This is a genomic window from Flavobacterium sp. T50_26 (assembly GCF_057652995.1).
In genome coordinates this window covers 1-47,581 of record NZ_JBYFCC010000028.1, presented here as the reverse complement: position 1 = coordinate 47,581, position 47,581 = coordinate 1, and the positions used below count along the sequence as shown (strand labels likewise).

Sequence of the window (47,581 nt, the reverse complement as noted above, 5' to 3'; positions counted from 1 at the left end):
GTGTCAACCAAACCTTCCGGTGTGATTCCGGCTCCACTCCAAGTTCCTAAGGTTCCTTCTACTGAAGTGGTTGGTAAACTTAAAGCTTCTCCAACACAAACCGGATTTACTGGGTTGAATGTTGTTGGAGCTTTTGCCGTGATAGTTATGTTTAACGTAATTGGACTAGCACATTGACCAGGGGTTGTTGGTGTAAAGGTGTACGGTACATCTACAGCCGGAGCTGATGTATCAATTGTGCCAACATTCCAACTTCCTGATATTCCTTCATCTGAAAACAATGGTAAAGCACTTACTTGATCACCCTCACAATACGTTAATGGTAAAGTGTCAAATTTTGGATCTGTTGGTGCATTAACTGTTATTAAAACCGTTGTAACAGCATTACATTCTGCATCCGGTGTAAAGGTATATACAAATGGTTCATCTCCACTTGCTACCGAAGTATCAATTGCTGACGGTGACCATGTTCCCGATACTGAATTGTTTGACAATGGCAATGCATCTGGTGTTACTCCAACACAATAGGTAGTTGTAATTGGTTCAAAAGTAGCTACTACAGTAGCTGTAATGGTTACCGTAAAATCTACCGGTATTGCACATTCAAATAATTCTGCATCCGGCGTAAAAGTAAACGTAAATTCACCTGCTACACTCGTGTCTACAACTCCTTCCGGTGTAATGCCTGTGCCGCTCCAAAGACCAACTACTCCGTTTAAAGATGTTGTTGGTAATGTAACTTCAGAATCTTGACACGCTGTTACTGGGTCGAAGGTGGGTACAGAGTTTTCAGTAGATATAACAGCTACAGTGGTTGATGCAGTATTTGTACATCCGCCAAAATCAACAGTTACTTGATAAATACCTGCTTCAGTTACAGAAATTGAACTTGTTGTATCCGGAAGCGGATTAGTATCTAATGTCCAAGTATAGGTTACTGAACCTGATTCATAATTAATTGGGGTAATTTCGATTGTGCCTGATGTCCCATCACAAATAGAGAAATCTGGTGTTATTGTAAATTGAGGTGTTAAATCTTCAACAATTAACTGGAAGTTATTCAATGCAAAACAATCTCCTACAGCCGGTGAAACTCTTACATATATTGTTTGAGGATTTACCGTGTTATTAAATGCTGTGGGGTTAGCTATGATGTTTTGATTAAGGGTTGCATCTGCTTCTGTTAAATAATAACCGATTATATAATTATCTCCTAACGTAGCTGTTAACGGCTCATCATTTTCAGTTAAATCAAAAGTACCAAATCCTGATGCACTACAGAAATATAAATCGTTTGGTTCACCAGTTACAAAATCTTCAAAAAATTCGATTACAATTGTATCAGAACCTGTACATTCAGAGTTCAATAATTGAATTTCAACGGTATAAGTACCTGGTACAGTTACTAAATAAGAAGGTCCTGTTTCTCCTTCGATTATTCCGTCTTGGTTTGACCATGCAAATGAATAATTATCAGGACTAAGACCAGTGTCTAAAAGTTGATCGTCGCCAGGGCAAATTGCATTACCTGAAGCTACTAAAAAGTCATCACCTAGATTAACATTTCCTATGTTGAAACTTCCTCCTTGAATAAATACGGCAGAATCAAAAGAACCGTCATCAAAACCGAATGCTCCATAATCAGCAATGGCCAACTTAATGTGGTATTGTGTCCCTGGAACAACAACTGATGATGCTGTTAAAGGCACGGTTAATCCATTAAACCCAGTTGGACTAGAAAGATTAGGCAACCCATTAGGTTCTCCATAATATTGACCAAAATACTCTTCATTTTCTGAACTACAACCAGCGTTGTGCAATTGATTTTTAATGGTGGTAACTGAAACCGGTATATTGGTATTAGGAACTAAAGCTAAATTTGTAGTAATTCCTGTAGATAAATCTGTAAGAAAAAACGCAAAAACATCTGAAAAATCACACTGATATGTTCCATACTCTTCAGAAGCAAAAATAAAATTAAAACTAAAATTACTGTCTAACGGAATAAAATCAAACTCTAACTTTGTTGTGTTTGATAAAGGTCCAGTAATTCCTTGTGCCGCTAAAACAGCTTGCAAATCAGAATCTCCTCCCCAAGTATCTGTTGCATCAGCTCCATCACCTAAATTATTAAATTGTTCATTTGGTCCTGGTGCATTGTCTGCATTTCCGGTTGTAAGGATTATACCTTCTTCAAACTGGAAAGAAGAATTATTTTTATTAAAATAACCAATACCGTTAGTTGATCCAAAATTAGTACCCGTTGAATAAGTGATATTTGATACCGTTGCACATGTTGAATCCAACAAAATGTCTTGTACTAATTCTTCAACAGTATATTGAGTTGTACTGGTTGAAATTGGTGGAGGAATAGTGCCTATACAAACATCAAATGTAGTAGTTTGAGCTCCTGAAAACCAAGTATAAACTCTGATTTTATATGTTTGACCGGGTGTTAAACCAGTAACAATACTTTGATTATTATCACTACATACTAATTGCGTCAAATTACCACATTCATCCCCTTCGTAAACAATGTGGTATAAATCTGTTGATGAACCCACAACATTTAATAAATCAATTGAATGATTAGCAGTTACCGCTACAAATTCAAACCAAACATCGTCATCGGCAGTTCCGCTAAATTCACAATCATTTGGTTGTGAAGAGCCTGTGGCTCCAATTACTGTTCCGCCTACTACTTGTCCGCAATTTGTATCAGGGTTAACCGGAACTAGAATTGCGTTATCACATTCATCATTCACAATTACTGTAACAAATGCTCTAGGACCAGACCAATTGCTTAAATCGTCTTCTGCACAAATGGCTCTTACATAAAACACGTAAGATGTACCCGGATTTAAATTTGATATGGTTAATGTTGGCACATCAACAATCTCTCCTGTATCCGTTGGAAGGGGAGCAGCAGATCCAGCTGGCAAGATGATTACTTCCCAAGATGTTGCTGTTCCAATTTCGTTCCACGTTAGAGTTGCTCCGGTTTGAGTTAAATCAGAGGCAGCCAAAGTGTTTGGTTTTGGACATGTTGGAGGTGTACAACTTACGAAGCCATTGTAAAGTGTAGTTCCTTGGGCAGATGGTGTGTCAGTTTCTCTTATAAACAATTGTTCTCCGAATGGATCTATGATTTCAACACCCACTTCGTCAGGGAAACCACCTCCTGTATTCCAAAATAATTCAAATGGTAGATTATCACATAAAGGTACTGTAACAGTAACAGGTCCTTCACCATCTTCGAATGTAAATGTTGAACCAATGGTAGCTACAACTATTCCATTTTGTATTATATTCATTGTGTTTCCATTCCAGCCATCACCCCAACCATCTGTCATTACAAAAGAGAATAAACACTGATCTTCCAATTCACAAATAGTAGTATTAAATGTTAATGCAGTCGACCAGTTTCCTGTTCCGGTAGCACAAATGGCTCTGACATATACATCATAAATGGTTGCAGGGTCTAATCCGGTAATTAAAAATGGATTATCTTCAGTTAATGTTCCTGTGTCTGATGCAGACGGTGGTGTTGACGGAGAAGGCAACCAAATTACTTCATACTCTGTTATCCCTGACACTTCTGCCCATTGAACTTCTGCAGAACTATCTGAAATTGTTCCTGCTACAGTCACTAAACCAGCTGGAGGCAAACACTCCGGCACACCACATTCTACTAACGAATCGGTATATAAAACAGATCCTGCTAATCCACCTGAACCAATTGGAGTTGTGTGAACTATTTGATTTGAATCATTTAATATTTGTATTCCAACCTCTCCCGGAAATCCTCCACTTGCTATCCAAAATAGATCAAAAGGCAAACCATTACATAATGGCACAATTACGTCTAAAGGTCCTGATCCAGAGGCAAGATTTAATGTAGCAACAACAATTCCATTTTGTCTAACTTGCATAAATGCTCCTTCCCAGCCTCCGAACTGATCAGATAGTCTAAAGGTATAATCGCACTGCTCAGATGCCTCACAAATACTGGTATTAAACAAAAACGGTCCAGACCAAGCACTAAATGTTCCATCGCCGCAATCTGCTCTAACATAATATTGATAAGCTGTTGCTTCTGTTAAACCATCTGCCAAAAAATTTGAGTTTGTATCTACTGTTTCACCTGAACCACTTGGTATTGGAGAACCTGCGGGTTGCACCGCAACTTCCCATGATGTAGCCCCACTTGGGTTGGACCATGATAATTCTGCACTGGTCTGACCAATATTGTCTGCCGAAAGTGATGCAGGAGGCTGACAATTAACCACTTGCAACGTTAGCGTGTAGGCCACACTTTGTGGAGAAGCCCAAGTTGAAATAACAATGTAATAGGTTTGACCTGCTGTAACCGGTAAATCTATAACTCTTGGTGTTTGATCGCTGTTTGCTACACCAGCAATACAACTCACTCCTACATTTGCACAACTATTATAAACAAATAATCCAGACCATGTTCCGGTTGGAGTCATTGTAATATTAACTACGCCATTATTCTGGGCAGTAAACGTATAAAAAACATCATCTCCATCTAAATAACCATTTGTGCTTCCACACCCATTTCCGGGTGATCCGCTTACATCGTCACCATAAGTTGATGTGTTGTCTGTTGTAGAATAGGGTAGAGAGACTATTTGAATGGGAGCATTACAAGTCTGACCTGGAGATGTTGTTAAAAAATTTACAGGTCCAACCCATTCACTATTGCTTTCATCACATACTGCTCTAACATATGCTTGATATTGTGTTGATTCAGAAAGTCCAGTAGCATTAAATGTAGTTCCTGTTACAAGCTCTCCGGAACCTGTTGCTGTATTTGGAAATTCTACAATTTCAACTTCAAATTGCGAAGCTCCTCCCGGATTTTCCCAACTAATCGTTGCTCCTTCTAAAGAAATTCCGCCAACTAAAATATCTGTTGGTTCTATACAACGCTCTACCAAACGAATATCGTCTACAATCCATCTATCTCCTGTTGGAGTTGCAGTTGGTTGAGTAACTACCATTACAAAAGCAATGTAAATATCTTGCCCTGCATAACCTGCAAGACCTAAATCGACTGTCTTATCTTCACAGATGTTAAAAACTTGGTTCAGTTCTTCTTCTGTCCATTGAGCAACCATTTGAAATCCACTGTTTTGAGAAACAGTAGAAACTCTAATTTGATATGTTGTGTTATCAAATCCATTAATTGTTGAACGTGTTGAAAAAAGAAGCTGGCCATTTAAAGGCACCGTAACCTGATTAGATACTAACCATTTTTCAGAAGTGTTGCCGATACCAATATTCTCTCTACCATTCACATAAGCAGAAACTGTTCCTTCACAAACCGTGGGAGGTGTGGTTACTGCCGAAATGGTAGTCCAGAGATTATTGCCAAATGCATTGTTGTATACTGTCCATCCGGATGGTATTCCTCCCTCAAAATTTTCTTGAGCCTTAGAAAACATCCCTGTCAGTAAAAACAACAGTAATAAAAAAGTAATTTTTTTCATAAAATATTGTAGTTTAGGTTGTTGTTAATCTGTCAACTAAAATAGGAAAAATATAATAGTGGATAGACTAAAAACGACAAAATGAAGTGAAAAACGACAAAATTCACAAAAATTCTACAAATTGTTTGATTCTTCACAAAATATACTTTTTAGAATGTATCAAAAGACAGATTATCATTTTTTGTATCTTTGTCATTCAATATAATAATTTGAAAACAAAAATTTACTTTGCTTCCGACCAACATTTTGGTGCTCCAACTTCTGAAGCTAGTTTTCCAAGAGAACAAAAATTTGTAGCTTGGTTGGAAGAAATCAAACACGATGCCTCTGCAATTTTTCTTCTAGGCGATTTATTCGATTTTTGGTTCGAATATAAAACAGTTGTACCTAAAGGATTTGTACGTGTTTTAGGTAAATTAGCAGAACTTCGCGACAGCGGTATTCCGATTTATTTTTTTGTGGGAAATCACGATTTATGGATGAATGATTATTTTGAAAAAGAATTAAACATTCCCGTTTTTCATAATAATCAAGAATATACATTTAATGGAAAAACATTTTTTATAGGTCACGGCGACGGAAAAGGTCCGGGCGACAAAGGCTATAAACGAATGAAAAAAGTATTTACTAATCCGTTTTCAAAATGGTTGTTTCGATGGTTGCATCCGGATATAGGTGTGAAATTAGCACAATATTTATCCGTAAAAAACAAATTAATTTCCGGTGATGAAGATGTCAAATTTTTAGGTGAAGAAAATGAATGGCTCGTTCAATATGCCAAACGAAAACTGACTTTCAAACATTATAATTACTTTATTTTTGGACATCGTCATTTGCCTATGCAGTTGAAAGTTGGTGAAAATTCAACTTACATAAACTTAGGCGATTGGATTGGATATTTTACCTATGGTGTTTTTGATGGAGAAAAATTTGAGTTGAAAGAATTCAAAAACTAACGAATATCTTTTGCTCTCAATTGAACCGATACATTTCCGTTAAATTCATTTTCATCAATACAAAAAGCAATTTCAAATGGTTGATGATTTTGCGTTAGCTCCAACTTTTTTCCTAAACCAAAACCAATTACACCAAAACCTTCGGAATTTGATTGTTTTACAAATAATTTCAAATGTTCTTCTTGCTGACCGATGGCTTTTCCGTACCCGGTATCCACGACATTTTTTGCCACAAAAACCGGCGTCATATTTTCAGGGCCAAAAGGTTCAAATTGATTTAAAAGTCGAATTAATTTCGGATTAATTTCGGTCAAATCCATTTCAGCATCAATTAAAATTTCAGGAATCAACAAATCAGGATGAATCGTCTCCTGAACTACTTTTTCAAACGCTTCTTTAAATTGTAAATAATTTTCTTCTTTCAACGTCATTCCTGCCGCATACATGTGCCCACCAAATTGCTCTAAATGTTCAGCACATTTTTCTAACGCATTGTACACATCAAAATCTTTAACAGAACGAGCCGAAGCAGCCAATTTATCACCACTTTTCGTAAAAACTAAAGTTGGTCTGTAATAGGTTTCTGTTAAACGGGAAGCTACAATTCCAATCACGCCTTTGTGCCAATTTTCATTGTAAACAACGGTTGTGAATTTCTCTTTTTCGTTATTTTCTTCAATTTGAGCAAGTGCTTCAATGGTAATTTTTTTGTCTAAATCTTTCCGATCTACATTATATCCTTCAATTTCTGAAGCAAATTGTTCGGCTTGTTCAAGGTTGAATTCGGTCAATAATTCCACCGCGTGATTGCCGTGCTTAATTCTTCCGGCCGCATTAATTCGTGGAGCAATGATAAAAACGACATCAGTAATCGTAAGAACTTTTTTCTTTACGTTTTGAATTAATGCTTTTATTCCGGGACGTGGATTTGCATTAATCACTTCCAAACCAAATTTGGCTAAGATTCGATTTTCACCCGTCATCGGAACAATATCTGCTGCAATCGCTGTGGCAACTAAATCTAAATACGGAATCAAATCATCAATTGAATCGCCGTTATTTTGTGCTAAGGCTTGAATCAATTTAAAACCAACTCCGCATCCGCAAAGTTCATCATACGGATAAAAACAATCATTTCTTTTTGGGTCTAAAACAGCAATGGCTTCGGGCAAATTTTCACCGGGTCGGTGGTGATCACAAATGATGAAATCGATGTTTTTTTCCTTAGCATACGCCACGTGATCAATTGATTTTATCCCGCAATCTAAGGCAATAATTAATGAAAAACCGTTGTCGTCGGCAAAGTCAATCCCTTTATATGAAATGCCGTAACCTTCATCATACCGATCCGGAATGTAGGTAGCAATATTAGGATAAATCGTTTTTAAATAGGAAGAAACCAATGAAACTGCTGTCGTTCCATCCACATCATAATCGCCAAAAACTAAAATATTTTCTTGGTTAGAAATGGCTTTTTCTATCCGATGAACGGCTTTGTCCATATCTTTCATCAAATACGGATCATGCAAATCATTTAAAGTAGGTCTGAAAAATTGTTTCGCTTGTTCAAAAGTAGAAATTCCTCTTTGTACTAAAAGTGAGGCAACGAGTTCGCTTACATTAAGTTCTGAAGCTAATTGCGAAACCAAATGAGATTCCGGCTTGGGTTTGATGGTCCAACGCATACTAATTTAATTTTGAATGGCTTATAGTGTAGGATGAAATTCAATCTTCACATCCATTTGAGCAAATTTACGAAACATTTCCATTACTCCACAATATTTTTCTACAGATAAATTGACAATTTTTTGCAGTTTCTCCTTTTCTAAGTCATTGCCATAAAAATGATAAACTACTCGAACGGTATGATAATATTTTGGATGTTCTTCGGTTAAATCCCCTTCTACATCAATGTGAAATGAATCAGCCGATACTTTCATTTTGGGTAGTAAAGAAGCCACGTCGATTCCGGTACAACCGGCCAACGCGTCTAACATCAACGCTTTTGGGCGAAGTCCGTTATTGGTTCCGCCGATTTCAATATCGCCATCAATTCTGAAATTTCCTCCTGGATTGGTGGCTTCAAATGCCATTCCGCCTAACCATTTTGTAGATATTTGATGTGTCATTTTGATTTTTTATTTCAAAGATACTACTTTTTTAAATTGTGAAAGAGTATTAAAAAAATTGTATATTTGTATATTATTTGTTTCATTAATGATAAAAATTGACTATAATGTATCAAAATAGTTACAATAAAAATTGGTATGCTATGACAGACGCTGTTGTAGTCCAAACGCTTTGTTCTAGTTTGAAACAAATGCGTCTTAACAAAAACATCTCTCAGGAAGAACTTGCCGAGCAATGTGGCTTAAGCCGAATTACCATCAGCCGTATGGAATCCGGAAAGGCGATTAATTTACTCACGATGGTTCAAATAATGCGAGCTTTAGGAAAACTAGATTTGCTCAATTACCTCAACGAAGAACCGGAAATTAGTCCACTACAAGTGATGGAAGAACGTTCTAAATACCGTAAAAAAGCCTCTCCGTCTAAATAAATATGAACACGATTGCTTCTATAAAAATCTGGAATCAAAAAGTTGGTGCGGTGCTTTGGGACGAATCAAAGAATGTGGGTGTTTTTGAATTTGATAAAAATTTCGTCAATTCAGGATTAGATTTATCTCCGATTACACTTCCATTATCCGAAGCAAGTAAAGGACGGCGGGTTTTTTCCTTTCCGTTTCTAAATTTTGAAACATTCAAAGGTTTGCCAGGTTTGTTGGCAGACAGTTTGCCGGACAAATTTGGTAATCAAGTTATAGATGCTTGGTTGGCTCAACAAGGCCGATCGGCACAAAGTTTTAATCCCGTTGATCGATTGTGCTATATTGGTAAACGCGGTATGGGAGCTTTAGAATTTGAACCGGAATCCGGTTTGCAAGTGATTCCTTCGAACACCTTAGCCATTGAAGCATTGGTTGAATTTGCAAAAGAAGTTCTAGCCGAAAGAACTTCGTTTAAAACCAATTTGAAAGATAAAAAAGGGTTTTCAGATATTCTTCAAGTAGGAAGTTCAGCTGGCGGAGCACGTGCCAAAGCCATTATTGCCTACAATCAAAAAACGGGCGAAGTTCGTTCAGGGCAAATTGATGGATTGGATGGTTTTGATTATTGGTTAATTAAATTTGACGGAGTGACCAATCATCAATTGGGCGATCCAAAAGGCTACGGCAACATTGAATATGCTTATTATTTGATGGCAACCGCTGCCGGAATTACTATGATGGAAAGCGAATTGAAAATTGAAAATCAGAGAGCTCATTTTATGACAAAGCGATTTGACCGAATCAACAATCAAAAAATGCACATGCAAACGTTGTGTGGTTTGGCTCATTTTGATTATAATATGCCGGGATCCTATTCGTATGAACAGGCCTTGATGGTAATGCGACAAATGCAATTGCCTTATCCCGATATGGAGGAATTATACCGAAGAATGCTATTTAATGTGATGGCCAGAAATCAAGATGACCACACTAAAAACATTTCTTTTTTGATGAATTCAGAAGGAAAATGGTCGCTTTCGCCTGCTTATGATGTGACTTTTGCTTTCAATCCGTCAAATTTTTGGTTGAAAGATCATCAAATGACCATTAATGGAAAAAAGGAAAACATTGAGTTGAATGATGTTCTGTCTTTGGCAAAAAACGTCAACATCAAAAAACCTCATCAAATTATTGAAGAATGTCGCGAAGCGATTTTAAAATGGGATGAATTTGCCGAAAAAGCATTAATTCCTTCAACACAACAAAAAGAAATAAAAAGCTTGTTTAATTTATTGATGTAACTTTATTGTTTCATTAAAGCTTAAAATAAGTTATAATGAAACATTTTTGTAACATTTATTTTGATGATTTTCCGCCGACCACCACCACAATTTCTCCTTTGGCCGGTTTAGCTTCAAAATGTCTTAAAATGTCGGATGCTGTTCCGCGAACGGTTTCTTCGTGCAATTTGGATAATTCTCTGGAAACGGAAACTGTTCTTTCTGCTCCAAAATACTGTACAAATTCGGCTAAGGTTTTGTTTAATTTATGTGGTGAAACGTAGAAAATCATCGTTCTGACTTCATCCGCTAAAGCTAAAAATCGGGTTTGTCTTCCTTTTTTATCAGGCAAAAAACCTTCAAACACAAATTTATCGTTTGGCAAACCACTGTTCACTAAAGCGGGAACAAAAGCGGTTGCTCCGGGCAAACATTCTACTTCAATATTATTTTCAACACAAGCTCGGGTAAGCAAAAATCCGGGGTCGGAAATGGCTGGAGTTCCGGCATCAGAAATCAATGCAATAGTTTCTCCGGCTTGCAAACGTTTGATCAAACCTTCCACCGTTTTGTGCTCGTTATGCATGTGGTGACTTTGCATATGAGTTCCAATCTCGAAATGCTTCAATAATTTTCCGCTGTTTCGAGTGTCTTCGGCTAAGATGCAATCTACTTCTTTGAGCACTTTAATGGCTCTAAAAGTCATGTCTTCTAAGTTGCCGATAGGCGTGGGAACGATGTAGAGTTTGCTCATAGTAAAGTTTTAAAAATCAAAAATAATGAGATATCTCCTTCGTCGAGATGACAAGATTGTAGAGAAAATGTTTATGCAAACTTCTTCTCCACCAAATTCATAAAACGATCGGCATATTCTTCTTTTCCTTCCCAATTGTTATAATCGGGTTTCACCATATCTACAATAAATTGTTGTACTTCTTCAAACGAATCATAGGTGCTGATTTGTGAAATCACGCGGTTAAAATCTTCGTTGCTTCCACCAAACAAGTGTTTTACAAAAGCAATTCGGTCATTCAAACCAATATTAATTCCTTTGATTAATGTATCGTTTAACGAGGATATTTTGTGTTCGGTTTTAATGGTATAAGTCTCGGTAGTCGTTTCTATTTTTACATCCGGAGTGATTACTTCTTCTACTTTTTCAAATGAAATTTCGGTTGTTTTTTCCACTTCCTGCGGAACATCATTTACTTTTACAAATTCAGGTTCTTTGTAGCCTGAACCTAATAAATCTTCAAACGAAATTTGTTTTTGTTCCAATTTTGAAGCAGGTTTTTCTTCTTCATCCGTTGCCAATTCAAACATCGGATTAAATAGCGGCTCTTGTTTTTCTTCTTTTATTTCTTCTTTAACAGGTTCTTCTTTTTCTTCAGTAGCTGCTTCTTGAACTTTTGTTTCTTCTTTTTGAGTTACTACTTCTTCTTCTTTTTCCTCAATAGCTTCCACTTGAACTTTTGTTTCTTCTTTTTGAGTTACAACTTGTTCAGCAAGTTCTTCTTCTGTTTCTTCTTCAGCAACAGTTTCGGCTGGAACTTCTGCTTTAACTTCTTCTTCTTTCACAACAACTTCAGGTTGAGGAGGAGCTTCGGCAAACAATTTTTCTTCTAATTCTTCTTCCGAAATTTCATTTTTCACCACATTGATATTTTCCTCATAAAAACGAAGAACAGCTAATTTTTCAACTAATTTTTGAGCTTCTTGATGCAATTGAATGACATCTTCTTTTCCTTTTAATTTTAAAACACGGTGTGCAATACTAATTAAATCTGCTTCTAACTTTTTCTTCATAACTTTTAAAATTATATTGAATTTAGCGACTGGAATTTTATAAATTTGTTTCTGATACAAAATAACATAAAATATGTTATTCTTTAGCTAAGAAAAGTATAAAATGTTTCTTGAAAATACCGTAAATCATAAAGAACAATTTGGCTGGATTGAAGTAATCTGCGGTTCGATGTTCTCCGGAAAAACCGAAGAACTCATCCGCCGACTCAAAAGAGCTCAGTTTGCCAAGCAAAAAGTCGAGATTTTTAAACCCGCCATCGATACGCGTTATCACGATGAAATGGTGGTTTCTCACGACTCAAATGAAATTCGTTCTACACCCGTTCCGGCCGCTGCTAACATTCGAATTTTAGCTCAAGGTTGCGATGTGGTTGGTATTGATGAAGCTCAGTTTTTTGATGATGAAATTGTGACCATTTGCAATGATTTAGCCAATTCAGGCATTCGAGTAATTGTAGCCGGATTGGATATGGATTTTAAAGGAAACCCTTTTGGACCGATGCCTGCTTTGATGGCAACGGCCGAATATGTCACCAAAGTGCATGCCGTTTGCACCCGAACCGGAAATTTAGCCAACTATAGTTTCAGAAAAGCAAATAACGATAAATTAGTGATGCTTGGCGAAACCGAAGAGTACGAACCATTGAGCAGAGCCGCCTATTATCACGCTTTGCGAGAACAAGCGGAACACAAAACAGAAGCTGAAAACAAACCAAAACCGTAACCAGTGAGCCTCGTTTTAAACGATATTATTCCTCAACTAAACGCTGAATTTTTCGGAAATCATCCTGATAACAGTATTCAAAACGTTTCCATCGACAGCCGTTCGTTTCAAAATAACAAATACACATTGTTTTTTTGTTTGATTGGACCCAACAATAACGGACATACTTATATTAATGAACTCATCAAGAAAGGTGTTTGCAATTTTGTGGTTTCTGAAAATGTTGATTTAATTGAAGGTATCAATTTTCTAAAAGTAGAAGACACCTTACTTGCTCTTCAACAATTTGCGGCATTTTATCGAAAAAAATTCAGTTTCCCCATCATTGGAATTACCGGAAGTAACGGAAAAACCATCGTAAAAGAATGGCTTAATTTTTTATTGAGTCCTGATTATAACATCATCCGAAGTCCAAAAAGTTACAATTCACAAGTGGGTGTGCCGCTTTCTGTGATTGGGATTAATGAACAACATAATTTAGGCATTTTTGAAGCGGGAATTTCAACCGTAAACGAAATGCAATTTCTGGAACCGATTATTCAACCCACCATCGGAATTCTGACCAATATTGGTTCTGCTCACGATGAAGGTTTTGAAAATTTAGGTCAGAAAATCAAAGAAAAATTAAAACTTTTTTCGAATGTTGACGTATTGATTTACAACAAAAATAAATCGATTGATGCTTTTCTAAATCCAAAAATTAAGACTTTTTCGTGGAGTTCAAGTGATCAATCGGCGGATGTGTTGGTTCATCATAAAACCACGAACGACAAAACGTGTTTGAATGTAACGTATAATAAAACGTGTTTTAAAATTAGCATTCCATTTTCAGACGAAGCTTCGATTGAAAATGTGATCCAATGTTTGATGGTAATGTTTTATTTTAACTATGATTTAGATACGATTCAAAACCGTCTACTGCTTTTATATCCAATCGAAATGCGATTAAAAGTGAAGAAAGGAATCAACAATACAACCTTGATTGATGACAGTTACAGTTCCGATTTTCAATCGCTAAAAATAGCATTGGACTTTTTGGAAAATCAAAAACAACATCATAAAAAAACTTTGATTTTGTCTGATATTTTTCAGAGCGGATTGCAAAATGATGAGTTGTATTCGCGAGTTTCACAAATGGTTATTTCCAATAAAATCAGTCGTGTAATTGGTGTAGGCGAAACCATTTCAAACTATAAAAATAAATTTCTAAACGGAATTACCTTTGCCACTCAAGCCGAATTTCTATCTCATTTTGAAAGTTTAAATTTTGAAAATGAAACGATTCTCATCAAAGGAGCACGAAGTTTTCATTTTGAAGAAATTGTTTCGTTGTTAGAAGAAAAAACACACGAAACTGTCTTGGAAATTAACCTAAACGCCATTTCACACAATTTGAATTTTTACAAAGCCAAACTTGAACCTGAAACCAAAATGATGGTGATGGTCAAAGCTTTTGGATATGGAAACGGCGGTTTGGAAATTGCCAAATTGCTCGAATACCACAAAGTGGATTATTTAGGTGTGGCTTTCGCCGATGAAGGAATTTCACTCAAAAGCAATGGAATTCAATTACCGATTATGGTTTTAAATCCGGAATCGACCAGTTTTGAAGCCATCATTCAACATCAATTGGAACCCGAAATTTATAGTTTGAAAGGATTGAATGCCTTTTTAAAAATTGCAAGACAAAGACATTTGAAGCATTATCCCATTCATATTAAAATTGATACCGGAATGCATCGATTAGGTTTTGATGAAATACATTTGGAAGAATTGATTTCGATTCTAAAAAACTGCAAAACAGTTCAAGTGAAAAGTATTTTGTCGCATATGGCAACGAGCGATGATTTATCGCATAACGAATTTGCGTTGGAACAAATTGAAAAGTTCAACCGCATTTCTACCTATATAAGTAAGGAATTAGAAATTAATCCGATTCGGCATATTTTGAACACTTCGGGAATTTCAAATTATCCGCAAGCTCAATTCGATATGGTTCGATTGGGAATTGGTTTGTATGGCATTTCAAACGATGCCAACGAGCAAAAGTTTTTGGAAAATGTTGGAACTTTAAAATCCATTATTTCCCAAGTAAGAACCATTCAAGCTGGCGAAAGTGTGGGTTATGGCCGACGATTTGTTGCCGAAAAAGAAACTCGAATCGCCACCATTCCAATTGGTTATGCCGACGGAATTAGAAGAAGTTGGGGCAACGGACTAGGTTTTGTGATGATAAACAACCAAAAAGCCACGATTGTCGGCAGTGTTTGTATGGATATGTTGATGGTTGATGTCACTACCATTCCGTGTATTGAAGGAAATGAAGTGATTGTTTTAGGCGAAAATCCTTCTGCTACATTGATGGCAAATCAATTGAATACCATTCCGTATGAAATTCTGACCGGAATTTCGCAACGTGTGAAAAGAATTTTTTACAGAGAATAATTTTTTATTGTATATGTTAAAATTTTAACTAACTTCGTAATAACAAACCTTTAAAACAATCAAATATGTTAAAAGAATTCAAGAATTTCATCATGACAGGAAACGTAATTGAATTTGCGGTTGCTGTAATTATGGCTGGAGCTGTTGGGGCTGTAGTCAACGGATTTGTGAGCGACATCGTTATGCCTATTGTAGGAATGTTAACCGGTGGTGTTGATTTTTCTGAAATGAAAGTAGTTTTACAAGCTGCTGTAGCAGAATCTGAAGGTGTTGCCGCCGTTCCCGAAGTTGCCATTCGTTGGGGTGCTTGGGTAAATACTTTAGTTAATTTAGTTATTGTTGGTTTTGTAATGTTTATGATAATTAAGGCTTACAACAAAATGAGAAAGCCAAAAGAAGAGGCTCCTGCTCCACCAGCCGGTCCAACACAAGAGCAATTGCTAACAGAAATCAGAGATTTATTAAAAAAATAGACGTTCCGCTACATTATATATTCTAACTAAACCCCGACTTGTTCGGGGTCTTTTTTTAGTAGCCACGAATTACACAAATTACACGAATTAATTTGTGCCAATTCGTGCAATTCGTGGCAAAAACAAAAAAATTTGTGTTCAAACGATAAATTTTATTTTGGTATCAATTCTACAAAAAACCAAAATTTTGTGAAACTGATTTTTTTCAACGTACTATTCTTTACTTTTGTACTTTAAATCTAAAAATTCACACATGAGAGTTGCAGTTGTTGGTGCTACCGGAATGGTAGGCGAAGTGATGCTTCAAGTTTTAGCAGAAAGAAATTTTCCGATTACGGAATTAATTCCGGTTGCTTCTGAAAAGTCGGTTGGAAAAGAAATTGAATTCAAAGGAAATAAATATAAGGTCGTTGGATTGCAAACCGCTGTTGAAATGCGTCCGGACATTGCCTTATTTTCTGCCGGAGGAGAAACTTCATTAGCTTGGGCTCCTAAATTTGCTGATGCAGGCACAACCGTTATCGACAATTCTTCAGCTTGGCGAATGGATCCAACCAAAAAATTAGTGGTTCCGGAAATTAATGCTTCGGAATTAACCAAAGACGATAAAATCATTGCCAATCCAAATTGTTCTACCATTCAAATGGTGATGGTTTTGAATCCATTACACAAAAAATATAACGTAAAAAGAGTAATTGTTTCTACCTATCAATCCATTACCGGAACGGGTGTAAAAGCGGTTCAACAATTAGAAAATGAATACGCCGGCGTGAAAGGCGAAATGGCGTATCCATATCCAATTCACCGAAATGCCATCCCGCAATGTGATGTGTTTGAAGACAACGGCTACACCAAAGAAGAAATGAAATTGGTTCGTGAAACCCAAAAAATTATGGGCGACAGAAACATTGCTGTTACTGCAACTGCCATCCGAATTCCTGTAGTTGGTGGACACAGTGAAGCCGTAAATGTTGAATTTTCAAATGATTTTGATGTAAATGAAGTTCGTGCACTTTTACACAACACTTCAGGCGTTACCGTTCAAGATAATTTAGACACCAAAACCTATCCAATGCCAATTTATGCACAAGGCAAAGACGATGTTTTTGTTGGTAGAATTCGCCGTGATGAAAGTCAGCCCAACACCTTAAATATGTGGATTGTAGCGGATAATTTACGCAAAGGTGCAGCGACTAATACGGTGCAAATTGCGGAGTATTTGGTGGAGAATAATTTGGTTTAAGATAAAATCATCATAGTTAGAAGCTCCTTTTTAGGGGCTTTTTTTTGTTTGTTGTCTTCAAAGAAATTTTGATATTATTAAGATGTTGTGGAATTTTTGTTATTTTTATTTATATTTATAAAAGTCGAAAGAATTTGCGAATCGGCTTAAAAAACCAAAAGGTTATGAATTTAATAAAGACACTTTATATTTTATCTTTCTTATTTCTTTTTGCAAATTGTCATAACGAAAAGATAAGCAGACAGGATAAGATTGACTTTGTTATTTTAAAAAGTGATTATTTTGATCAAAAAACTGAAACTGTTAAAATTTATGATAGTATCTTAGTAAAAAAGTTATTCAAAGAAATTAATAGTTTCGATAATAAAACACTCGAAACTGTAAGGCCTTTTGAAGGAAGTATAATTTTAATCTTTGGCTATATTGATAAAGATAAAAGTGAAATATATGAATCAAAATATAGCACTGGTATTATTATCAAAAAAAACAGTACTTTTTTAATTACAAACTATAGGGGAAATTTTAAAAATGATTCTTTTGCAAATGAAATAATTCAACTATTCCGAAAAAAAACAAATTAATAAATTATTAAATTTACTTTTTATTTTTAAATCACTTTTCGTAAAGAGTTACATGAAAAAATTGTATCAAACACTCCGTATTCTGGTATAAAAGCGATTAAAAATATTTTAACTTATAATTTTCAAAAATAAATAAGTTACTATCACTAAAAATCATGAATGATAAAATTTTAAGACCATTAAAAGACAATCGACTTTGCAGTGAGGGGTGAAATTAAAAAACATTAAAATATGATTTTTTTTGACATATTATACGTTAACATTTATAAGTTTTTGCGATTAACAAGAGTTAGTTTATTAGAGAATTTAGATGAAATCAAAGTTCAAGCAAAAGTTATTTTTTATGGTTTAATCGGACTTAATTTTTTTAATTTATTAAGCATTTGTTATTATTTGATACTTAATAAAGTGCTACCATTAAATTATTCAATAATATCAATACTATTGGGTTTTGTATTTGTTTATATATTCTTCAACAGGAATAATAGGTTTGAAAAAGTTATAGACTCACATTTGATGAAAAAGAATTATTTTCATATGTGTATCACAATAATTACAATAACAATAACATTTTATTTAATGCTAAAAACAGGTGACTTAATTCGTGATAATGTAAAATTAATGTAACGTCCATTATCAATAATGAACTAGCTCTCTTCCTAAAGTCTTCATAAAAAATCCTCAATAAAGAGCTTTTTCCCTACCTTTGCACCCAATGAAAAAGAAATTAGCCATACTAAACCTGTATTTGATGTCGGCAGTATTGTTCACAATACTGTTTCAGTCATTGCATACCTACAGGCATTTGGTAGCTGATTATTTTGATGAAACCGAAGTCTGTCATCATTCACACGATGGTTTTTCGCATCAACATTCAGAAGATAATTGTTCCGTTTGTGATTTTCATTTTTGGTTTTATCTTCAACCCAATGCATTAACGTATCGATTTGATTTTCCAATCAAACCTGTTCCGTATTTAGTTCCGGAACAAGCACAAATTTCCTCTTTTTCAGGCTCTCTTTTTTCGCATCGCGGACCGCCGCAAACCGTTTAAAATCTTAGAAACAAAAAATAGTCATTTGCTACATCAATAGTAATGACTCTATGTGTTTTATATTTTGAACCAGAAAAATGCGATACTTAAATATCCTTTTCTTCTTGTTGATGTTTGGATTTTCGAGCTATGGTCAATTCACGTTAAGTGGAAAAATCACCAACGAAAAAAACCAACCGCTAACCGGAAGTCACATTCATACCAAGTACCTGAATACTGCTAGTAACCCAATTGGCGAATTCGAAATCAACGGTTTGCCCAAAGGCGAATTGCGGGTGTATATTTCCTATTTGGGATATAAAACCTGCGACACGTTGGTAGATATTACCGAAGATTTTGTGTTGAATGTGCAATTGAAACCTTCCGAAACCACTTTGGAAGAAATCACCGTAAAGCAAAAAGTTTCGCAAGTAAGCAACAGTTTATCCGAACAGCAAATTTCTAAAGAATCGATGGAGCGAAACAGTTCCAAAACGTTAGCAGAAGCGTTGAAAGAAGTGTCAGGAGTTTCTCTTTTAAAAACCGGAACAAGTATTGTAAAACCGGTTATTAACGGTTTGCACAGCAGTCGAGTGCCCATTTTTTCCAATCAAGTTCGCTTGGAAGATCAACAATGGGGAACCGAGCACGCACCGAATTTTGATTTAAATGCAGCCGGAAAAATTTCGGTTATCAAAGGTGCTTCGGGTTTGCAATACAGTGGCGATGCTGTGGGCGGAATTGTTGTCATCGAATCAACTAACGTCAAGCAAGACACTTTATTTGGAAAAACGATGATTAGCGGTTCATCCAATGGTCGTGGCGGAACAATAAGTTCGAGCATTCATAAAGGAAATGAAGAAGGTTGGCGATGGAATGCGTTGGGAACGTTCACTTATTTTGGTGATCGGGAAGCTCCTGATTACATTTTATCCAATTCCGGAAACCGAGAACTGAATTTTTCGGGCGATGTTTCGTATGTGAAAGAAACCTATGAACTATCTGCTTTTTACAGTTTATACAATGCCACGATTGGTATTTTGAGTGCTTCGCATATTGGAAATGTGACGGATTTATACAATTCCATCAATAACCAAATTCCGTCTGTGATTAATGATTTTACATATTCAATTCAGCATCCAAAACAAGCCATTCAACATCATTTGCTAAAACTGAATTATTTGCAAAAGTTGGATGAAAGCAGTTCGATTTCTACTTTTTATTCGCTTCAATTTAATAACCGAAAAGAGTTTGATTTGCGGAGGGATAATGAGAACAAAGCGGCTTTGGATTTGGAATTGACTACTCACTCACTTCAATCGGATTATAAAAAAGAATGGAATCAATTTAGTTTGAAAACCGGAATCAGCGGATTATTTCAAAACAATTTTGCGAATCCAAGAACCGGCGTCAGACCTTTAATTCCAACTTATGTTCGATTTGACGGCGGATTATATGGTATCGGAACGTATAAAATCAAAGAAGATTTAGTGTTAGATGGCGGAATTCGCTATGATTTTTCAACTATCGAAGCTTCAAAAGATTATTTGAAATCACGTTGGGATGAACGAGGTTATCAAGCTGATTTTGCAGATATTATTGTTGACGAAACTTCAGATCAATGGCGAACCAAACCGCAATTTACTTTCCATAATATTTCTGCGAGTTTGGGTGTTCGAAAAGATTTTCAGTCGGATTGGAAATGGTTAAACAACATCAGTTTATCCAACAGAAATCCGAATCCGTCCGAATTTTTTTCCGATGGTTTGCACCATTCTACCGGACAAATTGAGTTGGGCGATTTACGTTTGAAAAAAGAAGAATCAATTAAATTTTCTTCTTCCTTATCAAAAAAATGGAATTCATTTTCGATGGAAATTAATCCGTATTTTCATCATATTACCAACTTTATGTATCTTCGTCCTATTGGGTTTGAAACCACTATTCGAGGAGCTTTTCCCGTATGGGAATTTCAACAAACCAATGCTCGGTTACTCGGAATCGATTTTCATTCGCAATGGAATATTTCATCCAATTGGCAACATAAATTTTCATTTGCCTATGTAAACGGAGAAGATTTATCAAAAAATCAGCCGTTGATTGATATGCCACCGATGAACATTTCCTCTTCCATCCAATATAAAAAACCGGAATGGAATGGATTGGTTCTAGAACTTCAATCAGAATCAGTGTTTCGTCAACATCGTTATCCCAACTTCAATTTTGAAAACGATATTATTGTGGATGGCGAGTTTGTTACGGTTTTGGTTGACATCAGCACACCGCCAAAAGCGTATCAATTGTTTCATTTTTACTCGGAAATGAAATTTAAAATGTTCAAAAAATTGGATACAACAATTGCTTTTTCAGTTCAAAATATGTTAAACACAACCTACCGTGACTACTTAAATCGTCAACGTTTTTTTGTTGATGAAATGGGTAGAAACATTCAATTACAATTAAAATTTAATTATTAAAAACACAAAAATGAAAAATTTAAAAATGATGGCTTTGGCCTTAACCACAATCTTTACATTAAATTCTTGCAGTAACGACGATTCTCCGGTTGTTGAAGAAGAATTAATTACAACCTTAACCGCAACATTTGTGGGTGGCGGACAAACCATCACATTAACTTCGAGAGATGCAGATGGTGATGGTCCAAATGCTCCGGTAATTACCATAAATGGAAATTTTGTAGCGGAAACAACGTATTCCGGTTCTGTTCAGTTTTTGAATGAATTAGTCAATCCTGCCGAAAATATAACTGAAGAAATTGAAGAGAAAGATTTGGAACACCAAATTTTTTATCAAATTTCAAATAGCTTAGGGAACTTTACCTATTCTGACTTTGATACTGATGGAAATCCGCTTGGATTAGAATTTACATTTACAACAGGAGCAAATCCGGGAACAGGATTTATCACAATCACGTTAAGACATTTGCCAAACAAAAATGCATCAGGCGTTTCAGAAGGCAACATTACTAATGCCGGTGGTTCAACCGATATTGAAGTTACTTTTCCTGTAGTAATAATCTAAATTTATTCGAAAATTATCCTTTTCAACCAAACCTTCAAAAACAGTAAGGTTTGGTTTTTTTATTTGATTTTGTGAATTTTATAAAGTTTTTTTTATTAATTTAGATATTTTAATATCTTTTTTCAACCAAAACCTTATATTTTATGAATTCACAATTTACCAAACTGATGCGAATACTGCTTGGAGCTATTCTTGTTGTATTCGGACTAAACAAGTTTTTAAACTTTATTCCGGCTCCTGAATTACCGGAAAATGCAGCAAATTTTATCGATTCTTTAGCATCAACCGGCTATGTTTTGCAAGTGGTTGGAGTTATTGAAATACTAATTGGACTATTACTGCTTTTGAATAAATGGGTTGCTTTTGCCCTAGTTGTTTTAGTTCCGATTTCGGTGAATATTTTGTTATTTCATTTATTTTTAGATATTCCCGGAATAAGCGGAGCACTTTTGGTAACTGTTTTCAATGGAATTTTGATGTACAAGCTATGGCCAAAATACAAACCACTATTTAACTAAAATTAACATTTTGGTTGATTATATTTGTCAATATCAATCAATTCAAAAGAATGAAAAAATCTATTTCAGCATTTGCAATTGTTTGTGTAATTAGTATGAATGCACAAACAAATTCTCCTATTAAATATCCTGAAACGAAAAAAGGTGATGTAAAAGACACTTATTTTGGTTCAGAGGTTAACGACCCTTATCGATGGTTGGAAGACGACCGTTCAAAAGAAACCGAAGCTTGGGTAAAAACTCAAAATGAAGTTACGTTTAACTACTTAAATAACATTCCATATCGTGCTCAAATCAAAGACCGATTAGAAAAATTATGGAATTACGAACGTATTTCGGCACCATTTAAAGAAGGAAATTATACGTATTTCTACAAAAATAACGGTTTGCAAAATCAATCGGTTTTATACCGAAAAGATAAAGCAGGCAAAGAAGAAGTTTTCTTAGATCCAAATACGTTTGCGGCTGATGGAACAACTTCATTGGCGAATTTAGAATTTTCAAAAGATGGTTCGCTTGTGGCCTATTCCACTTCGGAAGCCGGTAGTGATTGGAACAAAATCATCATTATGGATGCTGTTTCAAAGAAAGTATTGGAACAACCAATTGTTGATGTAAAATTTAGCGGAATTTCTTGGTTAGGAAATGACGGGTTCTTCTATTCCAGTTATGATAAACCGGAAGGAAGCGAACTTTCGGCCAAAACCGATCAACACAAATTATATTACCACAAATTAGGAACTTCTCAAAAAGAAGACAAAGTGATTTTTGGTTTAAACGAAAAGAGAAGATATGTGAGTGGCGGTGTGACCGAAGATCAGAAATATTTAATTGTAACTGCTGCTAATTCTACAACCGGAAACGAATTATACCTTAAAGATTTAAGCAATCCAAACAGTAAATTAGAAACTATTGTTGATAATTTTAATAGCAACAATTACATTATAGATAATGTAGGTTCAAAGTTATACATCGTAACAAACTTGAACGCTCCTAACCAAAAAATGGTGACTGTAGATGCTAAAAACGCAAAACCGGAAAATTGGAAAGATTTTATTCCACAATCGGATTATGTATTATCTCCTTCAACCGGAGGCGGATACATTTTTGCAAATTATATGAAAGATGCTATTTCGCAAGTAATTCAATATGATTATGAAGGAAAAGCCATTCGCGAAATCAAATTACCGGGAGTTGGTTCTGCCGGAGGCTTCGGAGGGAAAAAGACCGATAAGGAACTGTATTTTTCCTTTTCAAACTACATCACACCCGGAACAATTTATTCGTATGATCCAAAAGCCGGAACATCAAAAGAATACCAAAAACCTAAAGTAGATTTCAATTCTGCGGATTATGAAAGTAAACAAGTGTTTTATACTTCCAAAGACGGAACAAAAATCCCAATGATTATCACCCATAAAAAAGGATTGAAATTAGACGGAAAAAATCCAACTGTTTTGTATGGTTATGGTGGTTTTAATGTGAGCTTAACGCCAAGTTTCAGTGTTGCCAATGCGGTTTGGATGGAAAATGGCGGAGTTTATGCAGTAGCCAATTTACGCGGTGGTGGTGAATATGGTAAAAAATGGCACGATGCCGGAACACAAATGAATAAGCAAAATGTATTTGATGATTTTATTGCTGCAGGTGAATATTTGATTGCTCAAAAATATACATCTTCTGATTATTTAGCTATTCGCGGTGGTTCTAATGGCGGATTGCTTGTTGGTGCTGTAATGACGCAACGTCCGGATTTAGCCAAAGTCGCGTTACCTGCGGTTGGTGTTTTAGATATGTTGCGTTACCATACTTTTACAGCCGGAGCTGGTTGGGCTTATGATTATGGAACAGCCAATGACAGCAAAGAAATGTTTGATTACTTAAAGAATTATTCGCCTGTTCACAACGTGAAAAAAGGAACAAAATATCCGGCAACGTTAGTCACTACCGGAGACCACGATGATAGAGTTGTACCGGCTCACAGTTTTAAATTTGCAGCTGAGTTGCAAGACAAACAAGCCGGAGAAAATCCTGTGTTGATTAGAATTGATGTAAATGCCGGACATGGAGCCGGAAAACCAATTTCAAAAACCATTGAAGAAGTAGCCGATATTCAAGCGTTTACTTTATATAATATGGGGATTAAGAAAATATAGTTTAATCAACATTAATCTATTTTATAAAAAACATTAAGCAATTAAGGTTCATTAAGAATTGTAACTTAATGAACCTTAATTGCTTAATGGTTTAAAAAAACTTAATTTTTAATATTCAATCTTCCCCAAATAACTCATCTGCCGCACAATAAATCCCTTTCTTCTATTGATATAATTAGATGAATTAGATGCTTTAAATTTTCTCGGATTAGGTAAAATTGCTGCAATTCCGGCCGCTTCTCGTTGAGTTAAATTCTTAGCATCTTTCCCGTACCAAACACGTGATGCTTCTTGTGCTCCATAAACGCCATTGCCCATTTCAATACTGTTGAGATACACTTCCATAATTCGTTCTTTGCCCCAAATGAGTTCGATTAAAACGGTGAAATAGGCTTCTAAACCTTTTCGCAAATAACTTCGCCCCGACCATAGAAAAACATTTTTGGCCGTTTGTTGCGAAATGGTACTTCCGCCCCTCAATTTCTTGCCTTTTTTGTTGGCTTCCATTGCTTTTTCAATCGCTTCAAAATCAAAACCGTTGTGAATTAAAAAATTTCCGTCTTCACTGGCAATTACTGCTTTTTGAAGATTAATAGAAATTTCTTCAATAGGAACCCAATCGTGACTGCAAATCATTTCCTTACCTTCCTTTTTTTGCTCAATGGCTCTAATTCCCATTAAAGGAGTAAACGGCACAGGAACAAATTTATAGAGAAGTACCATAAAAATAGAAATTCCAAAAAACCACAACATTGCTTTCCAAAGGAAACGAAATATTTTTTTTATCATAAATTAATCAATTAAATCTGCTAATTCTTTTCCAACCAAACTGCCAATTGCTACGCCCATTCCGCCTAAGCGAACGCCACAATATATATTTTCACTCAGTTGTTTTACTATGGGTTTTTTGTGATTTCCAACGCCCATAATTCCGCTCCAGCGATGTTCAATTTCAAACGATTGGTTGGGCAAAATTACTTCTTTTAGCAATTGCACCAACTTGTTTTGAATAATTTCTGTTTGAGCTAATTCTGTTGTAGTTTCGCCATCAAAATCTAAATTTCTTCCTCCGCCTAGCAAAATCCTATCTTCAAAATTTCTAAAATAATAATACCCTTTATCCAAATGAAACGTTCCTTTAATATCTAAATTCGGGATGGGTTTTGTAATCAAAACTTGTGCTCTCGCAGGTTTTACTTCGCCATTCGTAAGTTCACTGGCAAAACCATTGGTAGCAAAAAACAATTTTTTGGTTTGAAAAGAAAAATCGCCCAAAACAACTTCTACTTCATTATTTTTTTCAACATATGAAGTTACAGTTTGATGATTTAGAATTAAAATATTTTGCTGACCAGCCATTTTTAAAAGCTCATGCATCATATTTCCGGTATCAATTTGAGCTTCATACGGATTGAAAAGCACGTATTCTTGAATTCCTTGAAAAGCAAATCGATCAATTTCCTTCGAAAAAACGTCATTTTTAAACAACGGTTTCAGAGTTTCATTAATAAACGGAAGCTTTTGCAAACATTCTTCATACGTAGATTCATCTTCCTTCAAAAACAATTCATATCCGCCATAAGGTTTCAAATCTAAGGCTTCATTACCAACACGTTTACGAAGTAATTGCAATCCCTCCCATCTTTTTTGAACTAATTGCAACACTTCTTCTTCCGTGTGCGAATTCAAATCATCCAAAATTTCAGAAACCGAACCAAAACAGGCAAAACCGGCATTTTTCGTACTCGCTCCTTGCGGAAGAACACCTTTTTCAAGCACTAAAATTTTAGCAGAAGGAAATTTTTCTCGCAATTCAAGTGCACAATGCAAGCCAACAATTCCACTACCAACAATAGTGAAATCTACATTTGTAAACCAATTTTTAAGTTCCCAAAAACTAAGTTGCATCTTTTTGAAAAAATTTTCATAAATGTACTTTTTATTTTAATGATAGAAAATATTTTACTGAAAAGACTTATTGTTTTGGTTTGATGCTTTTATAAGCTCTACATTTTAACATTTCAATTATCAATATAATAAGATAACAATCACATTTTTTTAAATTTGTTAATAAATTAGTAGAATCATCCGTTAACGACATAAAAATAATTTTACATTTGGCTCGATATTAACTAATCAACCAAAATTTATGAAGCTCAAATTACTCACCATTGCACTCTTTGCAAGTGTATGCTTTTCTAATGCTCAAGAGAAAAGCAATTTCTGGAAAGCCACAGCTTTAAAAAGTAATACCACACTTTTAGAAAGCGAGATGCAACTTCCACAAAAAAATGTTTTTGAATTAGATGTTGAAGGAATTAAATCTATTCTTTCATCAGCACCCAATCGTTTTGCCCAAACCAAAGACGGAAAAGTTATTTCTTTTCCAAATGAAAATGGCGAAATGGAACGATTCAAAGTCTATGAAAACTCTATTTTAGCACCTGAATTGGCAGCAAATTATCCTGAAATTAAATCGTACATCGGAATTGGCGTTGATAATCCAACTTCAACTGTTTATTTCAGTATTTCTCCGCTTGGGTTTAAATCCATGCAATTGAATGCCGGAAAATCGGCTGTTTTTATTGAACCTTTATCAGCTGACTTAACCACATATTCTGTTTATAAAAAAGCTGACAAAGCAAAAAACTTTTCACCTTTTGAATGTAAAGTTATAGACCAAGTACAAAATCAAGTTGACCCATCTACGTTAAGACCAAATGCGGACGACAGCACTTTACGAACATTCCGTTTAGCCGTTTCAACTACAGGAGAATATACTGCCTATTTTGGCGGAACAAAAGCCTTAGCTTTAGCTGCCATTAATAACACAATGACGCGTGTGAATGGTGTTTTTGAAAAAGATTTTGCTATTAGAATGGTTTTAATTGCCAATACAGATGCTGTTATTTACACTAGTTCAACAACAGATCCTTATACAACAAGCTACAACAGCCAACTTCAAAGCACTCTTACTTCAGTGATTGGTGATGCTAATTATGATGTTGGTCATTTATTCACAAGAGCATCCAACAACGGAAATGCAGGTTGTATTGGATGTGTATGTAGCTCTGGCAAAGGAAGCGGTTTTACATCAAGCACAATCCCGACCGGAGACACTTTTGACATTGATTATGTTGCCCATGAAATCGGTCATCAATTCGGTGCAAATCACACATTTTCGTTTAGTAATGAAGGAACCGGTGCAAATATGGAACCTGGTTCTGGTTCAACAATTATGGGTTATGCAGGTATTACTCCTCAAGATGTTCAACCAAATTCTGATGCTTATTTTCACGCTTTTAGTATTCAACAAGTAACGAATAACATAAAAAATAAAACGTGTCAAACCAATACGGCTACCGGAAATGCCGTTCCAACTGCTGATGCTGGATTAAATTATACCATCCCAAAAAGCACACCATTTATGCTAACCGGAGCCGGAACAGATGCTAACGGGGATGTGCTAACCTACAACTGGGAACAATTTGACAACGCTGCTTCCAACGCAACCGGAGCAAGCTCAGCGGCAAGTGCAACAAGAACGACGGGACCAACTTTTCGTTCATATAATTCATCTACATCTCCTGTAAGATACTTTCCTAACATGTCTAGAGTATTGGCTGGTGCAACCACAACTGCCGGTACAGAAATTACCGTGGAAGCTTTACCTTCTGTAGCAAGAACTATGAATTTTAGATTAACCGTTCGCGACAACAGAGCCGGTGGTTCTGCCAATAATAGTGATGATATGATTGTAACAGTTAACGGAACAGCAGGGCCATTTACTGTTTCTTCTCCAAACACAGCAGTTTCATATGCCGGAGGAAGTACGCAAACCGTAACTTGGAATGTAGCCGGAACTACGGCGAATAACGTAAATTGTGCAAACGTTGACATCTTATTATCCACCAATGGTGGTTCAACTTGGTCAACGCTTTTAGCCGCTACACCAAATGATGGAACACAAGCTGTGACAATTCCAAACACACCTGGAAATCAAAACCGTATTATGGTTAAAGGAACAAATCATATCTTCTTTGATGTTTCGAATACTAATTTTACCATTACTGGAAGTGTAACAGACACAACAGCTCCTTCAACACCAACTAATTTAACCGCTTCAGGAACCACACAAACCTCAACTAATTTAACTTGGACAGCATCAACAGACAATGTAGGAGTTAGTGGGTATGATGTGTATAGAAACGGAACTTTTTTAGCATCAACAACTTCAACAACGTATGTTGCTTCAGGTTTAACAGCTTCAACGGCGTACACCTTTTATTTAAGAGCAAAAGATGCTGCAGGAAACGTTTCCGGAAATAGTAATACCGTTAATGTAACTACTTTGAGTGCTCCTCTACCAGACACCACAGCTCCATCAACACCAACAAATTTAACAGCTTCGGGAACAACTTCTTCTTCTACAAATTTAGCTTGGACAGCTTCCACAGATAATGTTGCAGTAACAGGTTATGATGTTTACAGAAACGGAACTTTCTTGGCTTCAACAGCATCAACAACTTATGCTGTAACTGGATTAACAGCTTCAACGGCTTACACTTTTTATGTTAGAGCAAAAGATGCTGCCGGAAATATTTCAGGAAATAGCAACACCGTAAACGTAACTACATTAGCTAATTCAGTTACCTATTGTGTTTCAAAAGGAAACAGTACTGCAGATGAATATATCAACAGAGTTCAGTTAGGTTCCATCAACAATTTATCAGGAAATAATGGTGGTTATGGAAACTTTACTAATTTATCTACTAATTTAGTAAGAGGAACAAGTAACACGATTACAATCACTCCAGCTTGGACAGGAACAGTTTATAGTGAAGCTTACCGTGTTTGGATAGATTGGAATAGAGATGGTGATTTTGCCGATAGTGGTGAGCAAGTTTTCAACAGAAACAGAACAACTGCAACACCAATTTCAGGTAGTTTTACAGTGCCTGCTTCAGCTTTGCTGGGCTCAACAAGAATGAGAGTTTCAATGAAATACAATGCATCACCAACTTCTTGTGAAACTTTTTCGTATGGTGAAGTGGAAGATTATACCGTAAATATCGTTTCATCAGGAAGAGAAGGAGAAATGGAAATTGAATCAGTTTCTAGAACGTCAATCACACTCTATCCAAACCCTGTGAAAGATGGTTTAGTATATATTTCTAGTGAAACAAATTTCACAACTTACCGAATCATCAACCTAATGGGTCAAGTGGTGGCAAACGGAAAATTAGATACTAACAGCGTTTCAGTCTCTTCTTTGGCATCAGGAACGTACTTATTAGAAGTTTCTAACAATGAAAAAGTTGACACGAAACGATTCATTAAACAATAATTTAAAATACAATTTTTTAGAAGCCATCTCCATCGAGGTGGCTTTTTTTATGAAAAAAAATCGTTACTTTTAGCCTTTAAATTTTTATCAAATGAAGAAAATAATTTTAATCGTATCATGTTTTATGGGATTAACCGCCGCTACTGCTCAACAAGTGCTAACTCCCGAAATGTTGTGGAAATTAGGAAGAGTATCTCCTTTAGGAATTACAAAAGACGGAAAAAGTATCCTTTTTAAAGTCTCTACACCTTCGGTTGAAGAAAATAAATCCAATTCAAAAACCTATAGCATTCCAATAAATGGTGGCGTTGCAACAGAAATTACTGAAACCAAAGAACTTTTAATTGATAAAAATCTTTCACCTGATGGAAAATACATCCTTTCACATAAAGAAGTAAAAATTGAAAAGATTAACGGAAAAGACATTTATCCTGAATTAGACAAATCGGATGTTCAAGTTTACAACGCCTTAGATTACCGTCATTGGGATACGTGGAATGAAGGAAATCACAACCACGTTGGTTTTGCAGAAGTGAATAAAGAAGATTCATTCTTTGATATTATGAAAGATGAATCGTTTGATTCTCCTCAAAAACCATTCGGTGGCGACGAAGATTATGTTTGGTCAAAAGATGGCAAAAGTATTATTTATGTTTCTAAAAAGAAATCAGGAACGGCTTATGCTACTTCAACAAACACCGATTTATACGAATATAATCTTGAATCAAAAACCACTAAAAATTTAACCGAAAGCAATTTAGGTTACGACACCCATCCAACCATTTCTCCAAACGGAGATTTATCTTGGTTACAAATGAAACGCGATGGTTTTGAAGCTGATAAAAACGATATCATTGTTCGTTTCAAAGGAATAGATATCAATTTAACTTCCGGTTGGGATGGAACGGTTGACAGTTTTAAATGGAGTGAAGATGGTAAAAAAATCTACTTCATCGCTCCCGTTGACGGAACTGTTCAATTGTTTGAAGTGAACTTTCCTGGGTTAACCCGAATTGCAATTACAGTTAGACAAATTACTACCGGAGATTTTGATGTAACTGATATTGTTGGTTTTTCAGGAGATAAAGTAATTCTTGGCAGAACCGATATGAATCACGCCAAAGAACTTTTTTCTTATGATTTTAAGAAAAAAACGTGGCTTCAATTGACAAAAGTAAATGATGAAACGTATAGCAAATTAGCCTTACCAAAATTCGAAAAAAGATACGTCACCACAACCGATGGCAAGAAAATGTTGGTTTGGGTAATTCTTCCTCCCAACTTTGATAAAACTAAAAAATACCCAACGTTATTGTATTGCCAAGGTGGTCCACAAGGAGCATTATCGCAGTTTTATTCGTTCCGATGGAATTTCAGTTTGATGGCTTCGCAAGGTTACGTAGTCGTGGCTCCCAACCGTCGCGGAATGCCCGGTCACGGAGTAGAATGGAACGAACAAATCAGCAAAGATTGGGGCGGACAAGTGATGGATGATTACCTTTCTGCCATAGATGATGTAGCCAAAGAAAGTTATGTCGATAAATCACGATTGGGTGCTGTTGGAGCCAGTTACGGCGGATATTCTGTGTTTTATTTAGCAGGAATGCACAACAAACGATTCAAAACATTCATCTCTCATTGCGGCGTTTTCAATCTAGAAAGTATGTACGGAACCACCGAAGAAGTTTTCTTCACCAATTGGGATATCGGCGGAGCCTATTGGGAAACCAACAATTCTGCTGCTCAAAAATCATACAACCAATTCAATCCCGTGAAGATGGTGAACAAATGGGACACGCCAATCCTTATCATTCAAGGTGGAAAAGATTACCGTGTGCCAATTGGACAAGGACAAGAAGCGTTTCAAGCAGCTCAATTGCAAGGAATCAAAAGCCGATTTATACTTTTCCCAGACGAAAATCACTGGGTGCTCAAACCGCAAAACGCTATCGTTTGGCAACGTGAATTTTTTGGTTGGTTAAAAGAAACGTTATAACAAAAGTCCCGAAGCAATTCGGGATTTTTCATTTTTAACACTTCCTAAAGAAATAAAACCTTTCGTTATTTTTATCTTTGAGAATGGCCGAAAAATCAACATTCATTCCGCTTAAAGTTTTAATCAGTTATTTATTGATAGCTGTTTTAGTTATTTCAGTGGGATACATGTTGTTCAAAGAAAACAAACTGTTTTCAAACTACGAAAATCAATCGGTAGAAGAAAACCAAAAGCTCATTCGTTTAGGGTCTTTAATTTCAAAAATTTATGATGTTGATAATTTAGGACGAGTAGCCATTCAAACCAATCTTGCAAAAGATTTTGAATTATTTAATCAAGAAAACCAAAGCTTAATCACCGCTATTGATTCCTTTGGAGAAAAAATTGATAACGAAAAACAAGTTGTTCTTTTAGACAGTTTAAAAATTATTCTTCAACAAAAAGTTTCCAATATCGAAGAATTAAAAAAAATCAATAAAACACAAAACACCTACTTTCCTATCGATAATGCATTAAGCGATTTAACCCGAATTGAAGAGTCGATGGGTAAAATCACATTAGAAAGTTTAAAAATAGACCCTTCTAAATTATCTGCCTACGAACGTAGAGTGTATCAAGAATATGTAGATTATCTCAATCAAAATGTTCCCAAAGAATCTGAAAGCACATTAACCGACAAACAAATTGATTCCATTCTCGTTTCTTCAAAGAAAATTTTAGAAGATGTTCGGCTAAAAAACCAAGAAAAAACAACGACTCAAAAAAACAAAGAAATTGAATTACTCCGAAACGATTTATTTATCTCGCAAAAGTTAAATGAAATTTTGGTCGAATTTGAATCGGATGTCATCAAAAAAGCTAACTTAAACAATCTTTCCAGAGAAGAAGCTCAGCAAAAAACCGTTTCCATCTTAACTACGGCAGCAGTAATCGGACTCATAATGACCGGATTATTTTTCCTTTTGATCACCAGCGATTTTCTAAAAAATCAACGCTACAGAAAACAATTAGAAATAGAAAAAAAGAAAACAGAATCACTTTTAACCGCCAGAGAACAATTGATTGCGACCGTAAGCCATGATTTAAAAACACCTTTAAACACGATTCAAGGTTTTAGCGAATTAATCAGTATGGGCGGTGTTTCCGAAAAGCAGAATTATTATTTGTCAAACATCAAAAGTTCATCAATCTACATCAATCAATTGGTAAATGATTTACTTGATTTTTCTAAAATAGAAGCCGGAAAAATTGAACTGGAAAATAGTGTTTTTGAATTGAATAAATTAATAATTGAAGTAGCCGAAAGTATTCAATCATTATATCCAATAAAACCCATTTCGCTTCAATTTGAATTGGAATCAATCGCCAATTTATCGCTAGAAAGTGATGTGTTACGAATCAGACAAATTCTAAGTAATTTAATCGGAAACGCCTACAAATTCACCGAAAAAGGCTTTATCAAAGTTGCCGCAAAGTATCATCAAAATCAACTAACTATTATTGTTCAAGATAGCGGAATTGGGATAGAAAGCAGTAAACTCAACTTAATTTTCAATGAATTTACCCAAGCAGACAAATCTATCGAAAAAAAATATGGCGGAACCGGTTTAGGATTAACCATCTGTAAAAAATTAGCCGAAATTTTACGAGGAAGTTTAACCGTACAAAGTGAAGTAAATAAAGGAAGCACTTTCCAATTAACCTTGCCTGCAAAAATGGTGGAAACCAAAACGGAAATTCCTGTTATTTCGGAAAATAAAAATAAAAAATTCATGATTGCTGTAGTAGACGATGATAGTTCCCTTTTGCAGTTAACCACAGAGTTTTTAAAAATTTATCATTTCAATGTGAGCTCTTTTGATGATCCTGAAGAACTAATTTCATCATTAAAAACAACTATTTACGATGCGATTATTACTGACATTCAAATGCCAAAAATGAGTGGTTTTGAGTTAATCAATCAGATTCCAAAGGAAATTCCGGTTATTGCGATTACCGGACAAAGAGATTTGGAGAAGAATGTGTATGATGAAAAAGGATTTTCAGCTGTACTGCACAAACCGTATCGTTCAGAAGATTTATTAGCCGTGTTAAGTGAAGTGTTACACATAAATATAGATGTCAAACCCGATTTGACAGAGCAATCTGAAGCCCCAATAAAAGAATATAATTTAAAGAATTTGAAAACAATGTTAGACGGCGATGAACTGGCCATTAACGAAGTTTTAAAAGCATTTATAGAAAACACTTCTTCCAATTTAGCCATCATTGAAGAGGCAATTTCAAATTCAGATAAAAAAACAATTGCTTCCATTTCGCACCGCATGATTCCGATGATGAATCAATTAGATGTGAAAGAAACCGTGCTCTTGCTTCAAAAATTAGAAGAATGTGAAAAAACTGAATTATCAACGGAAGAAATACAAACTATTTTTGAGGAAATAAAAGAGAAGTCTAATCAATTACTAACGCTTCTTCAAAAAGAATTAATCCTCTAACTGATATAATTTCAATTTGTTATATAAGGTTTTCCGATTAATTTCAAGCATTTTTGCGGCTTCCGATTTGTTTCCGTTGCAAAGATTCAATGCTTTAACAATCATCTCTTTTTCGTTTTCCGATTTAGAAAAAACCGATTTCGATTGATTTTCTTCTTCAAAAAAATCAGGCGGAATCACTTCTTTTTCAATCAAACTTCCTTGCGTTAAAAGAGTTGATCTACGGATGATGTTTTGCAATTCCCTCAAATTTCCCGGCCAAGAATAGGCTTGAAAAATCCGAATCACCTCCGGAGAAAATCCCAACACATTTTTATTCAATTGCTCATTGGCTTTATCTAAAAAGAAGTCGGCATACATCAACAAGTCCTGTTTTCGCTCATTTAACGTAGGCACAACAATTGAAAACTCATTCAACCGATGGTATAAATCTTCTCTAAAAGTTCCGTTTTTCACCGCTTCTTTCAGGTCTTCGTTGGTGGCGGCAATCACGCGAATGTCAACAGTAACTTCCGTACTGCTACCAATTTTTTTAACCTTTCTTTCCTGCAAAGCACGCAACAATTGAATTTGATTTTCGTAGGATAAATTTCCCACCTCATCCAAAAACAAGGTTCCACCGTTAGCCGATTCAAAATGACCTATTTTGTCTGTCACCGCTCCTGTAAACGAACCTTTCAAATGACCAAAAAACTCGCTTGTTGCCAATTCTTTCGGTATCGCACCACAATCTACAGCAATAAACGGAGCATTTTTTCTTTGACTTAAATTATGTATTTCCTTTGCCACAACTTCTTTTCCGGTTCCGCTTTCGCCAATAATTAAAACAGATAAATTCGTCGGGCTCACCAATTGAATATGATTGCTCATTGCTTTTGAAACCGAACTGATTCCGCTTACAAATTCACTTTTTTGAGCAATCGTTTTTTGAGTAGAAACTGGTATAGAAGTAGTTGTTTTTTCAACTTTTTTAGAAAGAGCATTGCTCAAAACCAGCAACACCTCTTCCGGCACAAACGGTTTCGAAATATAATCCGAAGCACCTTTTTTCATTGCTTTCACAGCGGTAGTCACATCCGCATAACCGGTCATCAACACCACCGGAATCGTTGGTTTTTTTAGTTTCAATTCAACCATCAATTCAATTCCATCGCTGTCAGGCAAACGCAAATCGCACATAATCAAATCAAAATCTGTGTCTTTAAACAGGCTTTTCGCCTCATTTGCAGTATAGGCTGTAGAAACGGAATAGTTATTCTTAGACAAAAAATTGCTCACCATTTTACAAAAGGCAATGTCATCTTCTATCAATAAAATCTTTTTCATTAGGTTGAATTAGGTTTTAGCTAAAATAAGTGATTCTATCGATATTTTTCTTAAAATTTATTTAAATAAAAAAAGAGGTCGTAGTGCAGACCTCTTTTTAGAGTAGTTAATTTGTTTTGGTGTTTACTTTACTTAACTAAACCAATTCATTGTGTTTGTCTTTAAACCAATTTTCTATATAGTCTAAATACAAAATCATACCAAATTAATTCACAAACTATAAAAACCACCAAACAGCAGAAAAATAGGGGTTTTTAATCTTTGATAACAAATTCAATAAAAGAGAATAAGTGTGAAAAAGTGTGGCATTTTGAGAAAATGTGTGTAAAAAGGAAACAGAAAATCCCAAGCTCACACTTGGGATTTTCTATCTATTCCAGATCGTTCATCTTAAAACTCTCCATAAACTTCGTTGTATAATTTCCGGCAACATAATCCGGTTCGTCCATCAACTGGCGGTGAAACGGAATCGTCGTTTTAATTCCTTCAATATAAAATTCATCTAATGCACGCTTCATTTTGCTGATGGCTTCTTCTCTGGTTTGAGCCGTTGTAATCAACTTCGCAATCATCGAGTCATAATTCGGCGGAATTGTGTAACCCGCATAAACGTGCGTGTCCAAACGAACACCATGTCCACCCGGTGCGTGAAGAACCGTAATTTTCCCCGGTGAAGGACGGAAATCATTATAAGGATCTTCCGCATTAATTCTACATTCAATCGAGTGCAATTGCGGTAAATAGTTTTTACCTGAAATTGGCACACCTGCGGCAACTAATATTTGCTCACGAATCAAATCATAATCCACCACTTGTTCCGTGATAGGATGCTCCACTTGAATACGTGTGTTCATCTCCATAAAGTAGAAGTTACGGTGTTTATCAACCAAAAACTCAACAGTTCCTGCTCCTTCATACTTAATAAATTCAGCCGCTTTTACTGCCGCTTCACCCATCTTGTGACGTAATTCATCCGTCATAAAAGGAGATGGAGTCTCTTCCGTCAATTTCTGATGACGACGTTGCACCGAACAATCTCTTTCCGATAAATGACACGCTTTTCCATACGCATCACCCACCACTTGTATTTCAATATGACGAGGTTCTTCAATCAACTTCTCCATATACATACCATCATTTCCAAACGCTGCTGCTGACTCTTGACGAGCACTTTCCCATGCTTTCAAAAGTTCTTCCTTTTTCCAAACGGCACGCATTCCTTTTCCACCACCACCGGCAGTCGCTTTCAACATCACAGGATAACCCATTTCTTTAGCGATTTTTTCGGCTTGTTCGTAGCTTTCCAACAACCCTTCAGAACCGGGAACACAAGGAACTCCGGCAGCTTTCATGGTCGCTTTCGCGGATGCTTTATCACCCATTCTATCAATCATTTCAGGCGAAGCACCAATAAATTTGATACCATGTTCCTGACATATTTTCGAAAATTTAGCATTCTCAGATAAAAATCCGTAACCCGGATGAATTGCATCAGCATTCGTAATTTCAGCCGCGGCAATAATATTTGACATTTTTAAATACGACAAATTACTTGGTGGCGGACCGATACAAACTGCTTCATCAGCAAATTTCACGTGAAGACTTTCTGCGTCGGCAGTAGAATATACCGCAACGGTTTTAATGCCCATTTCTTTACAGGTTCTAATTACACGAAGTGCAATTTCTCCACGATTGGCAATTAATATTTTTTTAAACATATTTTTTAAATTAGATAATTAGACAGTAATTGAATTTAGAATTTAGAATTTAGAATTTAGAACGGATGATTTCCAATCTAAAAACTTCTAACTTCTCATTTCTAATTTCTAATTTTTAAGATGGATCTACTAAGAATAACGGTTGGTCAAATTCTACCGGCGACATGTCATCCACTAAAATTTTAACGATTTTTCCTGAAATTTCAGCTTCAATTTCGTTGAATAATTTCATTGCTTCAATCACACAAACAGGATCACCTTTAGAAATTGTTGCACCTACTTCTACAAAAGGAGCTTTGTCCGGTGCAGGTTTTCTGTATAATGTTCCAATCATTGGCGATTTTATCACCACATATTTCGAGTTTTCATCAGCTTCTACAGCAACGGGAGTAACGGGAGCGGCTTGAACCGGAGCTTGCTGTGGTTGATGTTGTTGTTGCGGAACCATTTGCATAGGTTGAGCATTAGGATAATTTTGAAAATAAGATGCTTCTGCAGCTCCAGCTTCCGTTGTTTTGATGGTGATTTTAAAATCATCCATTTCTAATTTTACTTCGGTAGCTCCTGATTTGGCTACAAATTTAATTAGGTTTTGAATTTCTTTAATATCCATGATATTTTTAGTTTAGTTTAGTTTTTATTTTTTATCGTATGCCCATTTTAAATAGATAGAACCCCAAGTGAATCCGCCACCAAAAGCGGCAAAAATAAGGTTGTCTCCTTTTTTGAATTTATGTTCAAAATCACTTAATAATAGTGGTAAAGTTGCCGAAGTAGTATTTCCGTATTTTTCGATATTGATTAATACTTTGCTGTCATCAACACCCATTCGGCTTGAAGTTGCGTCGATGATACGTTTATTTGCTTGATGAGCAACTAGCCAATCTACACTATCTTGCGTAAGGTTATTACGTTGCATGATTTTTTCGCTCACGTCTGCCATTCCGGAAACGGCATATTTAAACACTGTTTTTCCGTCTTGAAAAACATAATGTTGTCTGTTTTTTACTGTTTCTTCTGATGGAGGAAGAATTGATCCGCCTGCATCAATTTTTAAAAATTCACGTCCGATTCCGTCGCTTCGCAAGTATTCATCTTGAAGACCTAAACCTTCGTGGTTAGGCTCAAAAAGAACAGCACCTGCACCATCTCCAAAGATAATGCAGGTTGCACGGTCGGTATAATCTATAATGGAAGACATTTTATCTGCTCCAATTAAAAGTACTTTTTTATATCTGCCTGATTCAATGTAGGCTGCGGCAGTTGACATTCCAAAAAGAAAACTGGAACATGCAGCTTGCAAATCATACGCAAAAGCATTTACTGCTCCAATTTGTGTGGCTACATAAACGCCGGTTGAGGCTACGAGCATATCGGGTGTAGCGGTTGCTACGATAACCATATCAATCTCTTCCGGATTGATGTTGCTTTTTTCAATTAAATTTTGAGCTGCTTTGATTGCTAAAAAGGAAGTACCTTTTCCTTCATCCTTTAATAATCTTCTTTCCTTAATTCCGGTTCTGGATGTAATCCATTCGTCATTTGTATCAACAAGAGTTTCAAGCACTTGGTTAGATAATACAAAGTCTGGAACATAAGCACCCACTGCGGTTATGGCGGCTGTTGTTTTACTCATAGGGTTTGATTGTTTTTCTTTTCCCATAAAGGATAAAAGAGGTGGAAATTACAAAAAAAAATCTAAACTTGATTATTTCGGGATGGCTTATTTTTGTTAAAATAGAGGTATAACAAAAAAACTCCCACATGGTGAGAGTTTATCTATATACGATAAGAAAGTACTAAGCAACAGCTTCAGTTTTGTCGATTACTACTTGTCCACGGTAGTACATTTTACCTTCATGCCAATATGCTCTGTGGTATAAATGTGCCTCACCTGTAATTGGGCAAGTTGCAATTTGAGCTGCAGTTGCTTTATAATGAGTTCTTCTTTTGTCTCTTCTGGTTTTCGAGGTTTTTCTCTTTGGATGTGCCATTTTACTATATTATTTATCCGTTAATAGTTTTTTTAATTGATCCCATCTAGGATCAGTTTCTTCACTTTTTGTTTCTTCTTTCTTCGCTTTGACTGTCAGTTCTTGTAATTTTTCGATTGCTTTCGATTTCAATGTTCCGTCTTTTACACCGGGGTGAATTCTTTTTAATGGAATTGAAAGCACAATCATTTCATAAATATACTGTGACACATCTACTTGGTGTTCACCATGTGGAAGGATGAGCAGTTCTTCATTTTCATTGTTAAAAGCATCACCAAACTGAACAACTACATTAATCTTACCTTTAATTGGCAAATCAAATGGCTCTCCGGTTAAATCACAAGGCACATGAACAGTTCCTTTATGTTTAAAGTGCAACTCAAGCATTGTTGATTTTTTATCTAAAACAACATCTACTTTTACATTACAGCTTTCAAATTCGTCGTATTCGAAGCGATCAAAGAACGTTTTATCTATTTGATAGTCAAATTGATGTTTTCCCTGCTTTAATCCGATAAACGGAATTAAATATTCATTAGATACTTTCATCTCAACAGCAATTTGTCCCAAAAATTCGGTTTGCAAAGATATAAAATTATCGCAAATGCAAGACAGTTATGAACATTTTTTTGTTTAAAACTGTTTTTCCTTTGTTTTCAGGGGTTTTTCGGTAATTTGGTTATATTCTATTCTGGAATTATAAATGTCTATTGCTAAATAAACCGCTTCTTTAAACGAATTAAAATCGGCTTGGTTTTTTCCGGCAATTTCAAATGCGGTTCCGTGATCGGGTGATGTTCTGATTTTGTTTAATCCGGCGGTGTAATTTACGCCATTTCCAAACGATAATGTTTTAAATGGAATTAATCCTTGGTCGTGATAACAAGCTATAACGGCATCAAATTTTTCGTGTGATTTATTTCCAAAAAAACTATCTGCAGCATACGGTCCAAAAACGAAAGTTCCGGAATCAAACATTTTTTTGATGGTTGGACGGATGATTTCATCGTCTTCTTTGCCAATCACACCATTATCTCCACAATGAGGATTCAATCCTAAAACAGCAATTTTTGGTTTTCCGATTTTGAAATCTTGGATTAACGTTTTCTTGACTGTTTCAATTTTTTGTTTGATTAATTTCTCGGTCAAATGCTTAGAAACTTCTGTTACCGGAATATGATCGGTTAATAATCCAATTCGCAACGAATCATTTACCATCAACATTAAAGCATCGCCTTCTAATTCTTGGTTTAAATAATCGGTGTGACCCGGAAATTTGAATTCTTCTGATTGAATATTATATTTATTGATTGGGGCTGTAACTAAAACGTCAACAACACCTTCTTTTAAAGCTTTGGTGGCAGCAACAAACGATTTCACGGCATAACTTCCCACAATATCATTGGCAACACCATATTCTAAATTAAAACTTTCTTTCCAAAGATTGAAAACATTTATTTTTCCGGGGATAATCTGGTCTAAATTGTCAATTCCGTGAAGTGTTGTTGTTGATTCAAAACTTTTTTTCAAGAAAGACAACATTTTAACGTTGGCAAAAATAACCGGCGTGCAAAGTTCTAACATTCTTGAATCTTCAAATGTTTTAAGAACAACTTCGCTTCCAATTCCGTTTAAATCTCCGATTGAAATTCCCACAAGAATATTTTCTGCTTTTTTAACCATGACAAGACGTAATTTATTGCTAATTTTGAAGTGCAAATTTACAAAAATAAAACTACAAATGTTTACCGGTATTATAGAAACTCTCGGAAGAATAAAATCGATTGAAAAAGAACAAGAGAATGTTCACTTTACAATTACTTCCGGCATTACTTCCGAATTAAAAATTGATCAAAGTGTTGCTCATAATGGCGTTTGCTTGACCGTTGTGGCTATTGAAAATGACAACTACACTGTTACAGCCATTAAAGAGACTATTGATAAAACGAATTTAGGGTCTTGGAAAGAAGGAGATGTTGTTAATTTGGAAAGAGCAATGAAGTTAGGCGATCGATTGGACGGACACATTGTGCAAGGTCATGTGGATCAAATTGGAAAATGTATTGCTGTTGAAGAAGCAAGCGGAAGTTGGTATTTCACATTCAATTACGACTCTTCTTTAAATAATATTACGATTGAAAAAGGCTCAATTACTGTAAACGGCGTTAGTCTAACGGTTGTTAATTCAAAATTAAATGAATTTAGTGTAGCTATTATACCCTATACATTTGAACACACCAACTTTCATTCGATAAAGAAAGACTCGATTGTTAACTTAGAATTTGATGTGATTGGAAAATATGTTTCGCGGCTAAACGAACTCAGAAAATAAAAAAATAGACAAAAAACGCTGAATTATTTCAGCGTTTTTTTTATGTTTTGGTAGTAATTGAATTTATAAAAAGCAAATACTAAACCTATTACTAACAAAAGGATAACCCCTCCATCAATCGGTAAACCAGGTGGTGGTGGTGTAGGTGGTGGAGGGTTTGGATTAGCTACTGATGATGAAGCATGAGCAGTTAACGAAACCATTCCTATAAAGCATCCCATTAGGGTGATTAAAAACTTATTTGGAACAATTCTCATAGGGTGTAAATGTAAATAAATTTTTTCTTTAACAAAATATTTTGACAAATAAAGTAAAAATCTCTATAAAACGAAAACTTAGTTGACTTTTTTTTGACTCAAGTCTATGAAATTCTCAAATCATCGCCAAAAGTACATTTTTTTTGCTAACTTCTTTGATTTCAAAATTATATTAACGTAAAATGTTTGGTTTTGGTTTACAATTATTACGAAAAATTTTTTATTAGCTGTTATAAAATAAAAAAACCTCCTGTTATGAAGGTTTTTGTGGTCCCACCTGGGCTCGAACCAGGGACCACCTGATTATGAGTCAGGTGCTCTAACCAACTGAGCTATAGGACCGGTTTAGAGAGTGCAATATTACTACTATTTTTGATTTACTCAAAATATAAATCAATATTATTACAGACTTTACCAAATGTAAACCTTATCATCACCTCAATTTATTGATTTAGAATACTCAAAAAGTACTTACTTTTGCAAAAAAATGTGTGATGCGTAAAATTTTCCACCTTAAAACCTGTGATACTTGTAAAAGAATCATCAAATCACTTCCTAATACAAAGGATTTTATCTTTCAAGATATTAAAGAAGAACCAATAACAGTAAAACAACTTGAAGAACTTCATCATTTAAGTGGAAATTACGAAGTTCTTTTCAGCAAAAGAGCCAAATTATATAAAGAAATGGGGCTGAAAGATGAAAAACTCACCGAATCTGACTTCAAACGATACATTTTAGAACATTACACTTTCCTAAATCGTCCGGTTATTGTAATTGATAATACTATTTTCATCGGCAATAGTCCCAAAAACGTTCAAGCCGCAATTGACTTTTTAGCAAATGAGTAAAAGACATTGGGCATTAATGGCTGCCATGTTGGTGTCCATTATTTATGGTGTTACGTTTACCATTGCCAAAGACGTTATGCCGGAATTTATTGAGCCTTTCGGTTTCATTTTACTTCGTGTTGGCGGTTCTGTTTTATTGTTTTGGATGGTTTCCTTTTTTGGACCAAAAGAAAAAATTGCAAAATCTGATTTTCCCAGAATTATTGCTGCTGCTTTTTTTGGTGTGGCTTTAAACATGCTAACATTCTTTAAAGGTTTAAGCTACACTTCGCCCATCATGGGAGCAGTTTTGATGGTTACCACACCTATGATTGTGCTTATTCTTTCAGCAATTATTATGAAGGAACGGATGTTGAAAAGAAAAGTTTTTGGTATCGTTTTAGGTTTAGCGGGAACGGTTTCGCTCATACTTTACGGAAAATCGATGATTAATGCTCCAAACGAAATGCTCGGAAATTTATTGGTGTTTATCAATGCCATATCCTATGGTTTTTACCTCATCATCGTTAAAAAATTAATGGATAAATACAATGCTTTTACTTTCGTAAAATGGATTTATACATTCGGGCTCATCATGGTTTTGCCTTTTGGATGGAGCGAATTTGATGCTGTAAATTGGGCATTAGTTCCTACTGATATTTATTGGAAAATTGGTTTTGTAGTGGTTTTTTCAACCTTCTTAACGTATTTATTGAACTTGGTTTCCATGCGGGAATTAAAACCTACTACGGTGGCGGTTTTTATTTACCTTCAACCGTTGTTTGCCACCATTTTTGCAATTAGTTTAGGGAAAGATGAATTGAGTTGGGTGAAAATTGGTTCTGCTATCTTAATATTTGTGGGAGTTTATTTAGTAACACAGAAGAAGAGTATTCAGTAACCAGTAATTAGTTTTTGGTAATCACTAGAACTGACCACTATTTCATCTGAAGACTGACCACTTTTTATTATCTTTGAAAACATTTTTTATAAAAATATGATACAATCAATGACTGGTTTTGGAAAAACATCTAAGCAACTTTCAACCAAAAAAATCACAGTAGAAGTTAAGTCGTTAAACAGCAAAGGATTGGATTTGAATGTCAGAATGCCTTCTGTTTATCGTGAAATGGAGTTGGGTTTACGCAATGTGATTTCGCAAAAGTTGGAACGAGGCAAAGTCGATTTTTCAATTTTTATTGAAGTTACCGGTGAAGAAACTTCTTCCAAAATCAATGTGCCCATTGTGAGGGGTTACATTAACCAAATGAAAGCCGTGATTCCGAATGCAGACGAAACCGAATTGATGAAAATGGCTGTTCGTATGCCGGATGCTCTCAAAACAGAACGCGATGAAATTGATGAAAATGAATGGAATGAAATTCTGAAAGTAGTTGATGATGCGATGAAAAACATTGCTTCTTTTCGTATGGATGAAGGAAAATCGCTTGAAAACGAATTTGTAATGCGAATCGAAAACATTCGAAATTATATGAATCAAGCCGTAAGCATGGATGCTGAACGAATTGAAACCGTAAAAAATCGCCTTCGAACCGCTTTAGATGAATTGGAAGCCAATGTGGATGAAAACCGTTTTGAACAAGAATTGATTTTCTATCTTGAAAAATATGATATTACGGAGGAGCGTGTTCGTTTAGAAAATCATCTGAATTATTTCATCGAAACCATTGCCGGAACAGAAGCGAATGGACGAAAATTAGGTTTCATTACACAAGAAATAGGTCGTGAAATCAATACGATGGGTTCAAAATCGAATCATTCAGAAATGCAAAAATTGGTGGTGATGATGAAAGATGAATTGGAAAAAATTAAGGAACAGGTTTTAAACGTGTTGTAAAATAGAGAAATATAAAACACCACAATGAATAAAGGAAAACTACTTGTCTTCTCTGCTCCATCAGGCTCCGGAAAAACTACAATTGTTAGACATTTGTTGGCTCAACCCGACTTGAATTTGGAATTCTCTGTTTCCTGTACAACCAGAGAACCACGAGGTGAAGAAGTGCACGGAAAAGATTATTATTTTATATCGCTTAAAGAATTTAAAAACCACATTAAAGCCGAAGAGTTTGTTGAATGGGAAGAAGTGTACCGTGATAATTTTTACGGAACATTAAAAAGTGAAGTTGAACGTATTTGGGCAAAAGGAAAAAATGTCATTTTTGACATTGATGTAGCTGGCGGATTACGAATAAAATCGAAATTTAAAACAGAAACGTTAGCCGTTTTTGTAAAACCACCCAGCATTGACGAGTTGAAAATTCGATTAAAAAAACGTTCTACAGAAAGTGAAGATAAAATCAATATGCGAATTGCAAAAGCATCTGTTGAATTGGCAACCGCACCACAATTTGATAAAGTAATTAAAAATTATGATTTAGAGGTTGCGAAAGCGGAAGCATATGAATTGGTAAAACAATTTATAAATCAAAATGATTAAAATGAAAATCGGTCTCTATTTCGGCACCTTCAATCCCATTCACGTGGGGCATTTAATCATTGCCAATCATATGGCTGAATATTCCGATTTAGATCAAATTTGGATGGTGGTTACACCACATAATCCGCACAAACAAAAAAACACGTTGTTGGATGATTACCATCGTTTGGAAATGGTGCATTTGGCGACCAAAGACTATCCAAAAATAAAACCTTCCGACATCGAATTCAAATTACCTCAACCGAATTATACCATCAACACATTGGCTCATCTTCAGGAAAAATATCCGAATTATGAATTTGCTTTAATTATGGGTGAAGACAATTTGAACTCTCTTCATAAATGGAAAAACTACGAAGTAATTCTTCAAAACCATGACATTTTTGTCTATCCGAGATTGAATTCCGGTTTAATTGATGAGCAATTTATCAATCATCCAAAAATTCATCGCGTAGGTGCTCCGGTGATTGAATTATCTTCTACCTTCATTAGGGAAAGCATTAAAAATGGCAAAAATGTGAGAGCCATTTTACCTGAAAATGTTTGGGCTTTTTTAGATCATAATTTGTTTTATAGAAAATAGAAAATCCTTCCAAAAATCACTAGAAAAACAATCCGATCACCTGAGCACAAATAATCAGTAAAACCATCGCAATAGGATAAACTGTTGCATAGGCTACAGATGGAGCATTGGTTTTGGTTAAACTGTCAGCAGCGGCCAATCCGGGTGTGCTTGTCATGGCTCCTGTTATGGTTCCTAAAAGAGTTAATACATTGGTTTTGAAGAATATTTTTGCAGTAATAGCAGCCAATATCATCGGAATTAGGGTTATCACACCACCAATTAAAAACAATTTTATTCCATAGTGAGTATATGTTTCAACTAAGGTTCCTCCAGCTTTTGTACCTACAGAAGCTAAAAATAACATTAAACCAAACTGCCGTAATAATTGATTAGAATTACCACTCATTACCCACAAAACATTTCCGGTTTTACCTACTCTACCTAAGATGATGGCGACGATTAAAATACCACCAGTGAGTCCTAAATTAAAAGTAAATGAATCGCCAAACGAGATAGATACACCACCAATTAATATCCCAATAACTATTCCTAAAGCTAAAGGAAAGAAATCGGTGTCAGACAATTTACTCTTATTATCACCAATAAGATTTGAAATTTGCAGCGTATTGTCTTTGGCACAGGCAATCATTAATTTGTCCCCCATTTTGAGGATAAGATTTGGACTTGGTGCTAAATCGATACCGCTTCGTCTTATTCTTGTTACGTTTGCATTGTAACTATTTTGCAAATTAAGTTCTCCCAAAGGTTTATTAACCAATTCTGTTTTTGTGAGAAGAAAAGATTGCACTACATAATCATCTCCAAACGAAATTTCGACATCTGCCTTTGGTCCAATAAGATATTTCACGCGTCGTAATGCTTCTTTTGTGCCTACAACTTTTATGTAATCCCCTTTATGCAAAACGGTTTCAGGAGTTGGAGTAAATGCTTTTCCGTCATGCATCACTCTAGAAATAACTCCTTTTGTCATTGATCGTACTCTTAGTTCTGTTATTGTTTTTTCAACAGCTCCTTCATTTTCAACCACAAAATGACTTGTTGTAATGGCATCATAAGCACCATGCGTAATAAGTTCATAATCTGCTTCTGCTTTTTCCAGATTGGTTCTAAAAAGTTTTGGGTATATTTTTACAAATAAAATCACGCCAATAACACCAAATGGATAAGCTATTCCGTAGCCAATAGAAGCTAACGGTGAATTAGTAACATCGATTGCGGTTGCCAAACCCGGTGTGCTAGTTAAAGCTCCGGCAAGTAAACCGATGGCAATTGGTTTTTCTATATCTAAAAGAACAATTGAAAGTATTGCTAAAAGAGCTGCGGAAAAAACTACCACAACCGTCATTAACACTAGATTTTTGCCATGTTCTTTAAAAGAATCAAAAAAACCGGGACCTGCCTGCAAACCGATGGTGTAAATAAATAAAATAAGTCCTAATTTTTCTAAAATATCCGGCATTGTAACTCCAAGATGACCAAAGAACAGAGCAACAAATATGATAGCCGAGACATCTAATGATATTCCTTTTACTTTAATATTTCCAATAATGAAACCTATACATATGATTAAAAATAAGGCAATATAGGTAGTGTGAATAAAGTCCATTTTTATGTTTTATTTATTAACAAAGTTACTTTGAATTGTGAGCTACAAAACTGACTTTTATCAATTATTTACTGTTATTTCAATTATTTACGATAACCATTTCGTGAATGAAAGTAAGTAAATAAATCGAAATAAATCGAATTTTGACTTTTTTTACTATTCATCTCTTAACACTCCTTTACCACTTGTTCCACATATCCTTTTGTAACTTTGTTTGATAAAGAATTTAAAAAACGTGAGTTCGATATAATTTCACTAAAAAAGTTGTACAAAAAAGCAAAAGTTAGTATATTTAAAGTGCTTATTTTC

At 35.3% G+C, this 47,581-nt stretch carries 38 protein-coding genes and 1 tRNA gene; 22 read left to right on the top strand and 17 right to left on the bottom strand.

Features of this window, described 5'->3' with window-relative positions:
• Positions 1 to 5,513 (bottom strand): choice-of-anchor L domain-containing protein (locus tag AC23MC_RS14460; protein WP_487569058.1); only part of this gene is annotated, 5,513 nt, incomplete at its 3' end.
• Positions 5,514 to 5,722: 209 nt separating this feature from the next.
• Between AC23MC_RS14460 and AC23MC_RS14455 the strand changes: the two genes are divergently transcribed.
• Complete coding sequence (locus AC23MC_RS14455; RefSeq protein WP_487569057.1) at positions 5,723 to 6,469, top strand: UDP-2,3-diacylglucosamine diphosphatase; 747 nt, start codon at positions 5,723 to 5,725, stop codon at positions 6,467 to 6,469.
• Here AC23MC_RS14455 and recJ read toward each other — a convergent pair.
• Both recJ and AC23MC_RS14445 read right to left on the bottom strand, forming a co-directional pair.
• Complete coding sequence (gene recJ, locus AC23MC_RS14450; RefSeq protein ID WP_487569056.1) at positions 6,466 to 8,154, bottom strand: single-stranded-DNA-specific exonuclease RecJ; 1,689 nt, start codon at positions 8,152 to 8,154, stop codon at positions 6,466 to 6,468. The genes AC23MC_RS14455 and recJ overlap by 4 nt on opposite strands.
• A gap of 21 nt (positions 8,155 to 8,175) precedes the next feature.
• On the bottom strand, positions 8,176 to 8,598 hold the full coding sequence (locus tag AC23MC_RS14445) for an OsmC family protein (protein ID WP_487569055.1): 423 nt from the start codon (positions 8,596 to 8,598) through the stop codon (positions 8,176 to 8,178).
• 107 nt (positions 8,599 to 8,705) lie between these two features.
• On the opposite strand from AC23MC_RS14445, the gene AC23MC_RS14440 reads away from it, so the two are divergent.
• The gene (locus tag AC23MC_RS14440; RefSeq protein WP_487569054.1) at positions 8,706 to 9,029 is read left to right on the top strand and encodes a helix-turn-helix domain-containing protein; all 324 of its coding nucleotides are present in this window, start codon (positions 8,706 to 8,708) and stop codon (positions 9,027 to 9,029) included.
• A gap of 2 nt (positions 9,030 to 9,031) precedes the next feature.
• Positions 9,032 to 10,321 (top strand): type II toxin-antitoxin system HipA family toxin, encoded by a 1,290-nt coding sequence (locus AC23MC_RS14435; RefSeq protein WP_487569053.1) that lies wholly within the window; start codon positions 9,032 to 9,034, stop codon positions 10,319 to 10,321.
• A gap of 55 nt (positions 10,322 to 10,376) precedes the next feature.
• Here the strand turns inward: AC23MC_RS14435 and rsmI are convergent, their stop codons facing one another.
• Together rsmI and AC23MC_RS14425 are read right to left on the bottom strand one after the other, a co-directional pair.
• The gene (rsmI, locus tag AC23MC_RS14430; protein WP_487569052.1) at positions 10,377 to 11,054 is read right to left on the bottom strand and encodes a 16S rRNA (cytidine(1402)-2'-O)-methyltransferase; all 678 of its coding nucleotides are present in this window, start codon (positions 11,052 to 11,054) and stop codon (positions 10,377 to 10,379) included.
• Between the two features lie 71 nt (positions 11,055 to 11,125).
• Positions 11,126 to 12,106 (bottom strand): hypothetical protein, encoded by a 981-nt coding sequence (locus AC23MC_RS14425; RefSeq protein ID WP_487569051.1) that lies wholly within the window; start codon positions 12,104 to 12,106, stop codon positions 11,126 to 11,128.
• 103 nt (positions 12,107 to 12,209) lie between these two features.
• Between AC23MC_RS14425 and AC23MC_RS14420 the strand changes: the two genes are divergently transcribed.
• The 10 genes from AC23MC_RS14420 (at position 12,210) to AC23MC_RS14375 (ending at position 24,321) form a co-directional block, all read left to right on the top strand.
• A complete protein-coding gene (locus AC23MC_RS14420; protein WP_487569050.1) occupies positions 12,210 to 12,830 on the top strand; it encodes a thymidine kinase in 621 nt (206 codons plus the stop codon).
• Positions 12,831 to 12,833: 3 nt separating this feature from the next.
• Positions 12,834 to 15,275, top strand: a complete 2,442-nt coding sequence (locus AC23MC_RS14415; RefSeq protein ID WP_487569049.1) for a bifunctional UDP-N-acetylmuramoyl-tripeptide:D-alanyl-D-alanine ligase/alanine racemase — start codon at positions 12,834 to 12,836, stop codon at positions 15,273 to 15,275.
• A gap of 65 nt (positions 15,276 to 15,340) precedes the next feature.
• Entirely contained in the window at positions 15,341 to 15,748 is a 408-nt protein-coding gene (gene mscL / locus AC23MC_RS14410) for a large-conductance mechanosensitive channel protein MscL (RefSeq protein ID WP_291092955.1), read from the top strand.
• Between the two features lie 253 nt (positions 15,749 to 16,001).
• Positions 16,002 to 16,991 carry an aspartate-semialdehyde dehydrogenase gene (locus tag AC23MC_RS14405; RefSeq protein WP_487569048.1) on the top strand — a complete coding sequence of 330 codons (990 nt, stop codon included), beginning with the start codon at positions 16,002 to 16,004 and terminating at the stop codon, positions 16,989 to 16,991.
• Positions 16,992 to 17,155: 164 nt separating this feature from the next.
• Positions 17,156 to 17,572 (top strand): hypothetical protein, encoded by a 417-nt coding sequence (locus AC23MC_RS14400; RefSeq protein ID WP_487569047.1) that lies wholly within the window; start codon positions 17,156 to 17,158, stop codon positions 17,570 to 17,572.
• Between the two features lie 715 nt (positions 17,573 to 18,287).
• Positions 18,288 to 18,626, top strand: coding sequence for a hypothetical protein (locus tag AC23MC_RS14395; protein WP_487569046.1), 339 nt, complete (start codon positions 18,288 to 18,290; stop codon positions 18,624 to 18,626).
• A gap of 77 nt (positions 18,627 to 18,703) precedes the next feature.
• Positions 18,704 to 21,082, top strand: coding sequence for a TonB-dependent receptor (locus tag AC23MC_RS14390; RefSeq protein ID WP_487569045.1), 2,379 nt, complete (start codon positions 18,704 to 18,706; stop codon positions 21,080 to 21,082).
• A 10-nt stretch (positions 21,083 to 21,092) separates the two neighbouring features.
• Positions 21,093 to 21,647 carry a type 1 periplasmic binding fold superfamily protein gene (locus AC23MC_RS14385; protein ID WP_487569044.1) on the top strand — a complete coding sequence of 185 codons (555 nt, stop codon included), beginning with the start codon at positions 21,093 to 21,095 and terminating at the stop codon, positions 21,645 to 21,647.
• Between the two features lie 143 nt (positions 21,648 to 21,790).
• Entirely contained in the window at positions 21,791 to 22,165 is a 375-nt protein-coding gene (locus AC23MC_RS14380; RefSeq protein ID WP_487569043.1) for a DoxX family membrane protein, read from the top strand.
• Between the two features lie 95 nt (positions 22,166 to 22,260).
• Complete coding sequence (locus tag AC23MC_RS14375; protein ID WP_487569059.1) at positions 22,261 to 24,321, top strand: prolyl oligopeptidase family serine peptidase; 2,061 nt, start codon at positions 22,261 to 22,263, stop codon at positions 24,319 to 24,321.
• Positions 24,322 to 24,429: 108 nt separating this feature from the next.
• Here the strand turns inward: AC23MC_RS14375 and mtgA are convergent, their stop codons facing one another.
• Complete coding sequence (mtgA, locus tag AC23MC_RS14370; RefSeq protein ID WP_487569042.1) at positions 24,430 to 25,110, bottom strand: monofunctional biosynthetic peptidoglycan transglycosylase; 681 nt, start codon at positions 25,108 to 25,110, stop codon at positions 24,430 to 24,432.
• A gap of 3 nt (positions 25,111 to 25,113) precedes the next feature.
• Positions 25,114 to 26,229, bottom strand: coding sequence for an NAD(P)/FAD-dependent oxidoreductase (locus AC23MC_RS14365; RefSeq protein ID WP_487569041.1), 1,116 nt, complete (start codon positions 26,227 to 26,229; stop codon positions 25,114 to 25,116).
• A 241-nt stretch (positions 26,230 to 26,470) separates the two neighbouring features.
• Between AC23MC_RS14365 and AC23MC_RS14360 the strand changes: the two genes are divergently transcribed.
• The 3 genes from AC23MC_RS14360 (at position 26,471) to AC23MC_RS14350 (ending at position 34,162) form a co-directional block, all read left to right on the top strand.
• Positions 26,471 to 29,668, top strand: coding sequence for a reprolysin-like metallopeptidase (locus AC23MC_RS14360; RefSeq protein ID WP_487569040.1), 3,198 nt, complete (start codon positions 26,471 to 26,473; stop codon positions 29,666 to 29,668).
• Positions 29,669 to 29,759: 91 nt separating this feature from the next.
• Entirely contained in the window at positions 29,760 to 31,664 is a 1,905-nt protein-coding gene (locus tag AC23MC_RS14355; RefSeq protein ID WP_487569039.1) for a S9 family peptidase, read from the top strand.
• A gap of 83 nt (positions 31,665 to 31,747) precedes the next feature.
• Positions 31,748 to 34,162 carry a hybrid sensor histidine kinase/response regulator gene (locus tag AC23MC_RS14350; RefSeq protein ID WP_487569038.1) on the top strand — a complete coding sequence of 805 codons (2,415 nt, stop codon included), beginning with the start codon at positions 31,748 to 31,750 and terminating at the stop codon, positions 34,160 to 34,162.
• Here the strand turns inward: AC23MC_RS14350 and AC23MC_RS14345 are convergent.
• The 7 genes from AC23MC_RS14345 to pdxA all read right to left on the bottom strand — a co-directional run bounded on the left by AC23MC_RS14345 (position 34,151) and on the right by pdxA (position 40,883).
• The gene (locus AC23MC_RS14345; RefSeq protein WP_487569037.1) at positions 34,151 to 35,488 is read right to left on the bottom strand and encodes a sigma-54-dependent transcriptional regulator; all 1,338 of its coding nucleotides are present in this window, start codon (positions 35,486 to 35,488) and stop codon (positions 34,151 to 34,153) included. The genes AC23MC_RS14350 and AC23MC_RS14345 overlap by 12 nt on opposite strands.
• A gap of 371 nt (positions 35,489 to 35,859) precedes the next feature.
• A complete protein-coding gene (gene accC, locus AC23MC_RS14340; protein WP_487569036.1) occupies positions 35,860 to 37,206 on the bottom strand; it encodes an acetyl-CoA carboxylase biotin carboxylase subunit in 1,347 nt (448 codons plus the stop codon).
• Positions 37,207 to 37,321: 115 nt separating this feature from the next.
• Positions 37,322 to 37,819 (bottom strand): acetyl-CoA carboxylase biotin carboxyl carrier protein, encoded by a 498-nt coding sequence (gene accB / locus AC23MC_RS14335; RefSeq protein WP_487569035.1) that lies wholly within the window; start codon positions 37,817 to 37,819, stop codon positions 37,322 to 37,324.
• 24 nt (positions 37,820 to 37,843) lie between these two features.
• Positions 37,844 to 38,842, bottom strand: a complete 999-nt coding sequence (locus AC23MC_RS14330) for a beta-ketoacyl-ACP synthase III (protein WP_487569034.1) — start codon at positions 38,840 to 38,842, stop codon at positions 37,844 to 37,846.
• A 163-nt stretch (positions 38,843 to 39,005) separates the two neighbouring features.
• Complete coding sequence (rpmF, locus tag AC23MC_RS14325) at positions 39,006 to 39,200, bottom strand: 50S ribosomal protein L32 (protein ID WP_026709628.1); 195 nt, start codon at positions 39,198 to 39,200, stop codon at positions 39,006 to 39,008.
• Positions 39,201 to 39,209: 9 nt separating this feature from the next.
• Positions 39,210 to 39,749 (bottom strand): YceD family protein, encoded by a 540-nt coding sequence (locus AC23MC_RS14320; protein ID WP_487569033.1) that lies wholly within the window; start codon positions 39,747 to 39,749, stop codon positions 39,210 to 39,212.
• Between the two features lie 84 nt (positions 39,750 to 39,833).
• Positions 39,834 to 40,883, bottom strand: a complete 1,050-nt coding sequence (gene pdxA / locus AC23MC_RS14315; RefSeq protein ID WP_487569032.1) for a 4-hydroxythreonine-4-phosphate dehydrogenase PdxA — start codon at positions 40,881 to 40,883, stop codon at positions 39,834 to 39,836.
• A 58-nt stretch (positions 40,884 to 40,941) separates the two neighbouring features.
• Here pdxA and AC23MC_RS14310 point away from each other — a divergent pair, with 58 nt between their 5' ends.
• Positions 40,942 to 41,532 (top strand): riboflavin synthase, encoded by a 591-nt coding sequence (locus tag AC23MC_RS14310; RefSeq protein WP_487569031.1) that lies wholly within the window; start codon positions 40,942 to 40,944, stop codon positions 41,530 to 41,532.
• A 23-nt stretch (positions 41,533 to 41,555) separates the two neighbouring features.
• On the opposite strand, the gene AC23MC_RS14305 is transcribed toward AC23MC_RS14310, so the two are convergent.
• Together AC23MC_RS14305 and AC23MC_RS14300 are read right to left on the bottom strand one after the other, a co-directional pair.
• Positions 41,556 to 41,789 (bottom strand): PID-CTERM protein-sorting domain-containing protein, encoded by a 234-nt coding sequence (locus AC23MC_RS14305; protein ID WP_487569030.1) that lies wholly within the window; start codon positions 41,787 to 41,789, stop codon positions 41,556 to 41,558.
• Between the two features lie 268 nt (positions 41,790 to 42,057).
• Positions 42,058 to 42,131, bottom strand: a tRNA-Ile gene (locus AC23MC_RS14300).
• 152 nt (positions 42,132 to 42,283) lie between these two features.
• On the opposite strand from AC23MC_RS14300, the gene AC23MC_RS14295 reads away from it, so the two are divergent.
• The 5 genes from AC23MC_RS14295 (at position 42,284) to nadD (ending at position 45,663) form a co-directional block, all read left to right on the top strand.
• Entirely contained in the window at positions 42,284 to 42,640 is a 357-nt protein-coding gene (locus AC23MC_RS14295; protein WP_487569029.1) for an arsenate reductase family protein, read from the top strand.
• Entirely contained in the window at positions 42,633 to 43,520 is an 888-nt protein-coding gene (locus tag AC23MC_RS14290; RefSeq protein ID WP_487569028.1) for a DMT family transporter, read from the top strand. Before AC23MC_RS14295 ends, AC23MC_RS14290 begins: the two co-directional genes overlap by 8 nt.
• A gap of 96 nt (positions 43,521 to 43,616) precedes the next feature.
• Positions 43,617 to 44,477, top strand: a complete 861-nt coding sequence (locus AC23MC_RS14285) for a YicC/YloC family endoribonuclease (protein ID WP_487569027.1) — start codon at positions 43,617 to 43,619, stop codon at positions 44,475 to 44,477.
• A gap of 24 nt (positions 44,478 to 44,501) precedes the next feature.
• Positions 44,502 to 45,080, top strand: a complete 579-nt coding sequence (gmk, locus tag AC23MC_RS14280) for a guanylate kinase (protein WP_487569026.1) — start codon at positions 44,502 to 44,504, stop codon at positions 45,078 to 45,080.
• Between the two features lies 1 nt (position 45,081).
• Positions 45,082 to 45,663 carry a nicotinate (nicotinamide) nucleotide adenylyltransferase gene (nadD, locus tag AC23MC_RS14275; protein ID WP_487569025.1) on the top strand — a complete coding sequence of 194 codons (582 nt, stop codon included), beginning with the start codon at positions 45,082 to 45,084 and terminating at the stop codon, positions 45,661 to 45,663.
• Between the two features lie 19 nt (positions 45,664 to 45,682).
• Here nadD and AC23MC_RS14270 read toward each other — a convergent pair whose 3' ends face one another.
• Entirely contained in the window at positions 45,683 to 47,272 is a 1,590-nt protein-coding gene (locus tag AC23MC_RS14270) for an aspartate:alanine exchanger family transporter (protein WP_487569024.1), read from the bottom strand.
• Between the last annotated feature and the right edge of the window lie 309 nt (positions 47,273 to 47,581).

Bases quoted from the DNA above. Each gene is read 5' to 3' on its own strand.
- gmk (WP_487569026.1), top strand. From the start codon at position 44,502: ATGAATAAAGGAAAACTACTTGTCTTCTCTGCTCCATCAGGCTCCGGA.
- AC23MC_RS14390 (WP_487569045.1), top strand. From the start codon at position 18,704: ATGCGATACTTAAATATCCTTTTCTTCTTGTTGATGTTTGGATTTTCG.
- AC23MC_RS14375 (WP_487569059.1), top strand. From the start codon at position 22,261: ATGAATGCACAAACAAATTCTCCTATTAAATATCCTGAAACGAAAAAA.
- AC23MC_RS14345 (WP_487569037.1), bottom strand. From the start codon at position 35,488: ATGAAAAAGATTTTATTGATAGAAGATGACATTGCCTTTTGTAAAATG.
- AC23MC_RS14320 (WP_487569033.1), bottom strand. From the start codon at position 39,749: ATGAAAGTATCTAATGAATATTTAATTCCGTTTATCGGATTAAAGCAG.
- AC23MC_RS14440 (WP_487569054.1), top strand. From the start codon at position 8,706: ATGTATCAAAATAGTTACAATAAAAATTGGTATGCTATGACAGACGCT.
- AC23MC_RS14290 (WP_487569028.1), top strand. From the start codon at position 42,633: ATGAGTAAAAGACATTGGGCATTAATGGCTGCCATGTTGGTGTCCATT.
- AC23MC_RS14330 (WP_487569034.1), bottom strand. From the start codon at position 38,842: ATGAGTAAAACAACAGCCGCCATAACCGCAGTGGGTGCTTATGTTCCA.
- AC23MC_RS14380 (WP_487569043.1), top strand. From the start codon at position 21,791: ATGAATTCACAATTTACCAAACTGATGCGAATACTGCTTGGAGCTATT.
- AC23MC_RS14405 (WP_487569048.1), top strand. From the start codon at position 16,002: ATGAGAGTTGCAGTTGTTGGTGCTACCGGAATGGTAGGCGAAGTGATG.
- nadD (WP_487569025.1), top strand. From the start codon at position 45,082: ATGAAAATCGGTCTCTATTTCGGCACCTTCAATCCCATTCACGTGGGG.
- AC23MC_RS14310 (WP_487569031.1), top strand. From the start codon at position 40,942: ATGTTTACCGGTATTATAGAAACTCTCGGAAGAATAAAATCGATTGAA.
- AC23MC_RS14355 (WP_487569039.1), top strand. From the start codon at position 29,760: ATGAAGAAAATAATTTTAATCGTATCATGTTTTATGGGATTAACCGCC.
- AC23MC_RS14295 (WP_487569029.1), top strand. From the start codon at position 42,284: ATGCGTAAAATTTTCCACCTTAAAACCTGTGATACTTGTAAAAGAATC.
- pdxA (WP_487569032.1), bottom strand. From the start codon at position 40,883: ATGGTTAAAAAAGCAGAAAATATTCTTGTGGGAATTTCAATCGGAGAT.
- AC23MC_RS14385 (WP_487569044.1), top strand. From the start codon at position 21,093: ATGAAAAATTTAAAAATGATGGCTTTGGCCTTAACCACAATCTTTACA.
- mscL (WP_291092955.1), top strand. From the start codon at position 15,341: ATGTTAAAAGAATTCAAGAATTTCATCATGACAGGAAACGTAATTGAA.
- mtgA (WP_487569042.1), bottom strand. From the start codon at position 25,110: ATGATAAAAAAAATATTTCGTTTCCTTTGGAAAGCAATGTTGTGGTTT.
- AC23MC_RS14400 (WP_487569047.1), top strand. From the start codon at position 17,156: ATGAATTTAATAAAGACACTTTATATTTTATCTTTCTTATTTCTTTTT.
- AC23MC_RS14360 (WP_487569040.1), top strand. From the start codon at position 26,471: ATGAAGCTCAAATTACTCACCATTGCACTCTTTGCAAGTGTATGCTTT.
- AC23MC_RS14420 (WP_487569050.1), top strand. From the start codon at position 12,210: ATGTTTCTTGAAAATACCGTAAATCATAAAGAACAATTTGGCTGGATT.
- AC23MC_RS14365 (WP_487569041.1), bottom strand. From the start codon at position 26,229: ATGCAACTTAGTTTTTGGGAACTTAAAAATTGGTTTACAAATGTAGAT.
- AC23MC_RS14270 (WP_487569024.1), bottom strand. From the start codon at position 47,272: ATGGACTTTATTCACACTACCTATATTGCCTTATTTTTAATCATATGT.
- AC23MC_RS14305 (WP_487569030.1), bottom strand. From the start codon at position 41,789: ATGAGAATTGTTCCAAATAAGTTTTTAATCACCCTAATGGGATGCTTT.
- AC23MC_RS14435 (WP_487569053.1), top strand. From the start codon at position 9,032: ATGAACACGATTGCTTCTATAAAAATCTGGAATCAAAAAGTTGGTGCG.
- AC23MC_RS14285 (WP_487569027.1), top strand. From the start codon at position 43,617: ATGATACAATCAATGACTGGTTTTGGAAAAACATCTAAGCAACTTTCA.
- AC23MC_RS14425 (WP_487569051.1), bottom strand. From the start codon at position 12,106: ATGAAGAAAAAGTTAGAAGCAGATTTAATTAGTATTGCACACCGTGTT.
- accC (WP_487569036.1), bottom strand. From the start codon at position 37,206: ATGTTTAAAAAAATATTAATTGCCAATCGTGGAGAAATTGCACTTCGT.
- AC23MC_RS14395 (WP_487569046.1), top strand. From the start codon at position 18,288: ATGAAAAAGAAATTAGCCATACTAAACCTGTATTTGATGTCGGCAGTA.
- rpmF (WP_026709628.1), bottom strand. From the start codon at position 39,200: ATGGCACATCCAAAGAGAAAAACCTCGAAAACCAGAAGAGACAAAAGA.
- AC23MC_RS14350 (WP_487569038.1), top strand. From the start codon at position 31,748: ATGGCCGAAAAATCAACATTCATTCCGCTTAAAGTTTTAATCAGTTAT.
- accB (WP_487569035.1), bottom strand. From the start codon at position 37,819: ATGGATATTAAAGAAATTCAAAACCTAATTAAATTTGTAGCCAAATCA.
- rsmI (WP_487569052.1), bottom strand. From the start codon at position 11,054: ATGAGCAAACTCTACATCGTTCCCACGCCTATCGGCAACTTAGAAGAC.
- AC23MC_RS14445 (WP_487569055.1), bottom strand. From the start codon at position 8,598: ATGACACATCAAATATCTACAAAATGGTTAGGCGGAATGGCATTTGAA.
- recJ (WP_487569056.1), bottom strand. From the start codon at position 8,154: ATGCGTTGGACCATCAAACCCAAGCCGGAATCTCATTTGGTTTCGCAA.